A 56662-nucleotide genomic window follows, 5' to 3' on the forward strand; every position below is an offset into this window, starting at 1 on the left:
CGTGCGCCGAGGCCTCCTCGGCCGTGGTGACCACGCCTTGACGGGCCATGTCGGGGTTGGAGGCGAAAGCCTGGTGAACAGCAGGGGCGTCCGCCTGTCGCAATCTGCGAAGGAACAGGGCTTCATCGGGCACGGCAACATTCCTCACCAGTCAATGGTCGGACAAGCCTCGCGGACATACCAGAGATGCGCCTTAGACGTCGGCAGCAAAGTCACCTGGCACATCTGATCCGAATAACGGCAGTTCAGCCCGGCTCAGTAGTGGTATCGAGCCTGCAAGATCACGAGATCCTCACCAGCCACGAGGTAGACGAGCCGGTGCTCCTCGTTGATGCGGCGCGACCACGAGCCCTGCGCCCCGTACTTCAGCTGCTCGGGCTTTCCAATGCCCTCGAACGGCTCGCGCAGGCAGGCATCGATGAGCAGGTTGATCCGCTTGAGGATTCTCCGGTCGGCGGTCTGCCAGTACGTGTAGTCCTCCCAGGCGGCCTCGTCCCAGACCAGCCGCATTCAGACATCCCGAGCCTGGCTGGACGGCTCGTCTGAACAGTCGAGCTCGTGGACCTGGGTCTTCCCGGCACGGGCACGATCGTAGGCGTCGAGAAGCCTGCGGGCGTTCGACGGCGACCGGAACAGGTAGGCGGTCTCCTGCCACGCCGCGTACTCGTCGGCGGGCATGAGCACCGCGTTGCCCTTCCGAGAGACGATCTCGATGGCTTCTTGGTCCTCGTTCACGCGCTCGATGAGCGGGAAGAGAGTCTTGCGGGCCTCGCTTGCGCTGATGGACATGGAGTACCTTCCCTACGTTGACTGGTACCCGTTTATGGTACCAGTCAACCTCCTGGCGTGGTCCGCATGACGACGATCAGGCATGGGCTTCCTTCACTGGGGACGTTGCCGACGCCCTCAGACAATACGGCTCAGGCTGCTTCGTTCCTCAGGGGCCAAACAGGGCCAGGGGCACCACGGCGATACCGTCCCGCCGCCGATAGGCGATCGGACCCGTCGTGATGATCAGACCATCCACAAAACGTGATCCCAGCTGGTCGCGCAACCAGCGCAGGTGCTTGCCATCGGAGTCGCTGACAGCTGCCGCGAGTTTTACCTCAATGCCGACGACTCCGCCGTCGGCCCGCACGACCACAAGGTCCACCTCGTGGTCGCCGTTGCGCGTCCGCAGGTGTGCAATGTCGACCTCCGCGGCCTGGGCAGCGACACGGACGCACAATGTCACCAACGATTCGAAGAGCATCCCCAGCATGGAACCCGCCTGGGGACGAAGTGGCTCCCCTTTGCCGCCCAGCAGTGCGTCGGCGCCCAGGCCGAGGAGGCGAGCCGCTAGAGCAGGATCGGCCAGGTGGTGCTTCGGAGCCTGCCCGAGGCGAGTCATCGGACTGCCGACCGGGCTCCAGGCCGGCACAGGGTCGAGAAGCCACAAGGAGGCCAGCACCTGGCGGTAGGACTCGGCGGTCGCCCGTGCCGGCTTCTCACTGTGACCAGGGGTCGCCGCGTCCAGGATCTGGGAGTAGCTCGCCGTCGTCGAACTCGCGGAAGCGTAGGCGCGCAACCAGGCCATCATGGCTTCCGGTCGGCGGACGGCCAGGCCCTGTTCCGGCACGTCACGCTCCACCGCGTTGCGCAAGTAGGAATCGAGCTGGAAGCCCCGGGCGCGGGCGCTCAGGCCGCGCATCCCCGGGAAACCCGACGCAACGATCTCCTCCACGTATTCGGGCAGCCCCATCGTTGACTCGCCCTGGATGGAGTCACGTCCGGCCAGAACAGCGGCGAGGCTCACGGTTGGTGTTTCCAGACCACGCTCGGCGAGCGTCATCGGACGCATGCGCAGGCGACCGATCCGGCCGGCTCCCGAGTGCTGCACGGTTCCGTCCTGGGGACTCGCACTGCCGGTCAACAGGAACTGCCCGCCCACGGCGTCCTCATCCACGGCGCGGCGAACAACGTCCCACACCTCTGGCATCTTCTGCCATTCATCGATGAGGAGCGGACGCGGGCGGCGGAGAATGATCTGCGGATCCGCTGCGACAGGCTCCCGAACGGCTTTGGAGTCCAGCTTCACCAGCCCAGCCGCCCGTTGTTCCGCCGTCGTGGTCTTTCCTACGGCCTTGGGGCCGTCCAGCGCGAGGGCCGCCACCTCGCCAAAGAGATCATCCAGCTCGAGGTCCACGACGCGACGGGTGTACGACATGGCTTAATCATACCGTTAGCAGGTGTCGCACTAGACAAAACGCATGGCCTGAACTCAACAGCACGCCGCCAGGTTGGCATTGAACTGGCCACCTTGACGGACATCGCGCTCTGATCCGCCGGGGGCGAGGCTCACACACCCGTCGTTCGAGCAATTCAAACCCAGGCTCCGCTGCTCCGACATCACTCGCCCGGCCAAGGACGGGGCAAGCCCCGCAACGCTCCAGCGGGGGACAGTCCTCACGCTGGAACGGAAGTCGCTTACGCTCCAAAGACAGTTCAGCTCACACGTTGAACCTGAACTCCACCACGTTCCGTAGCCGAGTAACCTTTGGTCACAGCGACTCGCGCAGCGGCAAAGGCACCCCGCTCATGGAGCGCCATCATGCGCCCCTTCTGGATAGGAGGGCGACCAGAGGGGCACGAGGAGGACCGAGGGAATGGCATCGAGCCCGCCGCCGGGACTGCACCCGGCGTTGTCGACGCACCAGGGGTTCGCGCTGCTGGAGGAGGCCGGGGCAGTGCGCAACCTCCTGCGCGACTCCGTGGAGGCAATCCGAACCCTTCGCTTTGTCTCGCTGCACGGCGATGGCGTGTTTGTGCTGGGCAGCATCGGCGTGGAGAAGGCCATGAAGGTCATGCTCGGCTGCAACGAGATCGAGGCTTCGGGCTCCTGGCCCTCCAAGGCGACCTTGAGGTACGACTGGGGCCATGACATCCAGAAGATGAGTCAGCTGCTCAACACGGCGATTGAACTGCTCAACACGGCGATTGAACGCGGCCAGGCGCGATCCACCCACACCGGGTATGCCGAGACTCTCGCTGATCGGATCAGCGGGAGCACCACACTCCCGCTTCTCTTCGCGACGTTCGCTCGGTACGGGAAGTCGGGGCGCTTCCACCACCTAGGCATCCTCGCGACCAACGAGCCTGGCTCGGATGAGTCGCCATCTGAGTACTGGGAGCGAGTCGAGTTCCACGTTAGGAGCACAGAGCCCGAGCTCGCCGAAGTCCCCTACGGAGACAACCAAGCGCTGGACGAGTACGAGGTCCGACTTCGGGACCGCATCGCGGACGAGCTGGAGGCCTGGTGGTACTGCGTCTACCGCCTCGGCGTCCAGGGCTGCTTCAGCGACCTGGGCAGGAAGATCGGCTGGGAGATTTGGGAGCCAGGGCGTCCCGAACCGCCGATCGTGAGGAACTAGCCCAACGTCACGTCCACCGGGTAATCGCAGACGACTGCCAGTAGCAAGCCGAGTCGACGTCGGGCTTCCCTCGCGTGTGGCGCTTCATATACTGGCCGTATGGAAAAGGTGCCCGAGCATCCACTCGACGATGATGCGATGGCCGTCGCCGAGTCCGAGCACGACTTCACCCTCGGCTCCCTCGACTTCGAAGCACTATCGCCCACGGACTTCGAAGAGTTCTGCTTCGACCTCTTGGCCGAGAGTGGCTTTTCCAATGTGGATTGGAGAAAGGGGACCCCGCTCGCTGCGTCGCCGTCCGACCGTGGTCGAGATATCGTCGCCCGCCGGTCTATGAGGGACGTTGACGGGCACGAGTACGAGGAGCGCTGGTTCGTCGATTGCAAGCACTACAAGCGCGGCGTTCCTCCGGAAGCGCTTCAGGGGGCAATCGCCTGGGCCAGCGCTGAGCGCCCGTCAGCGCTCCTCTTCATTGCATCCGGCTATCTAACCAACGGGGCTAAGGATTGGATCGCGGACTATCAACGCTCCAACAATCCGCCCTTCAGGATCCGCATCTGGGAGAAGCCACAGCTCCTTCGGCTCGTTGAGCAGAATCTAGATCTAGCGTTCAAGCACGATGTTGGGACAAGCACGCTGCGACGGGTGTCAGAGATCCTAGAGGTTGAGTCAGCGCTCATGGATCGACTCTGGTACGGACGTAAACCGGCGGACGAGGACGTGGATCTCTACGATTGGCCCGATGACATCAAGGCTGGAGTGCTCGCAGCAAAGCGCCGAGTCGAGGAACAATACGGCGTGGAAGAGCTGGCGAAGGATGTGGAGTCGGACTGGGCATGGGGCTACCTCTCAGGGCGGATCTCCGCTATTCGCTGGGTGCTGGGGGATGCCTGGCACAACCTTAATAGCTGACGGATCAAGACACGCATGGAGTCTCTGGCTGCGAGATAGCATTTTGAATGCTCCACCATGCACCCAGTTGCCCGCCCCTTCACCCCGATGAGATGACCACTACGTCACGACCCCCAGCCCAAGAGCGCGACCCCATACAGGGTCTCGACGTATTCACTGGGTCCAATCCTCAAACACGCTCTTTGCGGGTTGAGAGCCAAGCTGAGACCTCTTCCCTAAACGGCCTAAGGCGCCTGTAAGCATCGCGCGCAAACTCAATCTGCCAATCAAAATCCTCTTGACGGAGTTCCGCATGGATGTGAATGTAGTTGCGAGCCGTGTAGTAGCCTGCGATCTCATGACCGAGGCCATCACTAATCATGCCTAGCGTCACGGCGGCAGCAACCTTGCTGTCGAATCGAATCTTCGACTCCTGGGTGCGGCGCGTTGCATACACGGCACCAATGACATCCGTAGCATCAGCCTGAGGAAGTTTGCGAATTCGATCCATAATATGTCCCGGGAGCTCCCGCTTCACGAGCGCGCGGTATTCAGGTAAGGCCTTAACGACAGGCTCGCCAGACGCCTCAACGAAGAGAAGGTAGTGAATTGCGGCTTCATAAATCGATGCGTACTGTTGAACCTGCAATTGAACCTGAGCTTGAATCGCCCATGGCTCGTCGACCCGAAGGCCTTCCCAGAGTTTATACAAATACCTGGCCGCGTAAAACTCCTGCCCGAGCCTTTTGCGAAGCTCGAGGTCACCGATGAAGTTAAAATAGTCGACATGCCATGCCAGGTCACCCGGCAAGTCCTTTCGAGCATACTCCACCGCCTGTGAGCGAATACCCTCTGGAAGCGGCACGGGGTCTCCTTAACTATTCGCGCAGAGTAGAATTGACGAGAGTTAAAGTATCTAATTCGATCGATGCAGTAACTCCGCTACGCCTCCGCCTCTGGCATAGAGCCTACACATTGAAGCGGAACTCCACCGCATTCCGGCACATACCAACCTGTGGTTGCGTGTCTGGCTGGCATCGCCTCGGCACCCACCTCGCCCCTTCCGGAGACGCAGAAGGTGGGGCAGCGGGGGCACGCGACCCGATCTCGCGTCCGCCTCTGTCGGCAGCCCCTGATAGGACATAATGACAGGTGACTGCGACCCACAGGGAGGTGACTTGGTGCTGCCTGCACTTGACGAGCAGACGGGCCTGCTTCCGCTGGGCCGATTCGGCGCGTCGTTGGAAGAGATCAAATCCCACTACGTTGACGATCCCCGGTTCGCGAAGTCGGCGACCCGCGCCGAGATCTGGCAGCACTTCGAGTCCGCTACCGACGGCATCCGCTCTGTCGTCCCCGTGGTGTGCGTATGGGTGGGTGGCAGCTTCCTTACCGACAAGATCGATCCTGACGACATCGACCTCGTCTACTGGGGCGAAGACGTGCTCGTTGACCAGGTGACCGACCCCAAGGATCGGTACATCCTGCAGATGTTCGGGATGAACCAGGTCCGGCCAGCGACGGGCCTGCGCGTTGATACTCGATACTGTCTATGGCACGTGTTCCCCGAGGCGGACCGCGCCCACTCAGTCGAGCACCAGTCATATGCGTTGAATCGTGGCTACTGGGATGACTTCTGGATGCGCAAGCGCAACGGCGCGAAGGAAGATCCTCCGCAACGGCCGGATGCCCTACCGCAGCGCGGCTACTTCGAAGTGACTCTGGACGGTTTCCATGGCGTTTGACTGGGAGCAGTTCAAGGCCAACGTCCAAGGCGAAGCTGAGTGGCAGGACGCAGATGATCTTGCGCGCATGAGCATCGAGACTCTGCGCGCTGAGCACGGCTTGCTGCGGCGCGACGCTTCTTCAGGGTCTCTGCGCCTGACTGGGCCAGGAATCACGATCCACTCGGGAGCAATCGACGGGATTGCTGACACGCTTCGCAATTTTCAGCGCCTGGTGCTTGCGACAGGCCTCGCGGTGAAGGGGCACAAGTCGTTGCGTGGGCAACCGCCCGCCGACGTCGTCTCGAAGACCCGACTGAACCTCAATGGTTCACCACTGCCGGGAAGCCTCATCCTGCAGATCGTGCCGACGACTTCGCCAGCGGACGAGATCTCACCCGATGGCCAAGTCGGGCTGTTCGGAGACGACAATGCAGAGCCCCAGTTGATCGACACCGCCATGAAGCGAGCACTGGGACTGCTCGAGGACGGACGTCGTCTCGGCCCAGATGCCGACACCAGTGACTTCTTGGCGCGCATCCGCGAGTACGGACCGCGCGTCGCCACGACGTTGCGCGACTTCTCGACAGGTCTGGTGAAATCAGGGTTCGAGCCTGATCTCACTTGGTCCCAGCCTCGCCAGGCGCGCCTGCGCACGCGCCTCTCCACGGCTGAACTCGCTCACATTGGAGAGCTCATCGCTTCTCGGGAACTCGAGCTCGAGCCGACCACCATCCGCGGCATCTTGCGGACTGTCAGCGAGATCAGCGCTTGGCAGCTGGAGATCGAGGACGGCGAGATCGTCAAGATCGACGCGAAGAAGATCCCTGCGGCGAACACTGCAACGCTGCGCACCGGCATGTCAGTTTCAGTCGATGTGTCAGTCACGGAAGAAACCGGCCCTGCCGGCGAAGTTAAGCCCGAGTACACGGCGACGTCGTTCACAGTGCTGAGCAACCCGTAAGGCCGAGTCGTTACACCACATCTAGTCCAACGGCTGGATCCGGAGGTTGGTCCGCGGCGGCAAATCCCAGCCGTGACGCGCATGAATTTCCCTAACCAACTCTTCCGCGTTGACCTGGAGCTTGGCAAGTGCAGCCGCGTCGTGGCCGACTGATCGTAAATGGCGCAGGTTGCTGCTCAGCGCGTGCGCCCAACTCATCAGCGGGTCGAGGTTCGCCACCCGCCGCTCAACGGTGTCGCCGGGCTTGGCGGCCTCCATCACCTGGCGGCCGATGGTCGCGCCCAGCGTGCGCTCGGCCTCCAGCCACGAGTCGATACCATCCCAGCCGTCGAGCTGGTCGACGAGCGCGATCGACGTGATGCGCAGGTTGGCGAGCCGCTCCCCCACCGGCTCGGCCGTCGGATCGAACCCGATTAGGCGCTGCACGGCTTCCTGCACCGCGAACCAGCGTGCGTCCTCGGCCGCCTTGCGCGACTCGGCGAGTGCCTCGTTCGCGCGCTTGTTCGCTTGGTAAGTGCCGACGCCGGCGATCAGCAGCGACAGGGCCGAGATCACCAGCGCGAGGACATCCATGGCTCGATCCTGCCACTACAAGAAGCAGTTCCTGAAGCACTTCCGGCTATTGCTTGCCCGAGGCGCGTCAGCCGACTAACCCGCGCTCACTACGATGCTCCGCGCGGCGACCAATCCCTACAGCGCGAATCTCCACTCCACCGATTTCCGGTACATACCACCCTCTTGAGGTGTGCAGTGAAGCGCTCGGCCCCGCGTCCGGGACCGACAGCTTGCGTTCGACGTCAACGATAGGTCTCGTGCAACGCCTCCTCGATCTGAGACGGAGTCGGTGCACCGGCGTACCCGCGCTCAGTCGCGTAGACCCGGCACGCGAGCGAGCGAACCGGTTGCGTCGGAAACAGGTCGACGCCGTCGACGAGGATCGTGGGCGAGCCTCCGAATCGGGTGTTCGCCGCTTCGGTCTCGGTGTGGATCGTTACCAGCTCGATGGGCACTTCCGCGAGCTCGGCGGCATCCAGCGCGGCGCGCGCGTTTGCTTCGGCGATGGCCGTGTTCGGGCAGTCGACGATGTGCAGCAGTTCGACCTTCATACGATCTGCTCCTTCCGGGTCCGGGCCGCGCGCAAGCCATTGAGGATCACGATGACCTCCGCGATCTCGTGCACGAGCACCACGGCAGCGAGTCCCAGGACGCCGAAGAGGGCGAGCGGGAGCAGGGCGATGATGATCAGCAGCGACAGGATGATGTTCTGGTTGATGATGTGCCGTCCGCGCCGGGCATGGTCGAACGCGCGCAGCAGAGGCCGCAGGTCGTGCCCGGTGCACGCGACATCGGCCGACTCGATCGCGGCATCCGACCCGGTCGCGCCCTTCGCGATCCCGATGTCCGCGGCGGCGAGGGCGGGGGCGTCGTTGATGCCGTCGCCGATCATCGCCACCGAACCATGCTGGCCGAGCTCAGCGATCGCAGCGGCCTTGTCCTCGGGGCGCAGCTCGGCGCGCACGTCCTCGATCCCGGCCTGCGCCGCGAGAGCGCGGGCGGTGCGGGCGTTGTCGCCGGTGAGCATCGTGACCCCGATGCACTGCGCGGCGAGCGTGCGGACGACCTCCGGGACCTCCAGGCGCAACTCGTCGCGGACGCCGATCGCAGCGACCGGCTCGCCGTCGCGGTGCACGATGACGACCGTCATGCCCTGCTCCTCCAGCCCTGCGACCCGGTCGCCGAGCGTCCCGGCGTCCAGCCAGCGGGGGCTGCCGACTGTGATCCGCGCGCCGTCGAGCTTGCCCTCGATGCCGTGCCCGGTTTGCTCGGTCACGTCCTCGGCTACTGAGGCCCCCGGCGCGGCGGCAGTGATCGCGGCCGCGAGCGGGTGGGTGCTGTGTTGCTCCAGCGCGGCCGCCCACGCCAGCGCCTGCGCCTCGGTGGTCCCGTCGGCGGTGAGAACGGCGGTGACGACGGGCTCGTTTCGGGTGAGGGTGCCGGTCTTGTCGACGGCGACGTGGCGGATCACGCCGAAGCGCTCGAACGCGGCACCGGACTTGATGATCACGCCGAACTTGCTCGCCGAGCCGATCGCGGCGACCACGGTCAGCGGCACGGAGATCGCCAGCGCGCACGGCGACGCCGCCACGAGGACGACCAGGGCGCGAGTGACCCACAGCTCGGGGTCGCCGAACAGCGAACCGATCAGCGCCACCAGGACGGCGAGGACGAGCACACCAGGGACGAGGGGTCGGGCGATGCGGTCGGCGAGGCGGGCGCGGTCTCCCTTCTCGGCCTGCGCCTGCTCAACGAGCTCCACGATCGTGGTCAGCGAGTTGTCGGTGCCCGCCGCGGTCGTCTCGACTTCCAGCGCGCCGGCGGAGTTGATTGCACCGGCCGAGACTGCATCTCCCAGCTCGACCTCGACCGGGATCGACTCTCCAGTGATCGCAGACGTATCCAAACTCGAACGACCCGTGACCACGACGCCGTCGGTCGCGATCCGTTCGCCCGGCCGCACCAGCATCAGCTGGCCCACCTGGAGGTCTTTCGCGGCGACCTCGACCGACGCGCCGTCGCGGCGGATGGTCGCTGTCTCAGGGACGAGCTTGAGCAGCGCCCGGAGCCCGCCGCGGGCGCGGTCCATCGCCTTGTCCTCCAGCGCCTCAGCGATCGAGTACAGGAACGCCAGGGCCGCGGCCTCCTCGACGTAGCCGAGGATCACCGCGCCAATGGCGCTGATCGTCATCAGCAGGCTGATGCCGAGCTTGCGCTTGAACAGTTTGCGGATCGCGCCCGGGGTGAACGTCGACGCTCCCAGCAGCAGACCGAGCCAGAACAGCACCAGCGCCAGGATCTCGAGCCCGGACCACTCCAGGACGAGACCGGTCAGGAAAGCGACGCCGGAGAGGACCGGGACCATGATCCCGCGGTCCCGCCACCAGGGTCGCTCCTGCACCTCCTCAACTGCTTCGCCGACCGTGGTCTCGGGCTCGTCGCAGCCGCACGCCGCGCTCATGCGCCTGCCCCCGTCCCGCAGCAGCCCGGCACCGGGCACTGGTCATCAACGCATGGCGCGTGCTCGTCGACGGCCAGCGTCACATCCACGAGCGCCGTGAGCGCCGCAGCGAGGTGCGGGTCGGCGATCTCGTAGCGCGTCTGCCGTCCCTCGGGCTCGGCGGCCACGATGCCACAGTCGCGCAGACAGGTCAGGTGGTTCGACACGTTCGACCGGGTCAGCTCCAGCTCGCGCGACAGCACCGCCGGATAGCTCGGGCCGTCGAGCAGGGTCATCAGGATCCGGGATCGCGTCGGGTCCGCCATGGCTCGGCCGAGCCGGTGCATGACGTCGAGGCGTGAAGCAATGGTCAGCATGCACTGAACTATACAGTGACTGCTGACCTATTTTGGTCATCGCATCGGCAGCTCAGACCACTCAATCGACGCCAGAGGTTATACGGCGAAACGAAATTCCACCACATCCCCATCCTGCATCACGTACTCCTTACCCTCCATGCGCACCTTGCCCGCGGCCTTCGCGTCGGCCATGGACCCGGCGGCCATGAGGTCGTCGTAGGAGACGATCTCCGCCTTGATGAAGCCTCGCTCGAAGTCCGAGTGGATCACCCCGGCGGCCTTGGGGGCGGTGTCGCCCTGGTTGATGGTCCACGCGCGGGCCTCCTTGGGGCCGGCGGTGAGGTAGGTCTGGAGGCCCAGCGTGGAGAAGCCCACGCGGGCCAGCTTGTCCAGGCCGGACTCGTCCTGGCCCTCCATCTCCAGCATCTCGCGGGCCTCCTCCTCGGAGAGCTCCACCAGATCCGCCTCGAGCTTCGCGTCCAGGAACACGCACTGCGCGGGCGCCACCAGCGCCTCCAGCTCAGCCTGACGCTCGGGTGAGGACAGCACGCCCTCGTCCGCGTTGAATACGTAGATGAACGGCTTGGCGGTGAGCAGGTTCAGCTCGCGCAGGTTGTCAGTGTCCAGCTTCTCCGGCCCGGCGGCCTCGAAGATCGTGCGGCCCTCCGCCAGCACCTTCTCCGCGGCCTGGTACGCCGCGAGTTGCTCGGGCGAGCCCTTCTTGATCTTGACCTGCTTCTCGAGCTTGGGAATGGCGTTCTCGAGGGTCTGCAGATCGGCCAGAATCAGCTCGGTGTTGATAGTCTCCATGTCGGAGGCGGGATCGATCTTCCCGTCCACGTGCACCACGTCCGGATCGTCGAACACACGGATGACCTGGGCAATCGCGTGCGCCTCACGAATGTTGGCCAGGAACTGGTTGCCCAGCCCCTCCCCCTCGGACGCGCCCTTCACGATGCCCGCGATGTCCACGAAAGACACCGTGGCCGGCACGATCTTCTGCGAACCGAACATCTCCGCGAGCCTGTCCAGCCGCTCGTCCGGCAGGTTCACCACACCCACGTTGGGCTCGATGGTCGCGAACGGGTAGTTCGCGGCGAGCACCGTGTTGCGCGTGAGCGCGTTGAACAGGGTTGATTTTCCGACGTTCGGCAGACCGACGATTCCGATAGTAAGAGCCACGGCAGACCAGTCTACCGGTGCTCGGACCGCCGGGGGGCCCGCCCGCGCACGTTCCGTCCCCGCGTCAGCAGGTCCTATCGGAAGTGCCCACCCCTGACACTTGTCACCCCCACGTCGTGACAAACCACGGTTCCGGGCCCGGGCCGCCCGCGGGAGGGTGGAGTCATGAACACCACAGCACCCCGGGAAGCCCCCGCGATCACCGTGACGGACGCCGTCAAGTCCTTCCGCACCCGCCGGGAAACGGTGCGCGCCGTGAAGGGTGTCTCGCTGCGGGTCCCGCGCGGCGACGTCGTCGCCCTGCTCGGTCCCAACGGCGCCGGGAAGACGACCCTGCTGGACATGGTCCTCGGCATGACCGACCCCACCGAGGGCGAGGTGCGCGTGTGCGGTGAGACGCCGCGCGCCGCGGTCGCGCACGGGAAGGTCGGCGCGGTGCAGCAAGCGGGCGGGCTGCTCGGGGACCTGTCCGTGCGCGAGACCGTGACCATGATCGCCTCGCTCTACCGCGACCACGCGCCGGTGGCCGAGGTGCTCGAGCGGGCCGGAGCCGCGCAGTTCGCGAACCGCAAGGTGTCCAGGTGCTCGGGCGGTCAGCAGCAACGCGTACGGTTCGCGCTCGCCCTGCTCCCCCGCCCCGAACTGCTCGTGCTGGACGAGCCCACCGCGGGCATGGACGTGCAGTCCCGCACCGAGTTCTGGGACACGATGCATGTCGAGGCCCAGCGCGGGCTCACGGTCGTGTTCGCCACCCACTACCTCCAGGAAGCGGAGGATTTTGCGCGGCGCGTAGTGCTCATGGACCACGGCATGGTCCACCACGACGGGACGCTCGACAGCTTCCGTTCCGCCTCCACCCGTCAGACCGTCTCCTTCTCCTGGCCGGGGACGACGCCGCTGCCGGACCTTCCCGGCGTCACGCACCTCGATCGGGCGGGCACCCGCGTCACCGCGCACACCCGGGAATCGGACCGGCTGGCCCGCGTCCTGCTCACCGAGACCCCGGCCACCGAGCTGGAGATCTCTCGCGGCGGGCTCGAGGACGCCTTCGCCGCCCTCGTGAACCGCTCTGGCGAGCACTGAACCGCAGCGTCCCCGCCTCATCCGACCCACGAAGGATCCCGTCATGAACCTCACCTACACACTCCACGATTTCTGGCGCCAGGTCAGGGACGTCGCGAACATGTTCTTCATCGCCGTCCTGCCCGCCGCATTGTTCGTCATGTTCGGCGTCACCCAGGGCTGGTCCGGGGAATCCTCGGGCCACGGCAACGTCTCCGCGTACCTCATGGTGTCTATGGCCGCGTATGGAGCCGTCACCGCCACCACGTCCATCGCGGGCAGTGCGGCGGTCGAGAGGCTGCAGGGGTGGGGCCGCCAATTGGCCATGACCCCCATGGGCACGGGCGGGTACGCCGCGACCAAGGTCACGGTGGCGGTCTCCGTGGCCGTGATACCGGTGATCATCGTGTACCTGGCCGGCCTGCTCACCAATTCCATGCTGGACGACCTCTGGCGCTGGTTCGCGACCGCCGGGATCGTGGTGGCGAGCTCCTCGGTCTTCGCGCTCTACGGACTGGCCGCGGGGTTGTTGTTCCGCTCGGACGGGGCCGTGAGCGCGGCGTCCGGTCTGCTCGTGGTGCTCGCATTCCTGGGCAACGTGTTCATGCCGCTGTCCGGTGCATTGCTGGACTTCGCGCGCTTCACGCCCTTGTATGGGATCGTGGGACTTGCCCGCTATCCGATTACCGAAGGCTGGGTGGTCGCCGTGGACGGCACGGCCGAACAGGACAGCGTGTGGCTGCTACTGGCCAACGTGGGTGTCTGGGCCGCGATCTTCGGCGCCATCGCCCTGATCGCGGCCCGAAGAGCAACGGCCCGCCGATGACCACCAGGACTTCCGAGAACCCCGCGGTCCGGGGTACCGCGTGCGCGAGCGACCCCGCCCCGGGGACATCGACGTGGCCGGACGTCCTCTACGCGTCCGTGTGGTTGGTCTTCCTCTTCTTCCCGGCCTCCGGGGTGCTCTCCGCACCCGTCTCGAGCGGCACGAAGGCGCTGGGCCTGACCGGTCTGGGCCTGTTCGCCGCACTCTACGTGGTCTCGTGGTTGCTCGAGTACCCGTTCCCGCGCCGCAGCGAACGGGCCAACGCCCTGTTCTGGTGTCTCGTTCTCTTACTGCCGCTGGCTCTCGTGGTGCCGGCCGCGGGGCTGGCCGTCACGTACGTGGCGCCGTTCTTCGTGGCCGTGTGCATCTTCCGGTTCAGTATGCGGGCCTCACTGATCTCCGCGGCGGTGGTGGTGCTCGCGGCGAGCGTCCCGTGGCTGCTCGCCCGACCGCCGCACGAGTGGGGGTGGCCGCTGATCGGGACCCTGCCCGCGGTCTTCCTGCTGCTCATCTCCCGGTGGATGATGGAACGCTCCGGGGTCCAGGAGGAACTGAAGCGGGAGCTGGAGCTGGCTCGGCAGCGCGAGGCGGTGGGCCGCGACGTCCACGACATCCTGGGCCATTCCCTCACCGTGGTGTCCATGAAGGTCCAGCTAGCCCAGCGGCTGCTGACCACCGATCCGCAGCGCGCCGCCCAGGAACTCGACGACGTCCTGGTCCTGACCCGCGACTCCCTCACCGACGTGCGCTCCACCGTGGGCAAACTGCGCGAACCGGAGCTGAGCGTCCAACTCGTCCAGGCCCGCGCCGCTTTGCGCTCGGCAGGCATCACGCCGCACCTGCCCGACACCGTGCCCTCGATCGACGCAGCACGGCGTTCCGCGTTCGCCTGGATCCTGCGTGAGGCCGTGACCAACACGGTGCGTCATTCCGCGGCGTCCTCGTGCCGGGTCACGCTCACTCCCACCACGTTGACCATCACCGACGACGGCGTGGGCCTCGCACGAACGGACGACGACGCCGTGCCCGCCCCTCCTGCCCTCGCGGCCTCGCGCGCATTGGTCGACGACGTCGTCCTGTCCCCCGCGCGTGCCGGCACTGGCTCGGGTGGAGCGGCCGACGACGCCGGGTCGGGACGGACCGGGGACAGCACCGGGCCGGGACGCGTACGGAACGGGGCGGCAGCGGCGTCGTCGTCCGTGCTGCGCGGCAACGGACTACCCGGCAATGGCCTGCGGGGCATGCGGGAACGGGCCGAGGCCGCCGGATTGCGGTTGGCCGTGATTTCGCCCGTGGCCGGCGCGGACGGTGGATTGCGGATCGTGGTGGAGCCAGCATGAATCCGATCTGCGTGGTGATCGCCGACGACCAAGCGCTCGTCCGGGCCGGGCTCGCAGCTCTGCTGGACCTGGAACCGGACATCCGCGTGGTGGCCCAGGTGGGCGATGGCAGGGAGGCCGTGGCCGCGGTGACCTCGCAGCACGTAGACGTGGCGCTGCTCGACGTCGAGATGCCCGTGCTGGACGGGCTCGAGGCCACCCGGGAGATCACGGGTGGCGGCTCGGGAACGCGGTGCCTGATCGTGACCACGTTCGACCGGCCGGGGTACCTGCGCCGCGCCTTGGAGGCCGGGGCGAGCGGCTTCGTGGTCAAGGACACGCCCGCGGAGCAGCTCGCGGAGGCCATCCGGCGCGTTCATGCGGGGCTGCGCGCGATCGACCCCGCGCTCGCGGAGGAATCACTCGTGGCCGGTGCCAACCCGCTGACCCAGCGGGAGCAGGACGTGCTGCGCGAGGCCGCGAACGGCGCGTCCGCCAAGCGGATCGCCGCGGCCCTGCACCTCTCCCCCGGTACGGTGCGCAATCACCTGTCCTCCGCGATCGGCAAGACGGGTGTGCAGAACCGGTCGGAGGCCGCGGCCCTGGCCCTGCGCAACGGGTGGATCTGAGCCGCGGTCACCCGTGCGCTTGTGCGTGTCGGACGGTCTTGTCATCGTGAGCCCATGGACAGTTCCGTGATGTCTCAGGTGTGGTGGTTGTGGGCGTTGTTCGCCCTCGTGGTTGGCGGGGTGCTCGGGTACCTCGTGGCCTCGCGGAAGGCCAGGGTACTGGAAACCGAGCTGGACGAGGCCCAGGAACAACGACTCACCGCGCTACAGGAAGCGGCCGCGGATCGTTCCGCCCGCGAACAACTCGAACAACGGGTGGATTCACTCGAGGCCCGCTCGGTGCAGGACCAGAACGTGATGCGCGCCCTGGCTCCGCTCAACGATCAACTCTCCACCGTGGGGCGGCACGTGAACCAGATGGAACGGGATCGCGCCCAGCAGTTCGGCGCGGTCGCCCAGGCGTTGGAAGCGGCCCGCACCACGGACAAGCAACTCCTACAGGCCACGGGCTCGCTCGAATCCTCGCTGCGTTCCACCACGGCGCGCGGTGCGTGGGGTGAGATGCAGTTGCGCCGCGTCGTGGAGGCCGCCGGCATGACCCGGCACGTGGATTTCGCCGAGCAGTCCGTGCGCACCACGGACAGCGGCGTGCAGCGACCGGACATGGTGGTCAACCTGCCCGGTGCGCAGACCGTGGTGGTAGATGCCAAGGCCCCCATGAACTCGTACTTGGACGCCCAGGCGGTCCCATCGGACGGCGCGGCGGAGAGCGAGCAGCGCCGCGCCCAGTTGCTCGTGGCCCACGCCAAAGCACTGCGCTCCCACGTGAACACCCTGGGCACCAAGAAGTACTGGTCCGCGGAGGAGAGCTCCCCCGAACTCGTGATGTGCTTCGTGCCCGTCGAGTCCGCCCTCGCCGCTGCCCTGGACGCGGATGCGTCCCTGTTGGAGTACGCCGCGCGCAACAACGTGGCGTTGGTGTCCCCCGTGTCCCTGTTGGCGGCCCTCAAGGCCGTGGCGTTCAGCTGGCGCCAGGCCACCCTCACGGACAACGCGCGGGAGCTCTACCGGTTGTCGCGGGAGCTGTACGACCGGATGGGTGCGGTGGGCAAACACCTGGCCGACATGGGCGGGTCACTGCGGCGCTCCGTGGACGGGTACAACAAACTCGTGGGGTCGTTGGAGTCCCGGGTGCTGCCCTCGGCCCGGAAGATCGCCGAACTGGATCCCACGAGCACGGGAGCCGATGCCCTGGACACCAAACCTGTGGACTCGGTCCCCCGTCCGGTTACGGCCACGGAGTTCGTGAACGACTGACGCGGCTCAGCGCGCGGGCCCGATGCCAGCGCTGAGCGGGAGGAGCTGGTGCCAGGGCCCAGCGCTGTGGCCTGGCGCCACTGCTCAGCGCGTGGGCTTGGCCCCGCGGCCGCCCAACCGACGGGACGTGTCCCCGTCCTGGGCCAGCTTGGCGCGCAGTTCCTTGGGCAGGGAGAACAGGATGTCCTCCTGGGCGGTGACCACTTCGTCCACGGACGAGTAGCCGTACTCGGCGAGCAGGTCCAGGACCTGGCGCACGAGGACCTCGGGAACCGAAGCACCGGAGGTCACGCCGACGGTTGCGACACCCTCGAACCAGGACTCGTCCACCTGGTGGGCGAAGTCCACGCGTTCGGCGCGCCGGGCCCCGTACTCGAGGGCCACCTCCTTGAGGCGCACGGAGTTCGACGAGTTGGCCGAGCCCACCACGATCACCAGGTCCGCTTGCGGGGCGATCTCCTTGATCGCCGCCTGGCGGTTGGAGGTCGCGTAGCAGATGTCGTCGCTGGGGGGATCGATCATGTTGGGGAACCGGGCACGCAACCGGTTCACGGTCTCCATGGTCTCGTCCACGCTCAACGTGGTCTGGGACAGCCACACGAGTTTGTCCGGGTCCTGGACCTCGATGCTGTCCACGTCCTCCGGGGAGTTCACGATCTGGATGTGTTCGGGGGCCTCCCCGAACGTGCCCTCGACCTCTTCGTGGCCCACGTGGCCGATGAGCAGGATCTCGTAGTCGCTCTTGGCGAAGCGCACGGCCTCGCGGTGCACCTTGGTCACGAGCGGGCACGTGGCGTCGATGGTGTGGAGGTTGCGGTCGTGGGCGGACTGCACCACGGCCGGAGACACCCCGTGGGCGGAGAACACCAGCAGGGAGCCCTCGGGCACCTCGTCCGTCTCCTCCACGAAGATCGCACCGCGCTCCTCGAGGGTCTGGACCACGTGCTTGTTGTGCACGATCTCCTTGCGCACGTACACCGGGGCACCGTAGTGCTCGAGCGCCTTCTCCACGGCGATCACCGCGCGATCCACGCCCGCGCAGTATCCGCGCGGCGCGGCCAACAGGACCTTGCGCTCTCCGGTGACCGGAGCGGCGTCGGCAATTTCCTGGGGGGTGCGACGAACCCGGGGAACGGTGGGCATGGACAGGTCAACCACAGTGGACATGTCCTTAATGGTAAGTGACCATACGGGAGCGCACCACGGCGCCGATCACACCCACCAGGGCCACGCACGCGGCACCGATCATGCCCGCGACGCTGCGTCCCACGAAGGATTCTCGCAGCAGAGTGATGATCTGTTCCGTGACCAGGTGCGCCACGGGTTCCACACCGGACGCGTCCACCACGGAGCTCGCGGCCCACAGCACCATGGCGAGTAGGACACCTGTAAACAACACACCGGCCAGGCCCACCCCGGCGATCGCGAGCCACCGCCGCGGGCTGACCACCACGGCGAGCACCGCGAGCAGCGCCACGAGCCACGGCAGGGCATACCGCCATTGGGCGAGCCACACCAGGGCGTCCAGCACGCGACCGGTCTCGGCACCGGGGACAGTCATGGTCAGATCGTTGCGGGCGATCCCCGGGGAGATCCCGATGACGTCCTCGACCTGGTGATCCACGGCGGTACCCAACGCGGTGGCGTCCACCACGAGGTGTTCGGGCGCGTCCGCGGAATCGACACTCAGGGGGACGTTCGCGTCGTGGGTGTCCTGCAGGACCTGGATCCACGTCCCCTGTTGCTCGGGGGCGGTGAGCCAGGACTGTGCGGCGGTGACCGCCGTTTCCCGGACCCGCTCGATGGCCTGGTCCACGGGTTCGATCCCGACCTCGACGTCGCTCAGGGCGTTGAACGTCGCGCGGTCCAGGACGGTGCGCACGAGTTCGTCCTGGAAGGACGTCTCGGTGACCACGGCCGCCACGGTGTCCTGGAACCCCGAGGGTGAGAGCAGATGGTCCTGGATCCAGGTCAGCCCCAGCCACACGGCGAACCCCGCACCGGCCAGGATCGCGCACAGGGCGGCGCACAGGCTGCGCAGCAGCGCCGCGGGAGGGGATGACGGAGAGGAGCTCACGACTCCACTGTACGAAGAACCGGCTGTGCGTGTCCCCGTCGGGTGATACTTATGTCCCATGAGTACGTGGCCCCCGAGCGAAGACACCGGCGCACCGGAACGCCCCGCCGAGACGCCCCGGTTGGCGCGGGACACCACCCCGGAGAATCCGTGGCCGCTCAGCAAGCTGTCGTACGGGCTGCACGGGTGGATCGAACGCGCACCTGCGGCCTGGGTCGAGGGTCAGGTGATCGAGGTCAATCACCGCGCCCGCGTCTCCTACGTGACGCTGCGCGACCTCCACGACGAGGTCTCGGTCAGCGTCACCATGTTCAAGGCGGAGATGTCCCGGCTGGAACGCCCCCTCGAACGGGGCTCCCGGGTGATCGTGAATCTCAAGGCGGATCTGTACGTCAAGACCGGGCGGCTGTCCATGATCGGGCGGGACATCCGCCCCGTGGGTCTGGGGGACCTCCTGGAACGCCTCGAACGGTTGCGGCGAGCGCTCGCGGAGGAGGGTCTGTTCGACCCCGCCCATAAGAAATCCCTCCCGGTGCTGCCCCACCGGGTCGGCTTGATCACCGGGCGCAATTCCGATGCCGAGAAGGACGTGGTGCGCAACGCCACCAACCGGTGGCCGGGTGTGCAGTTCGAGATCCGCGAGGTTCCGGTCCAGGGAGCCGGTTCGGCGCGCGCCGTGGTCCAGGCCCTTGCGGAGCTCGACGCCATGGAGGCCGTGGACGTGATCGTGATCGCCCGCGGCGGGGGCGCGTTCGAGGATCTGTTGTCGTTCAGTGACGAATCCCTGCTGCGCGCGGTGTTCGCCGCCCACACGCCGGTCGTCAGCGCGATCGGTCACGAGAACGACCAGCCGCTGCTGGATTACGTCGCGGACCTGCGCGCCTCCACCCCCACGGACGCGGGCAAACGCATCGTCCCGGACGTGCACGAGGAACGCCTGCGCATCGCCCAGGCGCGCGGCGCTCTGGACCGTGCAGTAGCCACCATGATCGACCGTGAACACCAGGGGCTCGAGACCATGCGGTCCCGCCCCTCCCTGGCCCAGCCGGACACCATGATCCTGGTCCGTGAGGAGGACCTGGACCGCTGGCGTTCGCGCGCGTGGTCCGCGGTGAATGCCCAGACCGTGCGAGCGCGGGACACGGTGACCCAGATGCGCGCACGCGTGCGTGCTCTGTCCCCGCAGCAGACGTTGGATCGCGGTTACGCGGTCGTGCAGACCCCGGACGGTTCGGTCCTCACCGATGCGCGCGACGCCTCCGAGGGGCAGGACCTCACGGTGCGCCTGGCCGCCGGGGAACTCGGCGTGAACGTCTCCTCCCGCTCCAACCGCCAGCCCGGGGACCACTGACCCCCGCCCTTCGACCTCCCCGACCCCACCGGAAGGACACACCGTGGCACAGCAGAACAGCAGCGAGCAGCGCAGCACCGGACAGGACGATGCCCACGCCAGCGGCTCGGCCGGATCCCGCCCCGATCTCTCGGACGTGGACGGTCTGAGCTACGAACAGGCCCGCGAGCAGCTCGTGGAGACCGTGGCCCGACTCGAAGCCGGCGGCACCACTCTCGAGGAGTCCCTCCACCTGTGGGAACGGGGCGAAGCCCTGGCCACCCGCTGCGAGCAATGGCTCGACGGCGCCCGCGAACGCCTCGACGCCGCTCGCGCCCGGCGCGAGGAGAACCGGGAGCAGGAGGCGTCGGAGGACTGACGCGCCGTCGTCGGGTGGACGTACCGGGGTCCGGTCACGAGTAAACCCCGGCGCGGCCCGCCGACGTCACCCCGTGGTGAGACGTCGCCCGGACCGCTGTCGGAGCCGGGAACCGGCTACTGGTGGTACCCGGAGAGGAACTCGCCCAAGCGGTCCAGCGCGGTGTCCAGCATGTCCACCGCGGGCAGCGTGACCAGGCGGAAGTGGTCCGGCTTGCCCCAGTTGAACGCGGTGCCGTGGCTGAGCAGGATCTTCTGTTCCTTGAGCAGGTCCAGGGCGAACCGCTCGTCGTCCACGATCCCGAACTTCTCCACGTCCAGCTTGGGGAAGAGGTAGAGCGCACCGCGGGCCTGCTCGCACGTGATGCCGTCGATCTCGTTGAGCTTGCGGTGGGCGATGTCCCGCTGGGCCTTGAGCCGCCCGCCGGGGAGGATGAGGTCGTTGATCGACTGGTATCCACCCAGGGCCGTCTGGATCGCGTGCTGAGCGGGCACGTTGGCGCACATACGCATGTTGGCGAGCAGCTTGATGCCCTCCAGGTACGATTCCGCCCGCCAGTTAGGCCCGGTAATCGCGAGCCACCCGGAGCGGTAGCCGGCCACCCGGTAGGCCTTGGACAGCCCCGAGAACGTCAGGCACAGCACGTCCTCACCGGTGAGGGACGCGGTGTTGATCATCTCCGCACCGTCGTAGGTGATCTTCTCGTAGATCTCGTCCGAGAACAGGATCAGATCGTGCTCCTTGGCCAGGTCCACGATCTTCTGCAGGGTCTCACGTGAGTAGACCGCGCCCGTGGGGTTGTTGGGGTTGATGATCACGATGCCCTTGGTGCGCGAGGTGATCTTGGACGCCATGTCCTCGAGGTCCGGGTTCCAGCCGTTCTCCTCGTCGCACGTGTAATGCACGGGCGTCCCACCGGACAGTGCCACGGACGCCGTCCACAGCGGGTAGTCCGGCGAGGGGATCAGAATCTCGTCGCCGGGATTGCACAGTGCTTGCAGGGTCATGGTGATCAGCTCGGAGACACCGTTGCCCAGGTAGACGTCGTCTGTGTCCAGGTTCATGATCCCGCGCGTCTGGTAGTACTGCACCACCGCGGTGCGCGCGGAGTAGATGCCCCGGGAGTCCGAGTAGCCCTGCGCGTTCGGCAGGTTCTTAATCATGTCCACGAGGATGGCGTCCGGTGCCTCGAAGCCGAAGGGTGCGGGGTTGCCGATGTTCAGGCGCAGGATGCGCTGACCCGCGGCCTCCATCTTCTCCGCCTGCTCGAGCACGGGCCCGCGGATGTCGTAGAGGACGTTCTTCAGTTTGTCGGACTGTTTCACCTTAGCCATGGGGTCACCATACTCGGCGCCTCCGCCCCGATTCGGTCGGCGCGCGGCGGTGTCCCGCGGCTCAGGGGCCCACGACGTCGCTCGCTGCCTCCCGTCGCACGTCAGCGCTTCTCGGATCACGTCAGCGCGGCTGCTCGCGCAGGAACGTGGCCGTCTGTTCGGGGCTCATCGCGGGATCGGACCCTCCCGCGAGCCGGGTGATGGTCGTGAGGTCCTCCGACGTGAGATCTGCCGAGACCGCGTTCGCCGAGGCCACCGCCCGGTCGTCCATGCCCTCGGAGCTGAGCACCACCGCGCGCTCCGGGCGGAACAGTCGGTTCGGGTCGTCCAGTTCCACGAGCCCGTCGTCGTCGATCGCGGGTTCGGAGGAACGCAGCACCGCGGCCTGCACCTCGTCGTTCAGCAGCGCATTCACGAGCTCACCGGTGGTAGCGAACTCCGGCACGGCCTTGGGCGCACAGTCGTAATACGCCTTCAGCCCGCGCTCTCCCTGGGCGCTGTCCGCGTAGCCCCGGGCCATCCCCACGGCCATCTCGGGGCAGTGCTCCCCGATCGTGTTCAGGCCCCCCAGGTTGTACTGCGCGTTCGTCGCGGCCGTGACCACCACGCGGTCCGTACGTTGCGCGGACGACGAATCGAGTACGGTCAGCCCGCGCGGCAGTGCCCCGGGCAGGGCGCGGTACACGTCGTCGTCGGACGGCCCGGTCTCCCCCGTGATGCCGAGCAACTGCCCGAGCGAGTCCAGCAGCCCGCGCGGGGTGTCCGTGTCCCGGGCGGGGGAACGCGTGGACGAGGGGCTCACACTCGGTTGCGGCGAGGCCGGCCGCTCGTTCTGCCGCGCGTACACGTACAAATCACCGGTGAAGTCGGGGACCATGGTCGCGCGGCCGGCCTGCAGTGCGTCCACGATCTGTTCGCGCGTGGTCCCCACGTCCACCACGCTCGCGGTGATCCCGTCCGCGGCCAGCCGCTGTTGATACAGGTGCGCCAGCACGCGGGTCTGCAGGTCCACACCGGTCGCGATCTTCACGGTGGACTCCCCCGTGGCGTTCGACGACGCCGCCTGGCTCGCCGTCCCCGTGTCCGGCCCGCCGGTCCCGCCGCCCGCGCCGCACGCGCTCAGCAGGAGGGCGCCGCTCGCGAGCGCGGCGACGGCGCGCAGCCGCACCCCGTGACTCACCGGTCCCGGCCGGGCTCGGTGGCCACGTCCTGCTCGGGGATGTCCTCGGGTGGGGTGTCCGGGTCCGCGACGGCGCTCGTGAGCCCGGAGAGTCGCAGGCCCTGGTCCACGAGGTCCAGGCGCTTGAGGGAGTCGATGCGTGCGATCGGGAACCACGCGGCGTCGTCGGACGAACCATTCTCCTCGACCGCCAGCTCACCGCCCGTGACGTGGGCGGTGTACAGGACGCGGCACGCGTGATTGCCGCGGGGCTGACCGTCCAGGCGCTGCTCGGGGGTCATCCAGTAGCTGTGCACGCCCACCAGGCCATCCGATTCCACGTGGAAACCGGTCTCCTCGAAGACCTCCCGGATCATGGTCTGCTCCGGTTGCTCCCCCGGTTCCATGCCGCCGCCGGGAAGGGTCCACGCGCCGTCGAACCCCGGGTGACGGGGGTTCCAGTGCGTCAACAGCACGTGCTCGTCGCGGGTGATCAGGGCATAGGCGCCCACGCGGGAATCGAACGGCTTGCTCATGAGCGCCAGTCTACTGACGCGTTCCGGGTGACCCCTGACAGCGGACCGGTTTCCCCGGGGCGGTACGGGCGCGGCAGGGTGCGGTCGGTGCGACGCGCGGGCGGGGCCCATAATGTCCGGGTGAGCATCGTGGAGAACGCCATTTACCGCAACGGGCGCAGGGTCGAGTCGCCCCGGTCCCTCGAGGAGACGTACGACCTGCTGCAGCGGATGCTGGAGCATCCCGGGGAGCCCTCCGCGTCCGAGAGCGGGGACACGGTCGTGGCGTGGATCGGGCTGTACCGGCCCGATTCGCACGAAACCCGCTCGCTCGCCGAGCACTTCCACCTGCACGAGCTCGCGGTCGAGGACACCGTCCAGGCGCACCAGCGCCCCAAGATGGAACGCTACGGCGAGACGCTGTTCACCGTGATCCGCCCGGCGGTCTACCAGGACGCGACCGAGACCGTGGAGATCGGTGAGATCCACATCTTCACCGGACCCCATTTCGTGATCACCATCCGTCACTCCGAGTCCAGCGGCGTGGGGCGGGTGCGTAAGCGGGTCGAGGAGGACCGGGAGCTGTTGTGCTTCGGTCCGGACGGCGTGCTGTACGCGTTGCTGGACCAGATCGTGGACGACTACTTCCCCGTGCTCGACGGTCTCGAGAACGACATCGACGAGATCGAGGACGCGTTGTTCGCCGGGCAACCGAACGTCTCGCAACGGATCTACGAGCTCGCCCGGGAGATCAACGACTTCCACCGCGGGGTGGCCCCGCTCAGCAACGTGATGCAGCGTTACTTCACGGGCTTCACCAAGTACGGTACGCACGAGGAACTGCAGCACCGGTTGCGTGACGTGCTGGATCACGTGATCCAGGTCAGCGGGAAGCTCGAATCCATGCGGGCCTCGCTCACCGACGCCATGAGCGTGGATTCCACCCTCACCACGGCGCGGCAGAACGAGGCCGCCATGCAGCAGAACGAACAGATGAAGAAGATCTCCTCGTGGGCGGCGATCCTCTTCGCGCCGTCCATCGTGGGCTCGATCTACGGCATGAACTTCACCCACATGCCCGAGCTCGACTGGCGCCTGGGTTACCCCATGTCCCTGGGCCTCATGCTGCTCGTGGCCGTGGTGCTCTACGCGGTATTCAAGGTCAAGAACTGGTTGTGAGGCGCGCAACGCGTCGGTTCGCTGGGGCGCGGACGGGCCGCACGGTGGGACGGTCCGGGGGCGACGTCGGCGGGTGACGTCCGCGGGCGACGTGGTCCGGCGGCCCTCTCGGAGGCCGCTCCCGCTCCGCGTTGAGCGGGCACGCATCCCGGGCCATTACCCTGGCGGGGATGGACAACTGGGAATTCTGGCTCGACAAACCGTTCCGCCTGGTGCTCGTGTTGCTGGGCGCCGTGGTGGTCTCCGCGCTCGTGCGCCTGCTGATCCGCAAGATCACCCGGGGGATTGCACGCGGCACCCAATCGCGGATCATCAAGCGCTTTGACCACGGCCAGGCCCGCTGGGTGCAGGACGCGGGGCTGGCATCCGAACGCCAGAGCCTGCGGGCCAGGACCATCGGGGCGGTGCTCTCGTCCGTGTCCACCGTGGCGGTGTGGGCGATCGCGATCCTCATGATCATCTCGGAACTCGGGTACAACATCGGGCCGGTGCTCGCCTCCGCGGGCATCGCGGGCGTGGCGCTGTCCTTCGGTGCGCAGTCCCTGGTCAAAGACTACCTCTCCGGGATCTTCATGGTCGCGGAGGACCAATTGGGCATCGGTGACTCCGTGGATCTCGGTGAGGCCGTGGGCACCGTGGAGAACGTGGGGTTGCGCGTGACCCAGGTCCGGGACGTGAAGGGCACCCTGTGGCACGTGCGCAATGGCGAGATCCTGCGCGTGGGCAATCAGTCCCAGGGCTGGGCCCGCTGTGTCCTGGACATCCCCGTCCCCTACGACACCAACATCGACCTGATCGCGGACATGATCGAACACGAAGCCCGGCTCGTGCGTGACGATCCGGACGTGGGTCCCAGCATCGTCGCGGACCCCGAGGTGTGGGGTGTGGAGAACATCTCGGGTGAGAGCATCACGATCCGGTTGGCCGTCAAGACCGCTCCCCTCGAGCAGTGGGACGTGGCCCGCGTGATGCGGGTGCGGATCAAAAAAATGCTCGACCGGGACGGGCTGCGCATCCCGCTGACCAACCAGGTCACAGTGCGCACGGGGGCCGAGCCCGAGACACAGGGAGAAGCACCCACCACGTCCTTCCCCGTGCCGCGTGTGCCTACGACCGGCAAGCTGCGCACCACCCCGGTGCGCCCCGAACCCGTGGACGTGGACAGCCACACCCCGGACGGCCGCACCCCCAGCCGCGACGAGTCCGGCGAGGGAACCACGTCCGCGGAACGCCGCGGGGACGGCTGAGCGCGGGCCGTCAGCTCCGCTTCCGGCGGACTCCCCCACCCCGGGAGGGCCGCCCGCGTCCCGGCTTCGCTGCGCTACGCTTCCCCGCCGATGACGCCGCTCGCCTGTCCCTGTCACGGGCCCCATCCTTGGTGCGGCCGCCGTCTCGCGGCGCTTCCCTGCCACTGGACTCCTTACGGCCACGCACGATCCCCACGAACCGCTGCACCGTGTCCTCGCCCTCGTCATCCAGGCCGCGAGGCCACACGAGGACCACGGGAACGGTGGGGGCGTCCGTGAGTTCTCTAAAGGTCACGTCCTTGCGGGCATGCAGGCGCGCCACGGACATCGGCAGCACCACGGGGCCCACGCCGGCGGCGGCGAGTTCGACGGCCATGGCGGCGTCGTCGATGTCGGCGTGCGCTTGCGGGGTGGACTCCTCGGTGAGCTGCGCGAGGGTGAGGGAGTCAAGGACGGTCAAAAGGTCGTCGGTGCTCAGCACCGCCACCTGCAGCTCGTCGTACAGGTGCACCGCATTGTGGGTGACCCGCAGGTCCTCGAGCGAAGGATCCCCCGGCGCCCAGCCGAGCCGCACGAAACACGCAGTGACGGCGGCGTCGTGGAGCGCCGAGCGCCATTCCGCGGCCGGGACCAGGACGTCCCGCAGCTCGGGGCGCATCCTGCGCTCGCGCCACCGGCCGAACCACTTGCCGGGCATGACACCGGGGACGTACCCCACGGTGAACGCGCCCGGCTCCGCGGGCTCAGAGGGGGGTGTCGGGGTGTCCGCTGCGGTCATGCTCCCACCCTAAGTGCACCCGTGCGTGCGCCATGTCCGGGCCTGTCCGAGCTGGGCGTGCAGGCCCATCCGAGCGATACGTACGGCTTCGTGGCGCACGGATGTGCGAAAACCGGCGCGGAGGGCTAGAGTGTTCCCTGTTGTTCGGGGCTTTAGCTCAGTTGGTAGAGCGTTTCGTTCGCAATGAAAAGGTCAGGGGTTCGATTCCCCTAAGCTCCACATTTTTCTCAGATCCCGTGTCCGGAAGGGCACGGGATCTTTGCTGTCCGCGCGCCGCGCTCCCGATCGATGGAGTCGGGAGCGCGGCCGCCGGACCGTCGCGAACATCTGTGCCCCGTGAAGACATGCGATTCGCCAAGGACATGTCTTTTCGGGACACACGTGCATCGCCACCCATTGCCCCCGGCAGAAGGGCCCCATGCCCCAGCACCGCAGCTACACGACGAGCGTCGCCAGCGTGTGCCCGCACTACGTGACCAAGGCGGGGAAGAAGAGCCGCACCAAGGACGAGGTGGACCAGATCATCTGCTGGCTCACCGGATACTCCCCCGAGCAGCTGCGGAGCCAGCTCGAAAACGACGTCGATTTCCAGACCTCCTTCACCGACGCCCCTGCCATGGAGAAGATCCTCCGAGGCTGACCCGCCGCGCGCGGATACTGTGAGCCCATGAAGATCCTCGTGACCGGCTTCGAGCCCTTCGGTGGAGAGACGGAGAACGCGAGCGGCGTCGCCGTCGACATGCTCCGCGAGTTCGCGCCGAGCGACGGCGTATGCATCGCCACGGCGATCCTCCCCGTCACGTGGTCCGGCGCGGGTCCCGCGCTGCTGCGGGCCGTCGAGGAACACCGGCCCGACGCCGTCGTGGCCGTGGGTGAAGCGGGCGGCCGAACGGCCGTCACCCCTGAGCGGTGGGCCAGGAACCTGGGGCACGGGCGCATCCCGGACAACGACGGCGGGGTCCGCGGCGCCGCTCCCCTGGCCGAGGGCCCCGAGCGCCTCGAGTCCCGCATTGACCCTTCCGCGCTCGCCCATGCCGTCCGGGACGCGGGCATCCCGGCCGAGGTCTCCGACGACGCAGGCGCTTTCCTGTGCAACGCCGTCTTCTGGACCGCACTGCACCGCACGGATCTGCCCGCCGCGTTCATCCACGTACCCGCGGTCAGGTCGAGAGGATCAGCGGGGATCGGTGCCGAGACCGACCCGGATCACACCCCCGCGGATTCAGCGCTGAGTTTCGATGACCTCGCACACGCGCTGGCGGCCGCTGTCCACGCCGTCGCCCTCGAGTCAGGATCGCAGTCGGCCTGACCAGCCCCGGTAGGCCGGATCCACGCCACGGCCCCGAAAGGAGCTCAGCAGGGTTTTCGCATCACGTCCCGCAGCCACCGCGTTCCTTGTGTCCGGCCTTTTCCTTCTGACCTCGTGCAACGGCGACCGGACGTCCGAGCCGACCCGAGCGAAACGGCGGCGGCGTCGTCGTTGGGTAAGCCCCGGACCGTGACCGAAAACTTGGACGCGCCGTGGCCCGTTGCCTTCCACGGGGGCACTCCCCTGGTCAGCGAGCGCGACTCAGCCAGGATTCTGGAGCTCGACGACGCCGGGCAGGCTCGCGGGGTGGGCGTCGTTCGCGGCGTCGTACCGCAGCACGGATGTATCCGGCGTGGTCATGTCGCGGCGGCCAGGGCGACACATCGTCCCACGCTTTCCCGCATGCGGCGTGGAACGATATCATCGCTCCATGGCGATTGAAGTGAGTGAGCTCCCCACGCTGGATGCACGAGCCACCGCCGCGTACGCGCACCTGTTCCAGGCCCTGAGTGAACCGACCCGGCTGGCCGTGGTGCAGCACCTGGCCTCGGGGGAACACCGGGTCCGGGACCTCGTGGAGCACATGGGCCTGGCCCAGTCCACGGTGAGCAAGCACCTGAGCTTCCTCGTGGAGTGCCACCTGATCCAGGCACGGCCGGAGGGGCGCGCCACGTGGTACTCGCTCACCCGCCCCCATGAACTCGCGGCCCTGATCGCAGCCGCGGAACGCATCCTGCACGCCACCGGCACCGACGCGGTGCTGTGTGCTCACTTGCGTCATCCCCCGCAGGGACCCGCCACCGGGACCGCGGCAGTGCGGGGCGGGGCGGCGTCGTCGTCGGGATGGGAGGCCGAGTAATGGGCGCCGGACACGTACACGGTCACACCCACGCTGGGGCCACGGGACACCCGGGGCGACTGCGGGTGGCCTTCGGGTTGACCGCGGGGATGGTCGTGGCCCAGGCGGCGGGGGCGGTAATCACGGGGAGCTTGGCCCTGCTGACCGACACCGTCCACGCCTTGACGGATGCGATCGGGCTGCTCGTAGCGCTCGTCGCGGCGCACCTGATGACGCGCCCGGCCAGTTCCAAGCACACGTGGGGCTTCCGGCGCGTGGAGGTGATCGCGGCCCTCGGCCAGGCCACCCTCCTACTGGGCGTGGGGATCTTCGCCGCTGTGGAGGGTGTCCGGCGGCTCGTGGAACCGCGCGAGGTACCGCCCACGGAGCTGTTGGTCTTCGGCACCGCGGGGTTGGCATGCAACGTGGTGGCCATCCTGGTGCTGTCCTCGAGTCGGGAGAGCAACTTCAACATGCGTGCCGCGTTCCTGGAGGTCGTCAACGACGCCCTGGGCTCGCTGGGCGTGATCGTGGCCGCCGTGGTGATCGCGACCACCGGGTTCCAGCGCGCGGACACCGTGGCGGCACTGTTCATCGCCGCGCTCATCCTTCCCCGCGCCGTGCGGATCATGCGCGAGACCGCAGCGGTGCTCATGGAGTTCACGCCGCGCGGCCTGGATCTGGACCTGTTCCGCGAGCACATCATGGCCCTGCACCACGTGGTGGACGTGCACGACGTTCACGCCTCCACGGTCGCCACGGGCCTTCCCACCATCAGCGCGCACGTGGTCGTGGAGGACGAGTGCTTCCGGGATGGGCATGCGGCAGACTTGCTCCGGGACGTGAAGACGTGTGTCGCGGAACACTTCGATGTGTCGGTACACCACTCCACGTTCCAGATCGAAACGGCGGACATTCGCGATTCGGAATCCCACGAGGTTTTGCACGCCTGACTCCGCCGCAACGCCCACACCCCGGGAGGACACCATGAGGGAACCCACCAGCACGCTGTTCACGGACGTCGTCGTCTTCGACGGCACGGACTTCCACTCCGGGACCAGGGACGTCCTGGTGCGCGAGGGACGCATCGAGCGGCTGGCCTCGCACGGTGAGATCCAGGCCTCGCAGGACACGCGCACGGTGAACGGCTCGGGACATACGCTCACCCCGGGGTTCATCGACTGCCACGTACACCTGACCGTGAGCAACGCGGGGTCCCTCGCGGGTTTCGCGGAACCGTTCTCCACGCAGTTCTACCGCTCGGTGGACAACATGCGCCGCACGCTCGACGCCGGTGTGACCACCGTGCGCGATGCCGGTGGTGCGGACGCCGGCCTCAAGCATTCCCTGGCCACCGGGCTGGTTCGCGGACCACGCGTGAAACTCTCGGTGAGCATCATGTCCCAGACCGGGGGCCACGGGGACAGCTGGTTGCTCTCGGGTGCGTGCTCACCCATGCTCGCGCCGCACACCGGCCGCCCCGACGGCGTGGCCGACGGTCCCGACGGCGTGCGGCGCAAGGCCCGCGAGATCCTGCGGGCCGGTGCAGACCAGATCAAGATCTGCTCCACGGGCGGTGTGTTGTCCCCCGACGACGATCCGCAGCACTCGCAGTTCGGCCCGGACGAGATCGAGGTCATCGTGGCCGAGGCCCGCGCACAGGGTGCCTACGTGATGTCCCACGCGCAGGGTGCCCCCGGGATCAAGAACGCCCTGCGCGCCGGAGCACGATCCGTGGAACACGGGATCTTCCTGGACGACGAGGCCATCGAGCTGCTCCTGGAGAACGACGCCTTCCTGGTCCCCACGCTGCAGGCCCCGCTCGCGGTGATCACGGCCCACGAGGCGGGCGTGCCCATGCCCCCGGGCGTGGTCGAGAAGGCCCGCCGCGTGGCGCAAGCCCACAGCGCGTCCGTGGCCAAGGCCCACGACGCTGGCGTGAAGATCGCCATGGGCACGGATGCGGGCGTGGGCGCCCACGGCGAGAACCTCGAGGAGATCGAGCTCATGGCGGCCAACGGGATGTCCACGGCTCACGCGTTGCGTGCCGCGACATCCACGGCCGCGCAGCTCATCGAGGAACCGTGCCTGGGCAACCTCGAGCGTGGCGCCACGGCGGATCTGGTCCTACTCCAGGGTGATCTCCACCGCGAGGGCGTCACGCAACTGCGCGGCCGGGTCCGCGGGGTGTGGCAGGCCGGGGAACGGGTGCGCTGAGCGGGGCGCACCGCCCCGGCCTCCGGCAGGAACATCAGGCGCGCGCCAGACGCTCCCACGCGAGTTCGGCGAGGGCCGCGGCCTGGGCGCCGCTCCGCCAGGTCCCTCCTCGCCGGGCTGGACCATGAACACGACGTGGCCCGCCAGGTCGTCCCGGCGAGCGCTCAGCAGTGTGGCCGCGCCCACGAGACCAGCGGTGTGCAGGTCGGGCCGCAGTGATGTCGCGTCGTCCAGGAACGTCACGCGACCTCCTCGGTCCGGACGAGCGGTTTCAGCCCCCGTCCGCGGGCATCCCCGTGAGTTCCGGCCCCGGCGCGAGCCGGACCGGGCCACAGGCTGTGGTGATGTCCACCGTCTCACCTTTTTGCTGCACCGTGATCTCCCCCACGTCCGCCAGTTCCCGGGCCACCGCCCGCACCCCGGGCATGTCGTCCCGCCATTCGTCCCCGCCCAGGGTCCGGGCGACGTCGGACGGGCAGATCGTCGTGCCCGCTCGGTGCCGCAGCAACGCACGGATCGTGGCCGCACGCCGTTCCCGCAGTCCGGACTCCGAGGGGCTCTCCCACCACGGGTCACCTCGCTCCCCCAGCGCGACCTTCGCGTCCTGGACCCGCTCGCGCGCGTGTTCGTCCTTGGACTTCACGGCTCGCCGGGCGCTCATGAGTTCGCGGACGAGTTCCTCCCGGAACTTCTCGGGGATGCACGGGTCCGTGGCGCGCCATGTGCGCCCGTTGACCACGATGTGGTGCCCGTCCGCAGTGCGTTCGGGGCCCGACGACGCCGCGGTCGCCGCGTCTTTCTTTTCCGGGCTCATCGGCGCAGCCCCCCATCCAGTCCCAGGCGGGAGATGAGTAGTTCGTGGCGCGCCAGACCGGCCGTGACCACGGAAGGGTTCCGGGCGTACCAGCGCAGGTGTTCGGCCGCGATGTCCTGTTCCGGGATGTGTTCCCCGTGGATGATCCAGTCGTCGTGCGGACCCCCGATCAAGTCGCCGGGATCGTGACCGAGGACTTCGAGCGTGCTCGCGTATATGGGAGCGCGGATCCCACCGAGCAGTACCCGCCCGGGATCGGGGACGGTCGCGCTGAGGCCGGCCTCCGCCAGGATCGCCGCAGCGACCTCCGTGAGCACCCCGTTACCCGGGTGACTGATCACGTGCACGGCATTGGGGCCGGCGGCATCCAGGATCGAGGCGACATCGAGGGCACGGTGCGCGTCCTGTCGCACCCGTAGCTGTCGCAGCGACTCTTCCCGTGCCGCCCACACTGCCTCCGGGGTCGGGCGGGTCAGCTCCACCGTGGACTCACCCCGGGCCGCGGCGGTCAGCACCCGCAGGTCGTGGTACGGGGCCACGGGAGGGTCCCCCACGCCTGGGGCCCGCACGATCGCAAGCGTGGGCATGAGCGCGGTCCAGCGCATCACCGGGATGCGCACGATCCGGGCGTCGTCGGCCATGCGCGGGAGGACGTCGTTGTTACCCAGGGGCAGGCCGCGGTATCCGGCCGCCACGGGCTGGGTCACGAACAGCGAGAGCCGCGGCAGCAGGGTATGCAAGTGGGGCAGGTCCTGCTCGGTCAACTCGTGCACGGGCGGCAGGCGCACCCCGTGCCACTCACCGGCCAGGGCGCCGTGGAGCAGGACGCGCAGGGACTCGGCCTGACAGTTGCCGTACACCGCGAACAGCGGGACATCGGGCAACTTGTTGAGCCCGTAGAAGTCCCCGTAGTGCACCCGGCGGCCCGCGATGTGTGCGTCGTTCGTCGGTTCAGTGGTCATGTCCCACCCTGTCCTCGAGTCGTCGTGCGGTGTCCGCGGCGTGGACCGGGACCCGCGGATCGTCCGGGTCCACGTCCACCGGATTCGATTCTGCCCGGTTCACGGCACGCACGGAACGCACCGTGAGCAACCCCGGCACATGAGTTTCCCCGCGCTCGCTCCACCGACGCAGGGGCACGTCCAGTGTGAGGGGCGCGTGGACATCGGCGAGGACCACGGCCCGGTCGAGCACGTTCTGCGGTGGTGCACCGATCCGGATCCGGGGGTCCTCGGCGAGCGCGTCCGGGACCTCCGCGCGGTCCACGAACCACACCCCGGCATCCGTGTCGCGCAGGACGTGGGCGGCGGTGAGGTAGGCCTCGGCGGCGTCGTCGTGCCCGTGCACTTGCACGACCGCCCACGGTTGGCCGAACGCGACACCCGACCCGCGCGTGCTGCGCAGTGGGATCCGCCGGGCGAGGGCGAGAGTTTCGGCGTCCTTGACCGCGCGCGTGGCACTGCGGCCGGCGAGGTCGGGACCGTCGTGCCACGCCCCGGCCCCCGGTACGTGGGTGAAGCGCGCCCCCGCTTGCCAGCAGCGGTACGCCAGGTCCCAGTCCTCGCCGCCGTAGCCCACGAGGGTCTCGTCGAAGCCACCGCAGCGCTCGAAAAGTGCGCGGTCCATCGCGAGCAGCGCGCTGATCACGAGCCGGAAGTCCTCGGTCCCCGCGTCCGCCAGATCCGCCGTGCGGGCGTAGCCGTCCGCGAGCCACACGGGAGCCTGCAGCCGACGTGCGCCGGGGACGTCCTCGCCCGCGACCCAGCGCAGCACGGCGGGCACGTTGAGGCCGTCGAGCGCCGCGTGATGGCGAGCGCCCACCGCGAGCGCGCCGTGGCCGTCATCCGCACGGGTGAGCCCGGTGAGCATCGCGGAGACGAACCCCGGCTCGGGGATCATGTCCCCGTCCAGGAACACGAGCACATCACCCCGCGCAGTGCGCGCCCCGAGATTGCGCGCCGCCCCCGCGCGGAAGCCCAGGTCCTCCTGGCGCACCACGGTGCACGTGAACGGGACGGGCGGGATCGCGGGGGCCTCTGCGGAGCCGTCGTCGGCGACCACAACCTCCAACTCTTCTACCGGGTGGTCCTGCTGCGCCAATGCGGCGAGCAGGCGATCCAGGCCGCGCTGGTTCTCGAAGTACGGGACGACGACGCTCATCGACGGCGCGCTCACAGCGCACCTCGCCGAGGTGTGAGTCGATCCCCTGTGATCCGCTCCCATTGCATTGCGGCGGCAGCAGCCGTGCCGGGGACCTGAGTCGCATCCCACGCGGCGGGATCGATCCACGTGGCGGCGGGATCCTTGAGTGCGCGAGCCAGCGCCGTCGGGAGGTCATCGGTGAGCGTAAGCGCCCATGGGGCCCGCGCCGCGAGTTCCTCGAAGAACGGGTGGGGCGTCACGAGGGGTTTGCGTCCGCTCGCGATCCACCGGCCCACCGACCCGGAGGCCGAGACGTGGGACGGTGCGACCACCGGGACCGTGACTTCTTGCGCGGCGCGGGTCAGGGCGGCGTCGGGCAGGAATCCCGTGGCGCTGAACGAGTGCCCGAGCGCGCGGGCCGCGGCGTTCAGGGCCGGGACGAGGTCGTCGTGACCGTCCGAGGGGCGGCCCAGTGCCACGACGTCAACCGGGGTGCGCACACCTTCGAGGGCCGCGACCACACGGTCGTGGCCCTTGCCCGGATACAGGAAGCCGAGCATCGCCACGCTCGGAGTGCCGTTCGCCGGATGACGTCGCGCGGCCGCCCACTCCCCCGGCTCCGGCGGATCGATGGGCAGCGGGTCCACGAAAACGGCGGTGACATCGGCTGCGACGAACCGCTCGAGCTGGCGACGTTCCGACGCGCTGCTCACGATCACGGTGCGCGCGAGGTCCGCGACGCGCGCATAGGCGGCACGTCGCGCCTCGAAGGCGTGGCCGTCCGACGGCTGGGGAATGTCGTGCAGGGTCACCGAGACGGGCCGGACCCGAGCCAACCGGGCGATCGTGTCCGCGGCGGCCGTGGCGGAATCGCCGAACACGCGGTCGGTGAAGTGCAGGTGCACGGGGGCGTCGTCGCGGAGCAGGTCGGGCAGGAGTTCGTCGACCGTGCCGGACACCGATCGGGCTTCCGGGGTGTGCCGCGCGAGTGCCTCGGCATGCATGCGGACACCGTGCTGGGCCGGGCCCACACAGGCGAGGAGGGGAACTGTCACCGCCCCACTGTATCGACCCGGCCATCCATCCGGCCCCTAACATCTGTGTCCCGGAACAGCACGTGGATTCGAGAATCCGTGCATTTTCGGGCCCCAGGTGTTGTGCAGTCCGGCTGCCGCGGCGGCCAGGAGCGGGCGGGTGGGCGGGTACCGGGCGCGTCCGAGAGGACCCGGGTGGGCATCGCATGCGTCTTAAAGGACCCGGGTTGGCTGCCGGACACACCCCGCACGTCGTGGCGGAACTCACTTCATCCGTGCACTCGTTGCACTTGTGCAAATTGCACTCGTGCATAGGATTTTCGTCGTGCCTGAATCCCATCTCTCCCTGCGTGAACGCCACCGTGTTCGCACCCTCGCGGAGATCCATCGCGCCGCGCTGGAGCTCGCGACGTCGGGGAATTACGCCGACACCGCCGTGGAAGCCATTGCCGAACGTGCCGGGGTCTCCCGCAGGACGTTCTTCAACTACTACTCGTCCAAGGAGGACGCGATGCTGGGGCTCACCCCGCCGCGACTGTCCGAGGCCGCTCGCGAGCGCTATACGGATCCTGACGCCGGGGACGAGTTCGCTCGCACCGTGCGCCTGTTCGTAGACGTCCTCCGGGACGCCACAGGCCCCCCGGAGCTCGCCACGCGCCGTCGTGAACTGATGTGCGCCCACCCCGAACTCAAACGGCGCATCGGGATGCACATCACCGCGGTGGAGAACCTCGTGGTCTCCACCGTCACCGAACACTCCGCGCGCGACACCCCTCCCCGCTCGGAGGAAACGACCCACGCGTTCGTCCTGCTGGCCGGCTCGGTCATCAAGTTCGTGTTCCGTACCAACACGCATCTGGCCACCACACCCGACGACGCCGCCATCCAGCGCGCGCTCGACCACGCCATCGGCGTCTTCCGCACCGCTCTCAAGGAGATCTCATGACCGCCACCGCCACCCGGGCTGTATCCAGCCCTCCTGTGGACGAGAAACCACCCCACCTCGGACTGCTGTTCGCGAGCCTCATGGTCGTCATGCTGCTCGCGTCCCTCAGCCAGACCATCCTCTCCACCGCCCTGCCCACCATCGTGGGAGACCTAGGCGGTGTGGACCACATGAGCTGGGTCATCACCGGCTTCATCCTGGCTTCCACCGTGATGATGCCGGTCTACGGCCGCATCTCCGATCTCCTCGGCCGCAAGCCCGTGCTGATCGCGGCCATCGTGCTGTTCATCGCGGGCTCCGCCCTGGGTGCGGCGGCCGGGACCATGAGCTGGCTCATCACCGCCCGCGTGGTGCAGGGCCTGGGCGGCGGTGGTCTGATGATCCTCGCCCAGACCTCCATCGCGGACGTGGTCCCCGCCCGTGAGCGCGGCAAGTACATGGGCGTGATGGGCGCCGTGTTCGCCGTGTCCTCGGTGGCCGGGCCGCTGCTGGGCGGCTGGATCACGGAGGGTCCCGGCTGGCGCTGGGCGTTCTCCTTCAACATCCCGCTCGGAATCCTGGCCATCATCGCGGTGGCCGTGTTCCTCAAGCTGCCCCGGCGGCCCCGCGAGGAGCGCGAACGCATCGATTATTTGGGCATGATCCTGCTGGCCGGTGCCACCACGTGCCTGATCCTGGTGTGCACGTGGGGCGGGACCCAGTACGACTGGAACTCCCCGCAGATCCTGCTGCTGTGCGCCACCACCCTGGCCGGGGCCATCGCCTTCGTGATCGCCGAGACCCGCGCGAGCAGCCCCGTGATCCCCCTGCCCCTGTTCAAGGACCGCAACTTCACCCTGACCACCGTGTCCGGGCTCGCGGTGGGCGTGGCCATGTTCGGCGCGATCGGCTACATGCCCACCTACATCCAGATGGTCAAGGGCGTGGACGCCACCCAGGCCGGTCTGCTCATGACCCCCATGATGGCGTCCCTGCTGATCACCTCGATCGTCTCGGGCCAGATCGTCTCCCGCACGGGCCGGTACAAGCTGTTCCCCCTGGTGGGCATGGTGATCATGGGCATCGGCCTGTGGCTGCTGTCCACCCTGGAAGTCTCGGACTCCACCGTTCGCATGTGCGTGTTCCTCGCGGTGTTCGGCGCGGGCATCGGGCTGAGCATGCAGATCCTGGTGCTCATCGTGCAGAACTCGGTGCCCAACCGGATCGTGGGCACCGCCACCGCCTCCAGCAACTTCTTCCGCCAGGTGGGAGCCACCGTGGGCTCCGCCGTGGTGGGCTCGCTGTTCATCTCCCGGCTGAAGGACCTGCTGGCGGAGAACCTGCCCAAGATCCCGGGCAAGTCCGCCGGGGCGATGGACGCCAACTCCTTCACCCCGCAGAGCGTGCACGGGCTGCCGGCCATGTTCCGCGACCCGGTGATCCAGTCCTACAACGACGCCCTGCTGCCCATCTTCCTGTTCATGATCCCGCTCGCGGTGCTCGCGTTCGTGCTGCTGCTGTTCGTGGAGGAGAAGCCCCTGGCCACCCGCGTGGACCTGAGCACGGGCGAGATCTCCACGGTCGAGGCCACCGCCACCGAGGCGCAGGCGGCAGTGGGCGCCTCGGACCGCCCCGCAGAATCCCCTCGTCAGCCGGGGACCGTGACGGACAGTGCCGCCTCTGAGTTCCCGCGAACCCGGGAGACCTCGCAGGCGTCGACAGCCACGCAGACCGCGGCCCGCCCGCCGCGCAGAGGCCGACGCGGTGGCCGCCCGGCGCCGCGCCACCGGGCCTGAAAGAGCGCTCCGGGATCCGAGTGATGCACGCCGTTCGCACCCCGGGACCAGCCGCTCCGCGTTGACCGGACGGGCGCTGAGGCGAGACGGCCCCGCCACGAATGCAGTGCCCGACATCACGGGCCCGCAACCGCGCGACAGCACCGCCCCGCCCCTGGGATCCACCCCAGGGGCGGGGCGGTGCTCGTCAGTCCTCCGACGGCAGTACCTCGCACAGGTCCTCCACCAGATCCTCGAGGATCTCCGGCGCCTCGAGCATCCCGTCCCGCAGGTCGGACAGCTCCATCCCGTGCAGCAGGCCCACCGCGTAGCGGTCCTTGCCCGTGCGCTGGAAGGACCGGCTGGCCCGGGCCAACCACTCCTCCATGACGGCGGCGTCCGTAATCACGCCCAGATCGTCCTGGTAGTCCTTGGCCACCGCGGCCGCACGGACCCGCTTCTTGCCCGCCGTGGCGTGGGCGTGCCCCAGTGCCTCGGACACGTACCGCGCGGACTTGGCGGCCTTGCGGGTCTCGTGGACCACGTCGAACGCCGCGGCGGTCTGCATTGCGTCCAGACCCGGGAGGGTGATGCGTCGACCCACTTCGGCAGCCATGTCGCTGACGTCGGTCGCGACATCGGCGTCCGGGACCTTGGCGTTGGCGGAGACGAGCACACGGTTCAACGCGGCACCCAGCACGGTCTTGGCGAAGTCCTTGGCCGAAAGTTGCGCCGCGTCCTCGGTGATGTCCTGGCCCGCCGCGAGCACTCGCAGGTCCCGCACGAGTTGCAGGTAGGCGGCACCGTCGAGTTCCCGGCGCACGGTGCGGCCCGCCACCACGCCGAGCTGGTCGGCCGCGGCACGCAGTTCCTGCTTGGACTGTTCCGTCACCACGCCGGAGGGCTGGGCCTCGAGCAACACGTCGAGTCGCTGACGGGCGACCTCTTGATCGCGGGCATCACCCAGGACCCTGGCAACACCCTTGAGGCGCTGTTCAAGATCCGCGACGACGTCCTCGGTCACGAACCCACGCGCGGCCTGCAGTACGGCCCGCAACGCCCGCGAGCGCACCCGCAACTGGTGCACCGAGTCCGGGGCGTCGATCCGCACGGCGAAGTCCCACCGCTGCAGCTCCCCGGTCAGGCGGACGAGCATCGCCGTGAGAACGTCCGCTCCGGTCGGCTCGGACTCCGTTTCGGGCTCCGGCTCCGCCGCAGCGGGGACCTGAGAGTCCTTGTCCGAGGACTTCCCCGATTTCTTCTTCGACTTCTTCCCGGTCTTCTCGGCCTTGGCCTTCTTGCCCGGCTTCTTGCCGGAGCCCTTGTCCGTCTCCGCATCGCCCGTCATCTCGGACTTCGTGGCCGAACCCCGCTCCGATTCCGCCGACGCCTTCGCGGCATCTGTTTCGCTCACACCACCGTCCGAGGACGTGGCGTCATCGGTGCCGGAACTGGCGTGGTCCGGGAGGGCGGCGTCGTCGGAGGCACCGGCCTCTGCGGCGTGCTCCGGGGCGACGACCCGCACCGAGTCGCCACCGTCCTGGCCCAGGGCGCGGGCGATCTTCGCGACCGAGGACGACGGCGCCGCCCCCGCCGCGTACAGCACGGACTCCACGGCCTCGAACACCGTGCGCGCCTGCTTCTGGGTGAGGTCGTCGCGCGTGAGCTCGACCTCGCACTCGGACCATTCCCGCGTGACCCGGCCGCGCTCGTCGCGCGCGCTGACCGCGTCCAGGCACAGCTCCGCGTACTGACCGTCCTCCCCGAGCACCGGGTACACCGTGCGGTGGGTGTTGATGGTCGCGACCGGGGTGAGCTCCTCGCCCAGGGTCAGGCCGGTGAGGACCCTGCGCAGCGCGGCGGGGATCCGCTGCGCCGAGGTCTTCAGCGGCTCGTAATGCAGTTCCCCGCGCACCTGCCCAGCCTGGTACTTGACGTGCCAGCCGTCGTCGCTGCCGCCCGTACGACGCCGCACGGCCACCTTCGCGTGCGCGAGCGCAAGATCGGCGGTGTCGTAGTACGTGGCGCTCATCTCGTGCTCCACGGGATCACCCACGGTGAAGTTCTTGAGCTTGTGCAGCTTGAGCCTGGGGGTGCGCTGCCCCGCGACATCGTACTTGCGTTCGATCTCGACCTGTTGGGTGACCATGGTGCTCCCTGTGTGGAACGCGCCGCGGCCCTGGTCGGGTGCCGCGGCGCGTTGCTGTCAACGAATGTTCTGCAGAGCTCTCAGGCCCGACGTCGCTTCAACACGTCGTCGAGGTTCAGCGCCGCAGGCTCCTGCTCACCGGCGCGCACGGCTTCCTTGAGGGACGTTGAACGAGCTGCCGGGCGCTCGGGCACGCGGAGGGGTTCCGGCTCGCTGCGCTCGACCACGGGCGCTTGCGTGTAGAGCGGCTTGGGCACCGGGACCGGCTGCCACGTGGTGGCGCTCGACGCGGCCGGTGCCGCACTGCGGGCGACCTTGAGGGCCTCGGCGCGCAACTCGGCGACGGTGTAGACGGGTTCCGCGGGACGTTCGGCGGTTCCGGTGGCGGGCTGTTCACCGTCCACGGGCAGGTCCAGGGACGCGTGCAGCTCGCGGTCGTGCTGAGCGGCTTCCTGGCGGTCCTCGTCCTCGTTATCGAAGATCGCGTACTGCACGGGGGCGACGTCCGCGGTGACGGGACGGGCGGCGGCGCGCTGTTCACGGTCGGTGACGGCGAGGTAGCGCAGACCGGCCACGCACCCGGCGCCCAGCAGGAACAGGACCACGGGTACGGCCCAGGACACGGCGGTCAGTGGTGCGGCGAGAGCGCTCACCACGGCGGCCAGGAGCAGCAACACCCCGGTGAGGAAGATGATGGTGCGGTCCCACTTGATCCGCAGCCCCGCCAGGGAACCGCGCTGGACTGTGGTCGCGCCCGGCGCGGGTGCCGTTGTCTCCATGGCTTTCGTCTCCCGTTCGTGGACGTGTGATGAGGCTACTGTGTGCACTGTAGTGGACTCCGCGCCCACGCGCTCCTGCCTGTGGATCACGGCACCGGTCTGCAGCTCTGGGGCCTCCACCTGGGCACGAACAGGAGCGTTCGTGCGCCGAGCCAGGCGCGGTGCGAACCGCACGACGCACAACACGATGATAATGGCCAATACGGCCGAACTGCTCACCCACGACAATCCCACCGTCTCAGCGTAGGACACCGCGCCGTGATCCCCCGCAACGCAAACGCGTGTTGCTCACATCAATGTAATTCGATGCAGTTATGACGCCGTCCGGAGCTTTTTCACATGGCTGTCAGCGAGACGCGCGCCGGACGGTGATCCCCCGGTCCTCGCCCGTGAACCGACGAACGAGCCCCTCCGGGACCTCCTCCGCGGTGAGCGCAAAGCTTCGGTGGTCCGCCCAGTCACCCGCGATGTGCAGGAACCTCGGGCGCAGCCCCTCGTCCCGGAAACCCAGCTTCTCCACGACCCGCAGTGATTTGGCATTCTCCGGGCGGATGTTGATCTCCATCCGGTGCAACCGCAGGTGCTCGAAGCAGTAGTCGGTGGCCATGGCCACCGCCATGGGGGCGATCCCGCGCCCGGCTTGCGCGCCGTCCACCCAGTAGCCCAACGTCGCGGAGCGGAACGAACCCAGGGTGATGCCCGAGACGGTCAGCTGCCCCACGAGTTCGTGGCGCCGGGTCCCGGGGTCCTGCTCGGTGATCAACCACGGCAGGGTCTGTCCTTCCCGCGCCTGCTTGGTCATGGAGCGCACGAAACCACGAAACGACGGCGCCGCGCCGTCCGCCTCGGGGTTGCTCGCCTCCCATGGTTCGAGCCACTGCTTATTGCGGTAGCGCACCCGGTCCCATTCACCGCGGTCACTCATGGCCAGTGGGCGCAGCACGAGCTGCGCCCACTGAAGGGTGACCGGCCATTCTGCAGCCGTGTTCACGAAGGTGGGGACCTCAGCCTTCGAGGTCGCGGGCGTAGTCCTTGATCCAGGCGCGCAGGCCCGGACCGAGGTCCTCGCGTTCGCACGCGAGCTCGATGTTCGCCTTGAGGTAGGACAGCTTGTCCCCGGTGTCGAAGCGGCGGCCCTTGAAGACCACGCCGTACATGCCGTGGGCAGCATCCCCGCGGTCCGCGATGGTCTGCATAGCATCCGTAAGCTGGATCTCGTCACCGCGACCGGGGGCCGTGTTCTCGAGGATCTCGAAGATCTCCGGGTGCAGCACGTAGCGGCCGATGATCGCGAGGTTGGACGGGGCGTCCTCCGGCGCGGGCTTCTCCACGAGGCCGTTGACCTGGACGTAGTCCTCCCCCTCGACGGCGGTGACGTCCGCGCAGCCGTACGCGCTGATGTTCTCGCGGGGCACCTCCATGAGGGCCACCACGGAACCGCCGGTGCGCTCCTGCACGCGGATCATCCGGGCGAGCAGGTCTTCCTTCTCGTCGATCAGGTCGTCGCCCAGCAGCACCGCGAACGGGTCGTCGCCCACGTGGGTCTGGGCACGCAACACCGCGTGTCCCAGCCCCTTGGGGTCCTGTTGCCGCAGGTAGTGGATCTCGCCCAGGTCCGACGCGTGCTCGACCTCGGCCAACAGGGCCTTCTTACCGGACGCATCCAGTTGCGCCTCGAGCGCGGGGACGCGGTCGAAGTGGTCCTCGAGGGCGCGCTTGGAGCGGCCGGTGATCATGAGGACGTCGTCCAGGCCGGCGTCCACGGCTTCCTGCACCACGTACTGGATGGCCGGGCGGTCCACCACGGGCAGCATTTCCTTGGGCATGGCCTTGGTGGCGGGCAGGAATCGGGTGCCCAACCCCGCGGCGGGGATGACGGCCTTGTGTACGCGCTTGGTCTCTTCACGACTCATGGGATCAGGGTAAACGACCGCACACGGGCGCCCGCGTTCCAACGCCCGTGTGATACCGGGAATGCGAGAATTCTCGGGAAATGTACTCCCAACGGTGAACAGGGAAGGACGGTCGACGACGCATGGACCCCACGGCATCCCCCGCGGACGCATCCCCGGTCCCCGAGGACAAGGCGCGATTGCGCGCACGGATCCTGGCGCGGCGGCGTCGTCGTGGGGCGGCCGCACGGCACCGGGCGGAGACGGGGTTCGCGGAGCACCTGGCGCGCGTCCTCGCCGGGACCGGGACGGGTGACCTGGCTGCGTTCCTGCCGCTGCCGGACGAGCCGCCCCTGCTGTCCGCGCTCACGCAGGCGCATCACCGCGGCCACCGGGTCTGGTTGCCCGTGGTGGAACCCCTGCGGCAGTTGAGCTGGGTGCAGTGGCACCCGGATGCCCCTCTGGTCCAGGGGGCGTTGCCCGGGCTGCTCGAACCCGCCGGGGAACGGCACGGGGCGGAGGTGTTCACGGCGGTGCGGGTGTTGCTCGTGCCGGTGGTCGCGGTGGACGAGGCCGGTGTGCGGCTGGGCTTCGGGGGCGGGTACTACGACCGGTTCCTGCCGCGCGTTACGGGGACCCGGCACCGGCTGGAGGCCATGGCCTGCTGCTACGCGGACGAGGTGCTGCCGGCGGGGACCGTCCCCCGCGAAGCGCACGATGCCGTGCTCAGCAGCGTCCTCACGGAACGCGGCGTCGTGCCCCTGGGGCCCTCCGGGCAGTGACCGCAGCCGTGGACGGGCGAGTAGGATGTGAGGTCGGTAAACCACCCTCACCCCTCGAAGGAACACCCGTGCCCGTTTACGCCTATGCCTGCAAAGATTGCGGCCATGCTTTCGACATCCGCCAGTCCTTCTCCGACGACGCCCTGACGGTGTGCCCGGAATGCGGCGGCCGGTTGCGGAAGAAGTTCAACTCGGTGGGCGTGGTGTTCAAGGGTTCCGGTTTCTACCGCAACGACTCGCGCTCGGACTCCTCCTCGAGCGGGAGTTCCTCCGGCACCTCGGGATCGGCGGATGCCACCGCGACCCCGGCCGCGGACAAGGGCGCAGGCAAGGACTCCGGCACCGCTGCGTCCGCCACCTCCGGCAGCGGCACGAGCTCATCCTCCGCCTCGACCGCGAGCGGGTCGACCTCCGCGTCCTGAGTCGACGTCACTCCCACGGTCACTTCCGCCGGGCCCGCTGCTGACCGGACCAGCGCGGCGTCCCTGCACGACGGGACCCGGGTCGACAGACCGGCGCATGCCTGATTCTCGCCGCGGCGAGCGCACTGCACGGGTGAGTGTTCGGCGCTGAGCCCACCCCCGGTCTCCACCGATCCACCACGCCGCTCCGGGACGACGACGCCGCCCGCCTAGCGTCCGGGTATGCGCTCCCGATCCCGTCCGCACTATCCGCTGGCCTTGCGCGTCCGCACCGCGGTGCGGCGCCGCCACCGCCTCGTGGCCGCCGCGCTGTGTGCCCTGGCCCTGACGCTCGTGATCCTGCGACTCGCCCCGCCGAGCGCGCAGACCACACCCGTGGTCACGGCGGCCCGGGAGATCCCCGCGGGCCAGTCCCTTGCACCTGGTGACCTCACGGTCGCAGAGTTCCCGTCCGCCCTCACCCCCGCGTCAGCCTTCAGCAGTCCCGACGACGCCGCGGGGCAAACCACCACGATCGCCCTGACCGCGGGGCAACCCGTGACACCGTCCACCGTGCTGGGCCCCGGGGTGCTCACGGGTCAGCCCCAGGGGACCACCGCTGCGACGGTGCGGGTGAGCGATCCCGCGGTGCTACGACATGTCCGACCGGGTGTCGTGGTGGACGTGGTGCACCACACCGACGATGCCTCGAACGGGCGCGGTCGCACCGTGGCCCAATCGGTCACCGTGCTGTGGGCCGCGACCGCACGCTCCCCCGACACCTCGTCCCTGCTCTCCGCGTCGGGCACCGACGGGGATGCCGGGCTCGTGGTCCTGGCGGCGTCCCGTGAGACCGCCGCGGAACTGGCCACGCTCGACGGGACGGGTCGGGTGTCCCTCGTCCTGGTGTCGTCGTGAGGGAACGCGGGATCATGCAAAACCCTGCCCCGGGTCGAGGTCATACGGACTCGGGTGGAATCACCACCGGATCCATCCGGCAGCCGGTTCACCCCCAGTGGGGCGGGCGCTGCTGTTTCAACCACTGCGCGTGGCCGCTCTCCGCGGCAGCCTCCCGGGGGTCCGGGGCGTCGCCGCCCAGCTCGTCGGAGCCCGCACCCCACTCAGTGGCGCGCAGCGCGCACTCCGCGTCCGGGGCGGTTCCGCCCGTCGCGCGGCGGTGGCCGCGGCGGCGTCGTCCCCCGGGCTGGGCGGAAGTGGCGCCATCCGGGGCGCCCTCGGACGAGGTGACCGCTGCGCCCGGGACGTCCTCGCCATCCGTGGGCCTTGGGCCCCGCGCAGGATCCGGAGCCACCTCCTTCGGCGCCGCCTCGTCCCGCGAGCGCCCGTCCCCGGCGTCCGAGCCGTCCCGCGAGGACTCAGGACGGTTCGCCGGGCGATCAGTCGTCACGCGAACCGCTCACTCTCCGCGCGTCGGTCTCCGAGTCGGACCCCGCATCGGGCCCCAGGCCGAGGTAGCGCTGGACGAGACCGGCCACGGTCTGCGGGTCGGTGAAGACCTCCACGGACCACAGGCTCACGTAGTTCCACCCCGCGCGTTCGAGCTGTTGCGGGATGAGCCGCGAGCGTTCGCGCACGCTCAGCGCGCGGCTGCGCTCGGACCCGTCGGAGCGCAGCGCCACCGGGATGCGTACGGGCTCGCCCGTGGCCGCACGCTGGGTGACAGCCCCCGCGGACAAGGACTCGGTCTCCGCGTACGCGGCCATGTCGATCATGTGGGCGTAGCCGGTGTGGACCGTGGCTCCGGCGCCCCGCAGCCGTCGGGCGAGATCAGCGACCAAAGCATCCGGGGCGGCGTCGGTGTCCTCGACGGGAGCCCCCGCGCGCTCCGACGTGGTGTCCTCCCCAAAGAGGATCTCGAGCATGTGGTACATGTCCCTGGCGCCGTTCTGCAGCCGCCGCGGCTCGGTGTCCTTGGGGTGGATGGACGTGACGATGTGCGTATGGCGACGCGAGCGGGTCATCCCGCGCACGAACGCCTGGCGCCCGTCCCGCTCGGACAGTGCACCCAACTGCGGGGTGCTGCGCCCGGACGTGGTGCGCCCGAAGCCGAGCGAGAAGATCACGGTGTCCCGCTCGATCCCCGCGGCCCGGTGCAACTCGACCACGCGGAAGGACTCCCGCCCCGGGGCGAAGAACTCGGCGGACTCACCGGTCTCCCGCAGTCGACGCTGCACGGCCTGGGCCACGCGGGCGGCATGCATCGCACTCGCGGTGACCACGGCCAGGGACCGCTCGGGGTGCCGCTCGGCGTGGGCGAAGACCAGGTCCACGGTGCGGTGGACCTCTGCGGTGGGTGCCTGCACCCCTTCGCTGCCCGCGGTGAGCACGCCCACGCCGTTCACGACGTACTCGGCGGACATCCCCGTGCTCACGCTCGTCAGTTCCGAGGCCTGCGGCACGCGGGTCAGGGTGCCGTCGTAGAACGCGTCGTTGAGGTAGTCGAACAAACGGGGGTCCATGGGCCGGCGCACCGAGGTCAGGGACCGGGAGTCCACCACGCGGGTCAGTGCGTCGTACGCCGAGTCGATGTCCGCGACGGGTTGCGGTGTGTCCCGGACCGCGACGTGCGGGGCCACCGTGAAGGGCTGAGGACCCGCGGCGTTGCGGTCACCGAACGCGATGACCTGATCCGCCCGTACGAGCGCGGGCAGCGTGGCCGCGAGCGGGGTGGACTCGGCGTCCAGGACCACCACGGTGTCCACGGACTGCTCCTCCCCCAGCGTGGCGGTGAGTACGAGCGGACTCGCGGTCCACACGGGCACGAGCGACGGCGTGAGGTGCTGGACCCGGTCCAGCTCCTCGGTGCGCACGTGACCGCTGCGCAGCATGTCCCGCAGCGCGCGAGCCTCCCGGGGGTTGCGCTTGGTGTCCCGCGCCCAACGCTCGGCCAGCGCGTACTCGAGTCGCGCCGGTGCGGCCGCGATGTGGGCGGAATCGGCGCGGCGGAACACGGATTCCGTGCGGCGCAGCTCGGAACCGTCCGGCATGGCCACGAAGTCATCACCGCTGATCATGGCCTCGAGCACGGACTGCCACCACGCGAGGTCGAGTTCCTCGCCCACGCGCTCGGCGGGTACCGCGCGGGTCTCGAGGTCCTGCAGGAACTCCCCCAGCCCGCGCGCCCGCAGGTCGTCGAGCAACACGGTGCGTTCGGGCAGGGTCGCGAGGTGGGCCTCGTCGTTGATCAGTTCGTCCAGGATTTCCTGGAGTTCGTCCACCCCGGCCGTCTCCAGGCGCGCGGCAGTGCGCGAGCCCTCGAGTGCGATCGCGAGCCCCTCGAGGTCCTCGCGGAACCGGCGATGGATCTGCAGGGTCTCCCCGGCGCGGTCCGAGACGGCGGGCTGTTCGAGCGTGGTGGCCCATTGACGCCACCTGTCCCGTTCGGACTGCACTTTCACGAGCGCCGAGTGCAGGTCCGAGAGGTGCACGCCGGGTCGGAGGTATTCCTTGGCGGCCTTGCGCAGGCGGGAGCGCTGCAGCCCGCTCAGCTCGATCTCGTGGTCCCGCCGCCAGGACGCTGAGGCCGTCGCGGCGATCAGGTCCGTCACGGGCCGGTCGTAGATGTCCGGTGTGAGGTACTCGAGCGACTCCCCGACCTCGATCACGAGTTCGAGCTGTTGCTCCCATTCGCCGATGGTCGAGCCCACGCGCAGCCCCGAGACCCCCAGGACGTGGCGCATGGCCGTCTTGAGGGTGGTCAGTTCGAGCAGCAGGGACTTGGCGAGGTCGTGGGCCTCACGGGCCTCGTCGTCGTTGACGAGCCGCGCACCGTGCCACGGGCTCGCGAGCGCCGCAGCGTCGAACGCGCCGAGGGTCGCGGCGCGCTGGAGCTGACGCTGCACCTCGCTGCGGTGGGACACGGCGTCCAGCACGGAACGGCGGAACCGCACGGCGGTCTGCGGTCCGGGGGTGCGCGCGGTCAGTTCCGCGAGCGCCTGCATGGCGTCGTAGGGCGAGGCCTGCCAGCGGGGACGCAGCGCGTGCAGAGATTCCTCGTGCACCCGCAGCTGTTCGCGGCTACGCTGCAGGGCGTCCAGGTGTTGTTCCAGCTGCGGCTGCTCGGCGCGTTCGTTGCGGGCGACGGCGCGCACGAGCCGCTCGGCGACGTCGTCCGGGCTCAGGTGGGAGCCCAGCGGCAGGACGAGGGAGTCCAGGCCGGTGCGGTTCCACGCGCGGTTGAACGCGGCGAGCGTGGTGCGGGACTCGCCGAGCACCAGGACGCTGCGGCCACGGTGCACGAGTGCGCCGACCGTGGAGACCACGGTGTCCACCGCGGCGGTGCCCACGGGTGTAGCGACCACGAAGCTCTCACCCTGTTCGGCGAGGTCCACGATCTCCTGCTGATTGGCGTCCAGGTCCGTGAGCAGCAGCTCCTGGGCGGGGTCGCGCTCGTCGAGACCGGGTGCCTGATCGGTCAGGGGGCGCACGACTGGCAGTTTGCCGACCTCGGGGTTCTTGAGCCGGGCGAGGTCCTCGATCAACTGGGTGTGCGCGACCACGTGCTCGTCTGCGGGACGTTCGTGCAGATCCGCGAACGTGGAGACCAGCAACTGGTGTTCCACGTGCATGCCCGGGACGTGGGCCGCGAGCTGGCGCAGGGTCTCCAGCACGGGCGCGGGGTCCAACTTGCGGGTGCCGTACGCGAGCCGGGACATCTCCGCCGTGGCCAGTTCCACGCCGTGGTCCTCGCGCAGCCGACGCACGAGTGCCGGGTTGAGGTGGGCGGGACCCACGATGTGCAATTCGAAGTCCTTGTGGTCCGGGCGCAACTTGACCGTGACCGGGGCGAGCAGGACCGGGGCGATGAACCGGCGCAACCCGTCCGCCACGGGATCGGCGAGCCACGACGCCGTGCCCGCGGCCAGATAGGAGGCGTCCAGACCGTGCATCACCGACAGCTCGTGGACCTTGGTGCGCAGCGCCCGGGCCGAGCGCACGGCGCGCTCGTACGCGGGGCTGTCCTGGTGGATCATCGTGGACAGCCGGGTGGGACGGCCCATGAGCAACTGTGCCTGCCCCGAGGAGTTGGCCTCGGTGAGATCGATGCAGACGTTGTCCACCTGGTTGAAGTCCAGCAGGGTGTCCGGGCCCGTGTAGGCGTCCATCTGTTGGGTCCAGGAACGCAGGGACACGCGGGGGTGTTCGCGCTCGCCCGTGGCGCCCGTGTCCTGGGGGGTTGTTCGGGAACGGTCCGGGGCGGGTGTCGACATGGTGCTCCTACTCACGAGTGCGCCGGTCTGCTCACCACGGGGGATGGGGCGGACCGGCGCACCGCAACTAACGATGGCTCTCTACGCGGTGGGGTTCACTCCCACTCGATGGTTCCCGGCGGCTTGGACGTGACGTCCAGGACCACCCGGTTGATCTCCTCGACCTCGTTGGTGATGCGGTTGGACATCCGGGCGAGCAGCTCGGAGGGCAAGCGGGACCAGTCAGCGGTCATAGCGTCCTCGGAGCTGACCGGGCGCAGCACCACGGGGTGGCCGTACGTGCGACCGTCCCCCTGGACGCCCACCGAGTGCACATCCGCGAGCAGCACCACGGGCATCTGCCACACGTCGTCGTCGAGACCGGCGCGCGTGAGCTCCTCGCGGGCGATCGCGTCCGCGCGGCGTAGGATGTCCAGGCGCTCCTCGGTGACCTCACCGATGATCCGGATCCCCAGACCCGGACCGGGGAACGGCTGGCGGCCCACGATGTTCTCGGGCAGTCCCAGTTCGCGGCCCACGGCGCGGACCTCGTCCTTGAACAGGGCGCGCAGCGGTTCCACGAGTTCGAACTGCAGGTCCTCGGGCAGCCCACCCACGTTGTGATGGCTCTTGATGTTGGCGGCACCCTCACCGCCGCCGGATTCCACGACGTCCGGGTACAGCGTGCCCTGCACGAGGAACCGGACGGGCTGGCCGTCCTGGGCCTCGTCGCTGAGCACCTTTTGCTCGGCGGCCTCGAACGCGCGAATGAATTCCCGGCCGATGTTCTTGCGCTTGGTCTCGGGGTCGGTGACACCCTTGAGCGCGGCGAGGAAGCGGTCCTGCTCGCGGGCCACGTGGAGCTTGATGCCCGTGGCGGCCACGTAGTCCTTCTCGACCTGCGCGACCTCGTCCTGGCGCATCAGACCGTGATCTACCAGCACGCACGTGAGACGGTCCCCGATCGCGCGCTGCACGAGGGCTGCAGCCACCGCGGAGTCCACCCCGCCGGAGAGCCCGCACAGGGCCTTGCCGTCACCCACCTGGGCGCGGATCGCGGCCACCTGCTCCTCGATGATGTTGCCCGTGGACCACGTGGGCGTGAGCTGGGCCCCCTCGAAGAGGAAGTTCTCCAGGATCTTCTGCCCGTACGCGGAGTGCTTGACCTCGGGGTGCCACTGCACGCCGTAGAGCCTACGCTCGCGGTTCTCGAAGGCCGCCACCGGGACGCCCTCCGTAGTAGCCAGGGTCGTGAAACCCTCGGGCGCGGCGGTGACCGAGTCACCGTGACTCATCCACACTGTCTGCACGTCCGGGGTGCCGTCCAGGATGGTGCCCACGCCGTCCCCGGAGGTCGCGGCGGCGGTGGCCCCGTACTCGCGCACACCCGTGCGCTCAACGGTCCCGCCCAGGGCGTTGGCCATGATCTGAAAGCCGTAGCAGATCCCCAGCACGGGCACGCCGGCTTCGAACAGTTCGGCGTCCCGTTGCGGCGCACCGGGCGCGTACACGGACGCCGGGCCGCCGGAGAGGATCAGCGCGGCGGGGTTGCGCTGCAGGATCTTCTCGGTGGACCAGGTGTGCGGGACGATCTCGGAGTAGACGTTCGCCTCGCGTACCCGGCGGGCGATCAGCTGCGCGTACTGCGCGCCGTAGTCGACCACGAGTACCGGACGTTGCTCCAGTTCGCTCAGGTTGTCAGGGGATTCACTCACGCGGACAAGTCTAGAACACCGCTCGGACACCCTCGCCCGGTCTCAGTAGCGCCGGGCGGCGCGCGGATTGGCCACGAGTTCGGCCTCCGTGGAGCGGTGGATCTTGCGTTCCACGATGAACGAGAGGAACGGCACCACACCGCCCAGGGCCATCACGACCAGCTGCGCGAACGGCCAGCGCATGAGCGACCACACGCGCAGGCATGAGAGCAGGTAGATCACGTAGAACCAGCCGTGGATGATCAGGATCCACGTGGAGATGTTCACGCCCCCGGCCAGGTTCTCGAGCTCGAGGTCCTGCCAGCCTAGGGCCACGCTCTGCCCCGTGGCCTTGTCCGTGCCGCCCGCGATCAGGTCGTAGCCGAAGCCGTAGCGGGTGATCATCTCCGCGACGAGCAGCAGCAGGAAGGTACCCGAGATCCACGCGCACACCTTGTAGAAGGTCAGCGCGCCGCGGATCTGCGCCTCGGTCCCGCCGAAGCGCCGTCGTGGTTTCAGCGCGGCGGCCTTGGCGCGCACGCTGTCCGGGACGGTCGCGCGCTCGGGGCTGGCGTCCTCGGGCGCGGTGACCCGCACGCCGTCGGTGCGGCGCACCGGGCGGGGCTGGGAATCGGGCTGCGGCGTGTGATCACTCATGACTGGCTCCGTGGGATCGCGGGGTGGAACTCGTGGGCGGGGTGCGCGATTCCGTGCGCACCGCGGGTTGGTCGTCGAAGTAGTAATAGCACTGGTCCTGGGCGTCCCAGTAGTAGTAGGACTGCTCGGCCTCGTCCCAGAAGTAGGCGCCGTCGAAGTAGAAGTACTTCTCGGGGTCCTGCCGGCGCAGGTAGTCGTCCCGCACGAAACGCCACCACATGAAGAACGCGAAGCCCGCGAACACGACCCACTCGATCGCGTAGAACAGGTTCAGGGCGTGCACGGAGGTGTCCGCGGGTTGCTGCTGGATCTGCAGGGGTTCCAGCCCCTCCCCCATGAGCCCGGCCGACACCGCGAGCGTACCCTCCCGGGTCACGGGCGCCGGTTCCGCCGCGGGGTTCTCCGCGAACGCGGCCACGTACCCCGAGTACAGGGGCGCGTCCCACAGATTGCTCAGCTGCGCGGACGCCACGGACGCGACCTGCCCGGCCGGCACGTTCTCGCTCGGTAGCGGGGAGTCCGTGGGCAGGAGTCTGCCGATCACCCGGATCTCGTCCGACGGCGCTCGCGGCACCCGGTCGGCGGAAGCGACCCAGCCCCGGGCCACCGCGATCGAGACGTCGTTATCGGCGACGTCCCAGCGCTGTTGCGAATCGGGGATCGCGAGTTGGGTGACCACCCAGTACCCAGGGTTGCCGTCCTGCAACCGTCCCGGGACCAGCACCGTGGAATCGGGGACGTAGCGCCCGACCGCGGATACCATGTGATCGGCTTGCTGAGCGGTCGTGGCCTCCCCCGGGGAGACCACGTCTCCCAGGGTCGAGACCCGGTCCTTGGCGGGATCCACCACCGTGGAAGACTGCAGGGAAGCGTTCAACTGCCACATGCTCAACACTACGAACAGTGCCGCCACGATCAGCGCGACCGCCAGGAAAGCCAGGGAGCGGGGGCGCAGGGCGGTCTTGAGCACCCCTCAACCCTAGTGCTCCGGGCTGGACGTTTCCCAAATCAGCGGGGGTACGGGCAGCCCCGATCACGGGACGGCCACGGGTCACGGGTCCGTAACGGCCACCGGTTCCCGAGCCGGAAGCGCGGGCGCACCCGCGGCCTGGCACGGGGGGATCAGCTGCGGATCACCACGTCCGCGCGTTGGAACTCCTTGAGCTCGGAGTAGCCGGTGGTGGACATGGCCCGGCGCAGGGCACCGATCACGTTAGAGGAGCCGTCCACGTGGCGCGAGGGCCCGTTGAGCAGCTCGCCCAGAGGACCCACGGTCCCCACGTGGGTGCGCACACCGCGCGGTGAGTGCGGGTTGTGGGCCTCGGGACCCCACAGCCAGCCCTGACCCGGGGCCTCCTCCGCGCGGGCCAGCAGGGTCCCGAGCATCACGGCGTCGGCGCCCATGGCGATGGCCTTGACGATGTCACCCGAGGTGCCCAGACCGCCGTCGGCGATCACGTGGACGTACCGACCGCCCGACTCGTCGAGGTAGTCGCGGCGGGCCGCGGCGACGTCGGAGATGGCCGAGGCCATGGCCGCGTGGATGCCCAGGATGGATTCGGTGCGCAGGGACGCGCCGCCCCCGAAGCCCACGAGCACGCCCGCCGCACCCGTGCGCATGAGGTGCAGGGCCGGGGTGTAGCCCGCGGCGCCGCCCACGATCACGGGAACGTCCAGGTCATAGATGAACTTCTTGAGGTCCAGGGGCTCCTGGGTGCGCGAGACGTGCTCGGCGGAGACCGTGGTGCCGCGGATCACGAACAGGTCCACGCCCGCCTCCAGCACGGTGCGGTAGTGCTCCACGACGCGCTGCGGGGACAGGGAGCCGGAGACGATCACCCCGGACTCGCGGATCTCGGCCAACCGGGCCTTGATCAACTCGGGCTGGATCGGGGCGGAGTACAGCTCCTGCATCCGCCGTGTGGCCTGCGGCAGGTTTTCAGAGCTGAGGTCCGCGATCTCGTCCAGGACGGGCTGCGGGTCCTCGTAGCGGGTCCACAGGCCCTCGAGGTCCAGCACGCCCAGACCGCCGCAGCGGCCCAGGGCGATCGCCGTGGCCGGGGACATCACGGAGTCCATGGGCGCACCCACCACGGGGATGTCGAAGTTGTAGGCGTCGATCTGCCACGAGGTGCTCACGTCCTGCGGGTCGCGCGTGCGTCGGGAGGGAACCAGGGCGATCTCGTCCAGGCTGAACGTGCGGCGTGCCCGCTTGGAGCGCCCGATTTCGATGTCGTAACTCACGAGGGATCCTTTCACCGCGCGGAGAGCGCGGGGGCTGGCGCGATCAGCGCTTGTAGTTGGGGGCTTCCACCGTCATGGTGATGTCGTGCGGGTGGGACTCCTTGAGCCCGGCCGGCGTGATCCGCACGAACCGCCCCTTGTGCTTGAGCTCCTCGATGCTGTGCGCGCCCACGTAGAACATGGTCTGGCGCAGCCCACCGTCCAACTGGTGCAGCACGGACGCGAGCGGCCCGCGATAGGGCACCTGGCCCTCGATGCCCTCGGGGATGAGCTTCTCGTCGTCGGCCACGTCCGCCTGGAAGTAGCGGTCCTTGGAGTAGGACGTGTTCTTGCCGCGCGACTGCATGGCCCCGAGCGAGCCCATACCGCGGTACGCCTTGAACTGCTTGCCGCCCACGAACACGAGTTCCCCGGGGGACTCGTCGCAACCGGCCAGCAGGGAGCCGAGCATCACGGAGTCCGCACCGGCCACGAGCGCCTTGCCGATGTCGCCGGAGAACTGCAGCCCGCCGTCGGCGATCAGCGGCACGCCCGCGGGGATGGTGACCTGGGCGGCCTCGTTGATCGCGGTGATCTGCGGGACGCCCACGCCCGCGATCACGCGGGTCGTGCAGATGGAACCCGGACCCACACCCACCTTCACGGCGTCCGCGCCGGCATCCACGATCGCCTGGGCGCCCGCGCGGGTCGCGGCCTGCCCGCCGATGATGTCCACGTGGGCGGCGGCGGAGTCCTTCTTGAGCCGGGCGATCATGTCCAGCACGCCCTGGGAGTGACCGTTGGCGGTGTCGATGAACAGGGCGTCCACCCCGGCCTCCACGAGCGCCATGGCGCGCTCGTAGCCGTCGCCGAAGAAGCCCACGGCGGCACCCACGCGCAACCGGCCCTCGTCGTCCTTGGTGGCCAGCGGGTACTGCTCGGCCTTGGTGAAGTCCTTGACCGTGATCAGCCCGGTCAGCCGGTCCTGGTCGTCCACGAGCGGCAGCTTCTCGATCTTGTGCGTGGCCAGCAGCTTGTGGGCCTCGTCTCGGCTCATCCCCACGTTGCCCGTGACGAGCGGCATGGGGGTCATCACGTCCCGCACGAGCCGGGTCTCGAAATCGCTCTCGGGCAGGTAGCGAGTGTCCCGGTTGGTGATGATCCCGAGCAGCTTCTGGGACTCGTCCACCACGGGCAGACCGGAGACCTTGTAGTAGCCGCACAACCGGTCCAGTTCCGCGAGCGTGGCTTCCGGGGATACCGTGACCGGGTTGGTGATCATCCCGGACTCGCTGCGCTTGACGCGGTCCACGTGATCCGCCTGGTCCTGGATGGACAGGTTGCGGTGGATCACGCCGATCCCGCCCTGGCGGGCCATGGAGATGGCCATGGCCGATTCCGTGACGGTGTCCATCGCGGCGGAGAGCACGGGGGCCTGCAGCGTGATCCGGCGCGACAGGCGCGTGGTCGTGGAGGCCTCCGACGGGATCACGTCCGTGTTGCCGGGAAGCAACAGCACGTCGTCGTAGGTCAGTCCGGTGAAGCCGAACGGGTCGTCCATGAGGGCCGTGGGCACGGGTTCAGACACGAATAATCCCTTTCACGCGAGAATGTCCCCACCAGTCTACGGCGCGCGCCGAGGGCTCACTCCGCGGCCACCCCCGGTGTGACCTGGACCGCGCGGACCAGGGTGTCGTGCAACAGCGGGGCCATGCTGCGCGTGTAGTCCCACGTGAGGTGGTGCGAGTCGAGCCACACAGCCACATTGCCGATCACGGGTGCACACACGTCCACTGGACAGATCAGGTCTGTGGGGTCGATCCCCACGAAGCCCGGAATGCTGTCTAGGCTCGAGGCGGGATCCGTGTCCCCGAGAACGGTCTGCCGTGCAACTCGGCAGGATTCGTCGTCCCGGCCCTTCTCCGCGATGCAGCGGGTGGGGTCGAAGTCCAGCCGGGGGTTGTCCCGGAATCCCACCACTATGCTGCCCTGCTCCGTAAGGTCCTGGGTGAGCTCCTCGAGCCCGCTCACCACGTGCTCGGCGCCCCCGTCCATGAGCTCCGAGCGGGTGGAAGTGGTCATCACAACGTCCGGTTTCAGGACCTCGAGGTAGTCCATGACGGCCTCGTTTCCATCGCGGCACGTGCTCGACTGACCCTCCACCCCGAAGCCGCACCCGGGTTGCAGCACCGAGATCAGCTGCCAGTTCTCCTCCTCCGCCACCGGGATCACCGCGCCCATGTACTGCTCCATGTGGGAGTTGCCAACAACGGCCACCACCTTGGTCGGGTTCTCCACCTTCTCCGTCTGCCGACAGAAACCCTGGGCCGTTCGGTTTGCACTCTTGTACTCTCCCTCGCAGGCGCGGGGCAATCCCACCCACTGGTCCTGCATCGAGGCAGGCAGTACGGGCGCGTTCTCGTCCCCCGTGAACTCGTAGCCGGGTTCCAGCACCCGAGCCCCCGGGTTGTTGAGTTCAGCCCGCGCCTCGAGCTGGGCCGTGCGGTGACGCTCCACCGCAGACCACGTGCCGGCGCTCGCCAGCACCAGACCCATGCAGATCACAATGACCAGAGCGAGCCGCCAGTTCCTCGCCTCCGGCCACTTCCACCGCTTCAACGGGTTCTCCACGAACTTCGTCAGCAGCAGCGCCAGCACGATCGAGACCACCACGAGCGCCACACCCGAGCGCGGCCCCGCCACAGGCCGCTCCCGGACCACCAGGTAGGTAATCAGCAGCGGCCAGTGGACGAGGTAGAGCGCGTAGGCGGCGTCGCCCATCTTCACCACCGGGGCCCACGAGAGGAACCTGTCGACCCCGACCGGCAAACCGGACTGCCCCGCCACGATGATCGCCGCCGCCGACAGCAGCGGCCACAGCGCGATCCACCCGGGGAATGCGCCCTGCACATCCACGAGAATGCCAACAAGGACCATGCTCACAAAACCTCCCCACCCCAGGACCAGCCGCACCGCACGGGGAAGCTTCACATAGGGAATGGCGAGCGCCACCAGGGACCCCAGGGCGAACTCCCACAGCCGGGCCCTGGTGTCGAAGTACGCGAACTCCTGGTGCGTGGCCGTGGAGAGCACCGAGAAGGCCAGCGAGGCCGCGAACACCAGCCCGAAGCATGCGGCCAGAACGGGGACGCTGCTGTGGCCCGTCCGGCGCTTGTCCAGCCACGCCAGGCCGAAGATCAGCGGC

Annotated in this window: 55 protein-coding genes, 1 tRNA gene and 1 pseudogene (2 of these 57 only partly in view); 24 read left to right on the forward strand and 33 right to left on the reverse strand. The window is 68.6% G+C overall.

Going from position 1 to position 56662, the window contains the following annotated elements:
* The 4 genes from IE157_RS00560 to IE157_RS00575 all read right to left on the reverse strand — a co-directional run.
* On the reverse strand, positions 1–133 hold the 5' portion of the coding sequence (locus IE157_RS00560; protein ID WP_193518844.1) for a GNAT family N-acetyltransferase. 401 nt of this gene lie to the left of the window's left edge; the window shows 133 of its 534 coding nt (coding positions 1–133); its start codon is at positions 131–133; its stop codon lies beyond the left edge, outside the window.
* 122 nt (positions 134–255) lie between these two features.
* Positions 256–510: a Txe/YoeB family addiction module toxin gene (locus IE157_RS00565; protein WP_058955253.1), complete on the reverse strand. Its 255-nt coding sequence runs from the start codon at positions 508–510 to the stop codon at positions 256–258.
* The gene (locus tag IE157_RS00570; RefSeq protein ID WP_193518845.1) at positions 511–789 is read right to left on the reverse strand and encodes a type II toxin-antitoxin system Phd/YefM family antitoxin; all 279 of its coding nucleotides are present in this window, start codon (positions 787–789) and stop codon (positions 511–513) included.
* Positions 790–937: 148 nt separating this feature from the next.
* Positions 938–2206 (reverse strand): ATP-binding protein, encoded by a 1269-nt coding sequence (locus IE157_RS00575; RefSeq protein WP_193518846.1) that lies wholly within the window; start codon positions 2204–2206, stop codon positions 938–940.
* Positions 2207–2645: 439 nt separating this feature from the next.
* On the opposite strand from IE157_RS00575, the gene IE157_RS00580 reads away from it, so the two are divergent.
* The gene (locus tag IE157_RS00580; RefSeq protein WP_193518847.1) at positions 2646–3410 is read left to right on the forward strand and encodes a hypothetical protein; all 765 of its coding nucleotides are present in this window, start codon (positions 2646–2648) and stop codon (positions 3408–3410) included.
* Between the two features lie 99 nt (positions 3411–3509).
* The gene (locus IE157_RS00585; RefSeq protein ID WP_193518848.1) at positions 3510–4322 is read left to right on the forward strand and encodes a restriction endonuclease; all 813 of its coding nucleotides are present in this window, start codon (positions 3510–3512) and stop codon (positions 4320–4322) included.
* A 169-nt stretch (positions 4323–4491) separates the two neighbouring features.
* On the opposite strand, the gene IE157_RS00590 is transcribed toward IE157_RS00585, so the two are convergent.
* Positions 4492–5166, reverse strand: a complete 675-nt coding sequence (locus tag IE157_RS00590) for a hypothetical protein (protein ID WP_052209914.1) — start codon at positions 5164–5166, stop codon at positions 4492–4494.
* 316 nt (positions 5167–5482) lie between these two features.
* Between IE157_RS00590 and IE157_RS00595 the strand changes: the two genes are divergently transcribed.
* Both IE157_RS00595 and IE157_RS00600 read left to right on the forward strand, forming a co-directional pair.
* A complete protein-coding gene (locus tag IE157_RS00595) occupies positions 5483–6046 on the forward strand; it encodes a DUF6932 family protein (protein ID WP_022925102.1) in 564 nt (187 codons plus the stop codon).
* On the forward strand, positions 6036–6989 hold the full coding sequence (locus tag IE157_RS00600) for a hypothetical protein (RefSeq protein ID WP_085107085.1): 954 nt from the start codon (positions 6036–6038) through the stop codon (positions 6987–6989). The genes IE157_RS00595 and IE157_RS00600 overlap by 11 nt, the downstream gene beginning before the upstream one ends.
* 21 nt (positions 6990–7010) lie before the next feature.
* Here IE157_RS00600 and IE157_RS00605 read toward each other — a convergent pair whose 3' ends face one another.
* The 5 genes from IE157_RS00605 to ychF form a co-directional block, all read right to left on the reverse strand.
* Complete coding sequence (locus IE157_RS00605) at positions 7011–7562, reverse strand: hypothetical protein (RefSeq protein ID WP_012397802.1); 552 nt, start codon at positions 7560–7562, stop codon at positions 7011–7013.
* Between the two features lie 224 nt (positions 7563–7786).
* Positions 7787–8095 carry a hypothetical protein gene (locus IE157_RS00610; RefSeq protein WP_012397801.1) on the reverse strand — a complete coding sequence of 103 codons (309 nt, stop codon included), beginning with the start codon at positions 8093–8095 and terminating at the stop codon, positions 7787–7789.
* The gene (locus tag IE157_RS00615) at positions 8092–10005 is read right to left on the reverse strand and encodes a heavy metal translocating P-type ATPase (protein ID WP_193518849.1); all 1914 of its coding nucleotides are present in this window, start codon (positions 10003–10005) and stop codon (positions 8092–8094) included. The genes IE157_RS00610 and IE157_RS00615 overlap by 4 nt, the downstream gene beginning before the upstream one ends.
* Complete coding sequence (gene cmtR, locus IE157_RS00620) at positions 10002–10361, reverse strand: Cd(II)/Pb(II)-sensing metalloregulatory transcriptional regulator CmtR (protein ID WP_012397799.1); 360 nt, start codon at positions 10359–10361, stop codon at positions 10002–10004. The genes IE157_RS00615 and cmtR overlap by 4 nt, the downstream gene beginning before the upstream one ends.
* A gap of 78 nt (positions 10362–10439) precedes the next feature.
* Positions 10440–11525 carry a redox-regulated ATPase YchF gene (gene ychF, locus IE157_RS00625; RefSeq protein ID WP_193518850.1) on the reverse strand — a complete coding sequence of 362 codons (1086 nt, stop codon included), beginning with the start codon at positions 11523–11525 and terminating at the stop codon, positions 10440–10442.
* A 165-nt stretch (positions 11526–11690) separates the two neighbouring features.
* Here ychF and IE157_RS00630 point away from each other — a divergent pair, with 165 nt between their 5' ends.
* The 5 genes from IE157_RS00630 to IE157_RS00650 are packed head-to-tail and all read left to right on the forward strand — an operon-like array spanning position 11691 to position 16618.
* Complete coding sequence (locus tag IE157_RS00630; RefSeq protein WP_144932169.1) at positions 11691–12608, forward strand: ABC transporter ATP-binding protein; 918 nt, start codon at positions 11691–11693, stop codon at positions 12606–12608.
* A gap of 43 nt (positions 12609–12651) precedes the next feature.
* On the forward strand, positions 12652–13413 hold the full coding sequence (locus IE157_RS00635) for an ABC transporter permease (RefSeq protein WP_064847293.1): 762 nt from the start codon (positions 12652–12654) through the stop codon (positions 13411–13413).
* On the forward strand, positions 13410–14753 hold the full coding sequence (locus IE157_RS00640) for a sensor histidine kinase (protein WP_144999156.1): 1344 nt from the start codon (positions 13410–13412) through the stop codon (positions 14751–14753). Before IE157_RS00635 ends, IE157_RS00640 begins: the two co-directional genes overlap by 4 nt.
* Positions 14750–15361, forward strand: a complete 612-nt coding sequence (locus tag IE157_RS00645) for a response regulator transcription factor (RefSeq protein ID WP_035965940.1) — start codon at positions 14750–14752, stop codon at positions 15359–15361. The genes IE157_RS00640 and IE157_RS00645 overlap by 4 nt, the downstream gene beginning before the upstream one ends.
* A 54-nt stretch (positions 15362–15415) precedes the next feature.
* Entirely contained in the window at positions 15416–16618 is a 1203-nt protein-coding gene (locus IE157_RS00650) for a DNA recombination protein RmuC (RefSeq protein ID WP_318281233.1), read from the forward strand.
* A gap of 84 nt (positions 16619–16702) precedes the next feature.
* Here the strand turns inward: IE157_RS00650 and IE157_RS00655 are convergent, their stop codons facing one another.
* Positions 16703–17785 (reverse strand): 4-hydroxy-3-methylbut-2-enyl diphosphate reductase, encoded by a 1083-nt coding sequence (locus tag IE157_RS00655; protein WP_162229180.1) that lies wholly within the window; start codon positions 17783–17785, stop codon positions 16703–16705.
* 4 nt (positions 17786–17789) lie between these two features.
* Positions 17790–18695 (reverse strand): hypothetical protein, encoded by a 906-nt coding sequence (locus IE157_RS00660; RefSeq protein ID WP_193518851.1) that lies wholly within the window; start codon positions 18693–18695, stop codon positions 17790–17792.
* A 58-nt stretch (positions 18696–18753) separates the two neighbouring features.
* On the opposite strand from IE157_RS00660, the gene xseA reads away from it, so the two are divergent.
* Entirely contained in the window at positions 18754–20046 is a 1293-nt protein-coding gene (xseA, locus tag IE157_RS00665; RefSeq protein WP_193518852.1) for an exodeoxyribonuclease VII large subunit, read from the forward strand.
* Between the two features lie 43 nt (positions 20047–20089).
* Positions 20090–20404 (forward strand): exodeoxyribonuclease VII small subunit, encoded by a 315-nt coding sequence (locus tag IE157_RS00670; RefSeq protein ID WP_193518853.1) that lies wholly within the window; start codon positions 20090–20092, stop codon positions 20402–20404.
* 116 nt (positions 20405–20520) lie between these two features.
* On the opposite strand, the gene IE157_RS00675 is transcribed toward IE157_RS00670, so the two are convergent.
* The 3 genes from IE157_RS00675 to IE157_RS00685 all read right to left on the reverse strand — a co-directional run bounded on the left by IE157_RS00675 (position 20521) and on the right by IE157_RS00685 (position 23433).
* Entirely contained in the window at positions 20521–21738 is a 1218-nt protein-coding gene (locus IE157_RS00675; protein ID WP_193518854.1) for a pyridoxal phosphate-dependent aminotransferase, read from the reverse strand.
* 121 nt (positions 21739–21859) lie between these two features.
* The gene (locus tag IE157_RS00680) at positions 21860–22918 is read right to left on the reverse strand and encodes a glycine betaine ABC transporter substrate-binding protein (protein WP_193518855.1); all 1059 of its coding nucleotides are present in this window, start codon (positions 22916–22918) and stop codon (positions 21860–21862) included.
* Positions 22915–23433 carry an NUDIX hydrolase gene (locus IE157_RS00685; RefSeq protein WP_145002691.1) on the reverse strand — a complete coding sequence of 173 codons (519 nt, stop codon included), beginning with the start codon at positions 23431–23433 and terminating at the stop codon, positions 22915–22917. Before IE157_RS00685 ends, IE157_RS00680 begins: the two co-directional genes overlap by 4 nt.
* A gap of 120 nt (positions 23434–23553) precedes the next feature.
* Here IE157_RS00685 and corA point away from each other — a divergent pair, with 120 nt between their 5' ends.
* Complete coding sequence (gene corA / locus IE157_RS00690) at positions 23554–24591, forward strand: magnesium/cobalt transporter CorA (protein ID WP_193518856.1); 1038 nt, start codon at positions 23554–23556, stop codon at positions 24589–24591.
* A 170-nt stretch (positions 24592–24761) separates the two neighbouring features.
* Positions 24762–25838 carry a mechanosensitive ion channel family protein gene (locus IE157_RS00695; protein ID WP_193518857.1) on the forward strand — a complete coding sequence of 359 codons (1077 nt, stop codon included), beginning with the start codon at positions 24762–24764 and terminating at the stop codon, positions 25836–25838.
* Between the two features lie 10 nt (positions 25839–25848).
* On the opposite strand, the gene IE157_RS00700 is transcribed toward IE157_RS00695, so the two are convergent.
* A complete protein-coding gene (locus IE157_RS00700) occupies positions 25849–26616 on the reverse strand; it encodes a type 2 periplasmic-binding domain-containing protein (RefSeq protein WP_318281234.1) in 768 nt (255 codons plus the stop codon).
* Between the two features lie 146 nt (positions 26617–26762).
* Here IE157_RS00700 and IE157_RS00705 point away from each other — a divergent pair.
* The 6 genes from IE157_RS00705 to IE157_RS00730 all read left to right on the forward strand — a co-directional run bounded on the left by IE157_RS00705 (position 26763) and on the right by IE157_RS00730 (position 30980).
* Positions 26763–26835 (forward strand) — tRNA-Ala (locus IE157_RS00705).
* A 199-nt stretch (positions 26836–27034) separates the two neighbouring features.
* On the forward strand, positions 27035–27256 hold the full coding sequence (locus IE157_RS00710) for a DUF2200 family protein (protein WP_082943458.1): 222 nt from the start codon (positions 27035–27037) through the stop codon (positions 27254–27256).
* A 27-nt stretch (positions 27257–27283) separates the two neighbouring features.
* The gene (locus tag IE157_RS00715) at positions 27284–27925 is read left to right on the forward strand and encodes a pyroglutamyl-peptidase I (RefSeq protein WP_193518858.1); all 642 of its coding nucleotides are present in this window, start codon (positions 27284–27286) and stop codon (positions 27923–27925) included.
* Positions 27926–28355: 430 nt separating this feature from the next.
* Positions 28356–28784: an ArsR/SmtB family transcription factor gene (locus IE157_RS00720; protein ID WP_193518859.1), complete on the forward strand. Its 429-nt coding sequence runs from the start codon at positions 28356–28358 to the stop codon at positions 28782–28784.
* Positions 28784–29716 carry a cation diffusion facilitator family transporter gene (locus tag IE157_RS00725; RefSeq protein ID WP_064847305.1) on the forward strand — a complete coding sequence of 311 codons (933 nt, stop codon included), beginning with the start codon at positions 28784–28786 and terminating at the stop codon, positions 29714–29716. The genes IE157_RS00720 and IE157_RS00725 overlap by 1 nt, the downstream gene beginning before the upstream one ends.
* Positions 29717–29750: 34 nt before the next feature.
* Positions 29751–30980 (forward strand): metal-dependent hydrolase family protein, encoded by a 1230-nt coding sequence (locus IE157_RS00730; protein ID WP_193518860.1) that lies wholly within the window; start codon positions 29751–29753, stop codon positions 30978–30980.
* A gap of 84 nt (positions 30981–31064) precedes the next feature.
* Here the strand turns inward: IE157_RS00730 and IE157_RS12750 are convergent.
* The 5 genes and pseudogenes from IE157_RS12750 to IE157_RS00750 all read right to left on the reverse strand — a co-directional run.
* A pseudogene (locus IE157_RS12750) lies at positions 31065–31187 on the reverse strand (M20/M25/M40 family metallo-hydrolase); the annotation flags it as partial.
* Positions 31188–31251: 64 nt separating this feature from the next.
* Complete coding sequence (locus tag IE157_RS00735; RefSeq protein WP_193518861.1) at positions 31252–31794, reverse strand: DUF3253 domain-containing protein; 543 nt, start codon at positions 31792–31794, stop codon at positions 31252–31254.
* Positions 31791–32756: a WcbI family polysaccharide biosynthesis putative acetyltransferase gene (locus tag IE157_RS00740; protein WP_193518862.1), complete on the reverse strand. Its 966-nt coding sequence runs from the start codon at positions 32754–32756 to the stop codon at positions 31791–31793. The genes IE157_RS00735 and IE157_RS00740 overlap by 4 nt, the downstream gene beginning before the upstream one ends.
* Positions 32746–33969 carry a glycosyltransferase family 2 protein gene (locus IE157_RS00745; RefSeq protein WP_318281235.1) on the reverse strand — a complete coding sequence of 408 codons (1224 nt, stop codon included), beginning with the start codon at positions 33967–33969 and terminating at the stop codon, positions 32746–32748. The genes IE157_RS00740 and IE157_RS00745 overlap by 11 nt, the downstream gene beginning before the upstream one ends.
* On the reverse strand, positions 33966–34991 hold the full coding sequence (locus IE157_RS00750; RefSeq protein WP_231885644.1) for a glycosyltransferase family protein: 1026 nt from the start codon (positions 34989–34991) through the stop codon (positions 33966–33968). The genes IE157_RS00745 and IE157_RS00750 overlap by 4 nt, the downstream gene beginning before the upstream one ends.
* 304 nt (positions 34992–35295) lie before the next feature.
* On the opposite strand from IE157_RS00750, the gene IE157_RS00755 reads away from it, so the two are divergent.
* Both IE157_RS00755 and IE157_RS00760 read left to right on the forward strand, forming a co-directional pair.
* Positions 35296–35916 carry a TetR/AcrR family transcriptional regulator gene (locus IE157_RS00755; protein ID WP_064847310.1) on the forward strand — a complete coding sequence of 207 codons (621 nt, stop codon included), beginning with the start codon at positions 35296–35298 and terminating at the stop codon, positions 35914–35916.
* Positions 35913–37691, forward strand: coding sequence for an MDR family MFS transporter (locus IE157_RS00760; protein WP_193518864.1), 1779 nt, complete (start codon positions 35913–35915; stop codon positions 37689–37691). Before IE157_RS00755 ends, IE157_RS00760 begins: the two co-directional genes overlap by 4 nt.
* Before the next feature lie 187 nt (positions 37692–37878).
* Here IE157_RS00760 and IE157_RS00765 read toward each other — a convergent pair whose 3' ends face one another.
* The 4 genes from IE157_RS00765 to galU form a co-directional block, all read right to left on the reverse strand.
* A complete protein-coding gene (locus IE157_RS00765) occupies positions 37879–39819 on the reverse strand; it encodes a CYTH and CHAD domain-containing protein (protein WP_193518865.1) in 1941 nt (646 codons plus the stop codon).
* A gap of 80 nt (positions 39820–39899) precedes the next feature.
* A complete protein-coding gene (locus tag IE157_RS00770; protein WP_064847313.1) occupies positions 39900–40598 on the reverse strand; it encodes a hypothetical protein in 699 nt (232 codons plus the stop codon).
* 346 nt (positions 40599–40944) lie between these two features.
* Entirely contained in the window at positions 40945–41589 is a 645-nt protein-coding gene (locus IE157_RS00775; RefSeq protein ID WP_085106443.1) for a GNAT family N-acetyltransferase, read from the reverse strand.
* Positions 41590–41602: 13 nt separating this feature from the next.
* A complete protein-coding gene (galU, locus tag IE157_RS00780) occupies positions 41603–42511 on the reverse strand; it encodes a UTP--glucose-1-phosphate uridylyltransferase GalU (RefSeq protein WP_085106442.1) in 909 nt (302 codons plus the stop codon).
* Between the two features lie 122 nt (positions 42512–42633).
* Here galU and IE157_RS00785 point away from each other — a divergent pair, with 122 nt between their 5' ends.
* The 3 genes from IE157_RS00785 to cpaB all read left to right on the forward strand — a co-directional run bounded on the left by IE157_RS00785 (position 42634) and on the right by cpaB (position 44591).
* The gene (locus IE157_RS00785; protein ID WP_193518866.1) at positions 42634–43272 is read left to right on the forward strand and encodes a 5-formyltetrahydrofolate cyclo-ligase; all 639 of its coding nucleotides are present in this window, start codon (positions 42634–42636) and stop codon (positions 43270–43272) included.
* A 68-nt stretch (positions 43273–43340) separates the two neighbouring features.
* Positions 43341–43694 (forward strand): FmdB family zinc ribbon protein, encoded by a 354-nt coding sequence (locus IE157_RS00790; RefSeq protein ID WP_131332502.1) that lies wholly within the window; start codon positions 43341–43343, stop codon positions 43692–43694.
* Positions 43695–43916: 222 nt separating this feature from the next.
* Positions 43917–44591, forward strand: coding sequence for a Flp pilus assembly protein CpaB (cpaB, locus tag IE157_RS00795; protein ID WP_193518867.1), 675 nt, complete (start codon positions 43917–43919; stop codon positions 44589–44591).
* 88 nt (positions 44592–44679) lie between these two features.
* Here the strand turns inward: cpaB and IE157_RS00800 are convergent, their stop codons facing one another.
* The 8 genes from IE157_RS00800 to IE157_RS00835 form a co-directional block, all read right to left on the reverse strand.
* Positions 44680–45081 (reverse strand): hypothetical protein, encoded by a 402-nt coding sequence (locus IE157_RS00800; protein ID WP_193518868.1) that lies wholly within the window; start codon positions 45079–45081, stop codon positions 44680–44682.
* On the reverse strand, positions 45071–48904 hold the full coding sequence (locus IE157_RS00805) for a hypothetical protein (protein WP_193518869.1): 3834 nt from the start codon (positions 48902–48904) through the stop codon (positions 45071–45073). The genes IE157_RS00800 and IE157_RS00805 overlap by 11 nt, the downstream gene beginning before the upstream one ends.
* A gap of 95 nt (positions 48905–48999) precedes the next feature.
* On the reverse strand, positions 49000–50598 hold the full coding sequence (gene guaA / locus IE157_RS00810; RefSeq protein WP_193518870.1) for a glutamine-hydrolyzing GMP synthase: 1599 nt from the start codon (positions 50596–50598) through the stop codon (positions 49000–49002).
* A gap of 42 nt (positions 50599–50640) precedes the next feature.
* The gene (locus IE157_RS00815) at positions 50641–51234 is read right to left on the reverse strand and encodes a DUF3817 domain-containing protein (protein WP_035965872.1); all 594 of its coding nucleotides are present in this window, start codon (positions 51232–51234) and stop codon (positions 50641–50643) included.
* Entirely contained in the window at positions 51227–52204 is a 978-nt protein-coding gene (locus IE157_RS00820) for an SURF1 family protein (RefSeq protein ID WP_193518871.1), read from the reverse strand. The genes IE157_RS00815 and IE157_RS00820 overlap by 8 nt, the downstream gene beginning before the upstream one ends.
* Positions 52205–52356: 152 nt before the next feature.
* Positions 52357–53478 (reverse strand): GuaB3 family IMP dehydrogenase-related protein, encoded by a 1122-nt coding sequence (locus tag IE157_RS00825; protein WP_144998366.1) that lies wholly within the window; start codon positions 53476–53478, stop codon positions 52357–52359.
* A gap of 43 nt (positions 53479–53521) precedes the next feature.
* Positions 53522–55018 carry an IMP dehydrogenase gene (guaB, locus tag IE157_RS00830; protein ID WP_193519298.1) on the reverse strand — a complete coding sequence of 499 codons (1497 nt, stop codon included), beginning with the start codon at positions 55016–55018 and terminating at the stop codon, positions 53522–53524.
* A gap of 83 nt (positions 55019–55101) precedes the next feature.
* Positions 55102–56662, reverse strand: the 3' portion of a protein-coding gene (locus IE157_RS00835) for an acyltransferase family protein (protein ID WP_318281236.1). Its footprint extends 581 nt past the window's final position; only the last 1561 of its 2142 coding nucleotides appear in the window; its start codon lies beyond the right edge, outside the window; it ends in the stop codon at positions 55102–55104.

The organism is Kocuria marina (assembly GCA_014652975.1).
In the GTDB taxonomy this organism is placed as follows: domain Bacteria; phylum Actinomycetota; class Actinomycetes; order Actinomycetales; family Micrococcaceae; genus Kocuria; species Kocuria marina.

Excerpts from the sequence above, each read along its gene's own strand:
- IE157_RS00720 (WP_193518859.1), top strand. The coding sequence starts at position 28,356 with ATGGCGATTGAAGTGAGTGAGCTCCCCACGCTGGATGCACGAGCCACC.
- IE157_RS00785 (WP_193518866.1), top strand. The coding sequence starts at position 42,634 with ATGGACCCCACGGCATCCCCCGCGGACGCATCCCCGGTCCCCGAGGAC.
- IE157_RS00645 (WP_035965940.1), top strand. The coding sequence starts at position 14,750 with ATGAATCCGATCTGCGTGGTGATCGCCGACGACCAAGCGCTCGTCCGG.
- cmtR (WP_012397799.1), bottom strand. The coding sequence starts at position 10,361 with ATGCTGACCATTGCTTCACGCCTCGACGTCATGCACCGGCTCGGCCGA.
- IE157_RS00765 (WP_193518865.1), bottom strand. The coding sequence starts at position 39,819 with ATGGTCACCCAACAGGTCGAGATCGAACGCAAGTACGATGTCGCGGGG.
- IE157_RS00770 (WP_064847313.1), bottom strand. The coding sequence starts at position 40,598 with ATGGAGACAACGGCACCCGCGCCGGGCGCGACCACAGTCCAGCGCGGT.
- IE157_RS00700 (WP_318281234.1), bottom strand. The coding sequence starts at position 26,616 with ATGACCGCAGCGGACACCCCGACACCCCCCTCTGAGCCCGCGGAGCCG.
- IE157_RS00740 (WP_193518862.1), bottom strand. The coding sequence starts at position 32,756 with ATGACCACTGAACCGACGAACGACGCACACATCGCGGGCCGCCGGGTG.
- IE157_RS00640 (WP_144999156.1), top strand. The coding sequence starts at position 13,410 with ATGACCACCAGGACTTCCGAGAACCCCGCGGTCCGGGGTACCGCGTGC.
- IE157_RS00575 (WP_193518846.1), bottom strand. The coding sequence starts at position 2,206 with ATGTCGTACACCCGTCGCGTCGTGGACCTCGAGCTGGATGATCTCTTT.
- IE157_RS00635 (WP_064847293.1), top strand. The coding sequence starts at position 12,652 with ATGAACCTCACCTACACACTCCACGATTTCTGGCGCCAGGTCAGGGAC.
- IE157_RS00615 (WP_193518849.1), bottom strand. The coding sequence starts at position 10,005 with ATGAGCGCGGCGTGCGGCTGCGACGAGCCCGAGACCACGGTCGGCGAA.
- IE157_RS00655 (WP_162229180.1), bottom strand. The coding sequence starts at position 17,785 with ATGTCCACTGTGGTTGACCTGTCCATGCCCACCGTTCCCCGGGTTCGT.
- IE157_RS00605 (WP_012397802.1), bottom strand. The coding sequence starts at position 7,562 with ATGGATGTCCTCGCGCTGGTGATCTCGGCCCTGTCGCTGCTGATCGCC.
- IE157_RS00715 (WP_193518858.1), top strand. The coding sequence starts at position 27,284 with ATGAAGATCCTCGTGACCGGCTTCGAGCCCTTCGGTGGAGAGACGGAG.
- IE157_RS00580 (WP_193518847.1), top strand. The coding sequence starts at position 2,646 with ATGGCATCGAGCCCGCCGCCGGGACTGCACCCGGCGTTGTCGACGCAC.
- IE157_RS00735 (WP_193518861.1), bottom strand. The coding sequence starts at position 31,794 with ATGAGCCCGGAAAAGAAAGACGCGGCGACCGCGGCGTCGTCGGGCCCC.
- IE157_RS00725 (WP_064847305.1), top strand. The coding sequence starts at position 28,784 with ATGGGCGCCGGACACGTACACGGTCACACCCACGCTGGGGCCACGGGA.
- IE157_RS00650 (WP_318281233.1), top strand. The coding sequence starts at position 15,416 with ATGGACAGTTCCGTGATGTCTCAGGTGTGGTGGTTGTGGGCGTTGTTC.
- cpaB (WP_193518867.1), top strand. The coding sequence starts at position 43,917 with ATGCGCTCCCGATCCCGTCCGCACTATCCGCTGGCCTTGCGCGTCCGC.
- IE157_RS00600 (WP_085107085.1), top strand. The coding sequence starts at position 6,036 with ATGGCGTTTGACTGGGAGCAGTTCAAGGCCAACGTCCAAGGCGAAGCT.
- IE157_RS00570 (WP_193518845.1), bottom strand. The coding sequence starts at position 789 with ATGTCCATCAGCGCAAGCGAGGCCCGCAAGACTCTCTTCCCGCTCATC.
- IE157_RS00685 (WP_145002691.1), bottom strand. The coding sequence starts at position 23,433 with ATGAGCAAGCCGTTCGATTCCCGCGTGGGCGCCTATGCCCTGATCACC.
- IE157_RS00730 (WP_193518860.1), top strand. The coding sequence starts at position 29,751 with ATGAGGGAACCCACCAGCACGCTGTTCACGGACGTCGTCGTCTTCGAC.
- guaB (WP_193519298.1), bottom strand. The coding sequence starts at position 55,018 with ATGGACGACCCGTTCGGCTTCACCGGACTGACCTACGACGACGTGCTG.
- IE157_RS00815 (WP_035965872.1), bottom strand. The coding sequence starts at position 51,234 with ATGAGTGATCACACGCCGCAGCCCGATTCCCAGCCCCGCCCGGTGCGC.
- IE157_RS00805 (WP_193518869.1), bottom strand. The coding sequence starts at position 48,904 with ATGTCGACACCCGCCCCGGACCGTTCCCGAACAACCCCCCAGGACACG.
- xseA (WP_193518852.1), top strand. The coding sequence starts at position 18,754 with ATGAGTACGTGGCCCCCGAGCGAAGACACCGGCGCACCGGAACGCCCC.
- galU (WP_085106442.1), bottom strand. The coding sequence starts at position 42,511 with ATGAGTCGTGAAGAGACCAAGCGCGTACACAAGGCCGTCATCCCCGCC.
- IE157_RS00630 (WP_144932169.1), top strand. The coding sequence starts at position 11,691 with ATGAACACCACAGCACCCCGGGAAGCCCCCGCGATCACCGTGACGGAC.
- IE157_RS00565 (WP_058955253.1), bottom strand. The coding sequence starts at position 510 with ATGCGGCTGGTCTGGGACGAGGCCGCCTGGGAGGACTACACGTACTGG.
- IE157_RS00610 (WP_012397801.1), bottom strand. The coding sequence starts at position 8,095 with ATGAAGGTCGAACTGCTGCACATCGTCGACTGCCCGAACACGGCCATC.
- IE157_RS00675 (WP_193518854.1), bottom strand. The coding sequence starts at position 21,738 with ATGGCTAAGGTGAAACAGTCCGACAAACTGAAGAACGTCCTCTACGAC.
- IE157_RS00760 (WP_193518864.1), top strand. The coding sequence starts at position 35,913 with ATGACCGCCACCGCCACCCGGGCTGTATCCAGCCCTCCTGTGGACGAG.
- IE157_RS00710 (WP_082943458.1), top strand. The coding sequence starts at position 27,035 with ATGCCCCAGCACCGCAGCTACACGACGAGCGTCGCCAGCGTGTGCCCG.
- IE157_RS00695 (WP_193518857.1), top strand. The coding sequence starts at position 24,762 with ATGGACAACTGGGAATTCTGGCTCGACAAACCGTTCCGCCTGGTGCTC.
- IE157_RS00585 (WP_193518848.1), top strand. The coding sequence starts at position 3,510 with ATGGAAAAGGTGCCCGAGCATCCACTCGACGATGATGCGATGGCCGTC.